Source organism: Ensifer sp. GW821-FHT05G01 (assembly GCF_059419585.1).
This window is the reverse complement of sequence record NZ_JBWKSC010000013.1, coordinates 56,880-114,550: the sequence shown is the minus strand read 5'-3', so window position 1 is coordinate 114,550 and position 57,671 is coordinate 56,880. Positions and strand designations below refer to the sequence as shown.

At 61.4% G+C, this 57,671-nt stretch carries 54 protein-coding genes (2 of these 54 cut by a window edge); 44 read left to right on the top strand and 10 right to left on the bottom strand.

Translation table 11 applies throughout. The annotated features are described in order from the left end of the window. Positions 1-847 carry the start of a multicopper oxidase family protein gene (locus AC07UR_RS26880; RefSeq protein WP_209789829.1) on the bottom strand. The gene continues 1,475 nt to the left of window position 1, outside the view, so the window shows 847 of its 2,322 coding nt (coding positions 1-847); its start codon is at positions 845-847; its stop codon lies off the left edge, out of view. Positions 848-1,124: 277 nt separating this feature from the next. On the opposite strand from AC07UR_RS26880, the gene AC07UR_RS26875 reads away from it, so the two are divergent. The 9 genes from AC07UR_RS26875 to AC07UR_RS26835 are packed head-to-tail and all read left to right on the top strand — an operon-like array spanning position 1,125 to position 7,298. After that, entirely contained in the window at positions 1,125-2,345 is a 1,221-nt protein-coding gene (locus AC07UR_RS26875) for a type II secretion system F family protein (RefSeq protein WP_494700211.1), read from the top strand. A 5-nt stretch (positions 2,346-2,350) separates the two neighbouring features. After that, entirely contained in the window at positions 2,351-2,815 is a 465-nt protein-coding gene (gene gspG, locus AC07UR_RS26870; protein ID WP_209789827.1) for a type II secretion system major pseudopilin GspG, read from the top strand. Continuing rightward, positions 2,784-3,260, top strand: coding sequence for a prepilin-type N-terminal cleavage/methylation domain-containing protein (locus AC07UR_RS26865; protein WP_209789826.1), 477 nt, complete (start codon positions 2,784-2,786; stop codon positions 3,258-3,260). The genes gspG and AC07UR_RS26865 overlap by 32 nt, the downstream gene beginning before the upstream one ends. 10 nt (positions 3,261-3,270) lie before the next feature. Continuing rightward, positions 3,271-3,684: a prepilin-type N-terminal cleavage/methylation domain-containing protein gene (locus AC07UR_RS26860; RefSeq protein ID WP_209789825.1), complete on the top strand. Its 414-nt coding sequence runs from the start codon at positions 3,271-3,273 to the stop codon at positions 3,682-3,684. Further along, entirely contained in the window at positions 3,681-4,346 is a 666-nt protein-coding gene (locus AC07UR_RS26855; RefSeq protein WP_209789824.1) for a PulJ/GspJ family protein, read from the top strand. The genes AC07UR_RS26860 and AC07UR_RS26855 overlap by 4 nt, the downstream gene beginning before the upstream one ends. Next, positions 4,333-5,214, top strand: a complete 882-nt coding sequence (locus AC07UR_RS26850) for a type II secretion system minor pseudopilin (RefSeq protein WP_173423991.1) — start codon at positions 4,333-4,335, stop codon at positions 5,212-5,214. The genes AC07UR_RS26855 and AC07UR_RS26850 overlap by 14 nt, the downstream gene beginning before the upstream one ends. 16 nt (positions 5,215-5,230) lie before the next feature. Next, on the top strand, positions 5,231-6,286 hold the full coding sequence (locus AC07UR_RS26845; protein WP_209789823.1) for a PilN domain-containing protein: 1,056 nt from the start codon (positions 5,231-5,233) through the stop codon (positions 6,284-6,286). Further along, positions 6,283-6,849 (top strand): type II secretion system protein GspM, encoded by a 567-nt coding sequence (gene gspM, locus AC07UR_RS26840; RefSeq protein WP_209789822.1) that lies wholly within the window; start codon positions 6,283-6,285, stop codon positions 6,847-6,849. Before AC07UR_RS26845 ends, gspM begins: the two co-directional genes overlap by 4 nt. 20 nt (positions 6,850-6,869) lie before the next feature. Beyond that, on the top strand, positions 6,870-7,298 hold the full coding sequence (locus AC07UR_RS26835; protein ID WP_234941750.1) for a hypothetical protein: 429 nt from the start codon (positions 6,870-6,872) through the stop codon (positions 7,296-7,298). Here AC07UR_RS26835 and AC07UR_RS26830 read toward each other — a convergent pair whose 3' ends face one another. Next, entirely contained in the window at positions 7,299-8,993 is a 1,695-nt protein-coding gene (locus AC07UR_RS26830; protein WP_209789820.1) for a GspE/PulE family protein, read from the bottom strand. It abuts the gene before it with no gap. 310 nt (positions 8,994-9,303) lie between these two features. Between AC07UR_RS26830 and gspD the strand changes: the two genes are divergently transcribed. Beyond that, positions 9,304-11,313, top strand: a complete 2,010-nt coding sequence (gene gspD / locus AC07UR_RS26825; protein ID WP_234903178.1) for a type II secretion system secretin GspD — start codon at positions 9,304-9,306, stop codon at positions 11,311-11,313. Beyond that, positions 11,313-11,891 (top strand): A24 family peptidase, encoded by a 579-nt coding sequence (locus tag AC07UR_RS26820; RefSeq protein WP_327795834.1) that lies wholly within the window; start codon positions 11,313-11,315, stop codon positions 11,889-11,891. Before gspD ends, AC07UR_RS26820 begins: the two co-directional genes overlap by 1 nt. Before the next feature lie 51 nt (positions 11,892-11,942). On the opposite strand, the gene AC07UR_RS26815 is transcribed toward AC07UR_RS26820, so the two are convergent. The 3 genes from AC07UR_RS26815 to AC07UR_RS26805 all read right to left on the bottom strand — a co-directional run bounded on the left by AC07UR_RS26815 (position 11,943) and on the right by AC07UR_RS26805 (position 15,718). Beyond that, positions 11,943-12,908: a magnesium and cobalt transport protein CorA gene (locus tag AC07UR_RS26815; protein ID WP_209789819.1), complete on the bottom strand. Its 966-nt coding sequence runs from the start codon at positions 12,906-12,908 to the stop codon at positions 11,943-11,945. A 72-nt stretch (positions 12,909-12,980) separates the two neighbouring features. Continuing rightward, positions 12,981-14,879: a potassium transporter Kup gene (locus AC07UR_RS26810; RefSeq protein WP_173423997.1), complete on the bottom strand. Its 1,899-nt coding sequence runs from the start codon at positions 14,877-14,879 to the stop codon at positions 12,981-12,983. 194 nt (positions 14,880-15,073) lie between these two features. Next, positions 15,074-15,718, bottom strand: coding sequence for a TetR family transcriptional regulator C-terminal domain-containing protein (locus AC07UR_RS26805; RefSeq protein WP_173423998.1), 645 nt, complete (start codon positions 15,716-15,718; stop codon positions 15,074-15,076). Positions 15,719-15,978: 260 nt separating this feature from the next. Between AC07UR_RS26805 and AC07UR_RS26800 the strand changes: the two genes are divergently transcribed. The 10 genes from AC07UR_RS26800 (at position 15,979) to AC07UR_RS26755 (ending at position 26,552) form a co-directional block, all read left to right on the top strand. Then, on the top strand, positions 15,979-16,806 hold the full coding sequence (locus AC07UR_RS26800) for a uracil-DNA glycosylase family protein (RefSeq protein ID WP_209789818.1): 828 nt from the start codon (positions 15,979-15,981) through the stop codon (positions 16,804-16,806). A 3-nt stretch (positions 16,807-16,809) separates the two neighbouring features. Next, on the top strand, positions 16,810-18,435 hold the full coding sequence (locus tag AC07UR_RS26795) for a GMC family oxidoreductase (RefSeq protein WP_209789817.1): 1,626 nt from the start codon (positions 16,810-16,812) through the stop codon (positions 18,433-18,435). A 12-nt stretch (positions 18,436-18,447) separates the two neighbouring features. Further along, positions 18,448-18,768 (top strand): NIPSNAP family protein, encoded by a 321-nt coding sequence (locus AC07UR_RS26790; protein ID WP_173424001.1) that lies wholly within the window; start codon positions 18,448-18,450, stop codon positions 18,766-18,768. Positions 18,769-18,876: 108 nt separating this feature from the next. Then, complete coding sequence (locus tag AC07UR_RS26785) at positions 18,877-19,902, top strand: BMP family ABC transporter substrate-binding protein (RefSeq protein ID WP_173424043.1); 1,026 nt, start codon at positions 18,877-18,879, stop codon at positions 19,900-19,902. A 253-nt stretch (positions 19,903-20,155) separates the two neighbouring features. After that, positions 20,156-21,736 (top strand): ABC transporter ATP-binding protein, encoded by a 1,581-nt coding sequence (locus AC07UR_RS26780; RefSeq protein WP_209789816.1) that lies wholly within the window; start codon positions 20,156-20,158, stop codon positions 21,734-21,736. Further along, positions 21,733-22,770 carry an ABC transporter permease gene (locus AC07UR_RS26775; RefSeq protein WP_173424003.1) on the top strand — a complete coding sequence of 346 codons (1,038 nt, stop codon included), beginning with the start codon at positions 21,733-21,735 and terminating at the stop codon, positions 22,768-22,770. Before AC07UR_RS26780 ends, AC07UR_RS26775 begins: the two co-directional genes overlap by 4 nt. Beyond that, positions 22,767-23,660, top strand: a complete 894-nt coding sequence (locus tag AC07UR_RS26770) for an ABC transporter permease (protein ID WP_209789815.1) — start codon at positions 22,767-22,769, stop codon at positions 23,658-23,660. Before AC07UR_RS26775 ends, AC07UR_RS26770 begins: the two co-directional genes overlap by 4 nt. Positions 23,661-23,668: 8 nt before the next feature. Beyond that, positions 23,669-24,094 carry a VOC family protein gene (locus AC07UR_RS26765; protein WP_209789814.1) on the top strand — a complete coding sequence of 142 codons (426 nt, stop codon included), beginning with the start codon at positions 23,669-23,671 and terminating at the stop codon, positions 24,092-24,094. Next, positions 24,091-25,029, top strand: coding sequence for a nucleoside hydrolase (locus AC07UR_RS26760; RefSeq protein ID WP_209789813.1), 939 nt, complete (start codon positions 24,091-24,093; stop codon positions 25,027-25,029). Before AC07UR_RS26765 ends, AC07UR_RS26760 begins: the two co-directional genes overlap by 4 nt. Continuing rightward, positions 25,026-26,552, top strand: a complete 1,527-nt coding sequence (locus AC07UR_RS26755) for an amidohydrolase family protein (RefSeq protein WP_209789812.1) — start codon at positions 25,026-25,028, stop codon at positions 26,550-26,552. Before AC07UR_RS26760 ends, AC07UR_RS26755 begins: the two co-directional genes overlap by 4 nt. Before the next feature lie 14 nt (positions 26,553-26,566). Here AC07UR_RS26755 and AC07UR_RS26750 read toward each other — a convergent pair whose 3' ends face one another. Then, positions 26,567-27,466: a LysR family transcriptional regulator gene (locus AC07UR_RS26750; RefSeq protein WP_209789811.1), complete on the bottom strand. Its 900-nt coding sequence runs from the start codon at positions 27,464-27,466 to the stop codon at positions 26,567-26,569. A gap of 133 nt (positions 27,467-27,599) precedes the next feature. Between AC07UR_RS26750 and AC07UR_RS26745 the strand changes: the two genes are divergently transcribed. The 21 genes from AC07UR_RS26745 (at position 27,600) to AC07UR_RS26645 (ending at position 51,182) form a co-directional block, all read left to right on the top strand. Continuing rightward, complete coding sequence (locus tag AC07UR_RS26745) at positions 27,600-28,532, top strand: VOC family protein (RefSeq protein WP_209789810.1); 933 nt, start codon at positions 27,600-27,602, stop codon at positions 28,530-28,532. 159 nt (positions 28,533-28,691) lie between these two features. Then, entirely contained in the window at positions 28,692-29,378 is a 687-nt protein-coding gene (locus AC07UR_RS26740; protein ID WP_112815779.1) for a hydrolase, read from the top strand. 70 nt (positions 29,379-29,448) lie between these two features. Beyond that, positions 29,449-29,730 (top strand): XapX domain-containing protein, encoded by a 282-nt coding sequence (locus tag AC07UR_RS26735; protein ID WP_209789809.1) that lies wholly within the window; start codon positions 29,449-29,451, stop codon positions 29,728-29,730. After that, on the top strand, positions 29,730-31,712 hold the full coding sequence (locus tag AC07UR_RS26730; RefSeq protein ID WP_209789808.1) for an amidohydrolase: 1,983 nt from the start codon (positions 29,730-29,732) through the stop codon (positions 31,710-31,712). The genes AC07UR_RS26735 and AC07UR_RS26730 overlap by 1 nt, the downstream gene beginning before the upstream one ends. Before the next feature lie 244 nt (positions 31,713-31,956). Continuing rightward, positions 31,957-32,400 (top strand): DoxX family protein, encoded by a 444-nt coding sequence (locus AC07UR_RS26725; protein ID WP_209789807.1) that lies wholly within the window; start codon positions 31,957-31,959, stop codon positions 32,398-32,400. Beyond that, positions 32,397-34,001, top strand: a complete 1,605-nt coding sequence (locus AC07UR_RS26720; protein ID WP_209789806.1) for an MFS transporter — start codon at positions 32,397-32,399, stop codon at positions 33,999-34,001. Before AC07UR_RS26725 ends, AC07UR_RS26720 begins: the two co-directional genes overlap by 4 nt. Before the next feature lie 168 nt (positions 34,002-34,169). Beyond that, positions 34,170-35,006: an alpha/beta fold hydrolase gene (locus tag AC07UR_RS26715; RefSeq protein ID WP_209789805.1), complete on the top strand. Its 837-nt coding sequence runs from the start codon at positions 34,170-34,172 to the stop codon at positions 35,004-35,006. 6 nt (positions 35,007-35,012) lie between these two features. Continuing rightward, entirely contained in the window at positions 35,013-35,492 is a 480-nt protein-coding gene (locus AC07UR_RS26710; RefSeq protein WP_209789804.1) for a hypothetical protein, read from the top strand. A 32-nt stretch (positions 35,493-35,524) separates the two neighbouring features. Beyond that, on the top strand, positions 35,525-36,046 hold the full coding sequence (locus tag AC07UR_RS26705; RefSeq protein WP_173424015.1) for an Lrp/AsnC family transcriptional regulator: 522 nt from the start codon (positions 35,525-35,527) through the stop codon (positions 36,044-36,046). Next, positions 36,043-37,590 carry a hydantoinase/oxoprolinase N-terminal domain-containing protein gene (locus AC07UR_RS26700; protein ID WP_209789803.1) on the top strand — a complete coding sequence of 516 codons (1,548 nt, stop codon included), beginning with the start codon at positions 36,043-36,045 and terminating at the stop codon, positions 37,588-37,590. Before AC07UR_RS26705 ends, AC07UR_RS26700 begins: the two co-directional genes overlap by 4 nt. Further along, entirely contained in the window at positions 37,587-38,750 is a 1,164-nt protein-coding gene (locus AC07UR_RS26695; RefSeq protein ID WP_209789802.1) for a DUF917 domain-containing protein, read from the top strand. The genes AC07UR_RS26700 and AC07UR_RS26695 overlap by 4 nt, the downstream gene beginning before the upstream one ends. Next, positions 38,750-40,327, top strand: a complete 1,578-nt coding sequence (locus tag AC07UR_RS26690; RefSeq protein WP_209789801.1) for an ABC transporter substrate-binding protein — start codon at positions 38,750-38,752, stop codon at positions 40,325-40,327. Before AC07UR_RS26695 ends, AC07UR_RS26690 begins: the two co-directional genes overlap by 1 nt. 18 nt (positions 40,328-40,345) lie before the next feature. Further along, entirely contained in the window at positions 40,346-41,365 is a 1,020-nt protein-coding gene (locus AC07UR_RS26685; RefSeq protein WP_209789800.1) for an ABC transporter permease, read from the top strand. Next, a complete protein-coding gene (locus AC07UR_RS26680) occupies positions 41,365-42,204 on the top strand; it encodes an ABC transporter permease (RefSeq protein WP_209789799.1) in 840 nt (279 codons plus the stop codon). Before AC07UR_RS26685 ends, AC07UR_RS26680 begins: the two co-directional genes overlap by 1 nt. After that, positions 42,191-43,144: an ABC transporter ATP-binding protein gene (locus tag AC07UR_RS26675; RefSeq protein ID WP_209789798.1), complete on the top strand. Its 954-nt coding sequence runs from the start codon at positions 42,191-42,193 to the stop codon at positions 43,142-43,144. Before AC07UR_RS26680 ends, AC07UR_RS26675 begins: the two co-directional genes overlap by 14 nt. Then, complete coding sequence (locus AC07UR_RS26670; RefSeq protein WP_209789797.1) at positions 43,137-43,949, top strand: ABC transporter ATP-binding protein; 813 nt, start codon at positions 43,137-43,139, stop codon at positions 43,947-43,949. The genes AC07UR_RS26675 and AC07UR_RS26670 overlap by 8 nt, the downstream gene beginning before the upstream one ends. 265 nt (positions 43,950-44,214) lie before the next feature. Next, the gene (locus tag AC07UR_RS26665; protein ID WP_209789796.1) at positions 44,215-47,283 is read left to right on the top strand and encodes an ATP-binding protein; all 3,069 of its coding nucleotides are present in this window, start codon (positions 44,215-44,217) and stop codon (positions 47,281-47,283) included. Continuing rightward, a complete protein-coding gene (locus AC07UR_RS26660; RefSeq protein ID WP_209789795.1) occupies positions 47,267-48,505 on the top strand; it encodes a YcaO-like family protein in 1,239 nt (412 codons plus the stop codon). Before AC07UR_RS26665 ends, AC07UR_RS26660 begins: the two co-directional genes overlap by 17 nt. An 8-nt stretch (positions 48,506-48,513) precedes the next feature. Continuing rightward, positions 48,514-49,284, top strand: a complete 771-nt coding sequence (locus AC07UR_RS26655; RefSeq protein WP_209789794.1) for a TfuA-like protein — start codon at positions 48,514-48,516, stop codon at positions 49,282-49,284. A 34-nt stretch (positions 49,285-49,318) separates the two neighbouring features. Continuing rightward, positions 49,319-50,503 (top strand): gluzincin family metallopeptidase, encoded by a 1,185-nt coding sequence (locus tag AC07UR_RS26650; protein ID WP_209789793.1) that lies wholly within the window; start codon positions 49,319-49,321, stop codon positions 50,501-50,503. Between the two features lie 16 nt (positions 50,504-50,519). Further along, positions 50,520-51,182, top strand: coding sequence for a hypothetical protein (locus AC07UR_RS26645; RefSeq protein WP_209789792.1), 663 nt, complete (start codon positions 50,520-50,522; stop codon positions 51,180-51,182). 87 nt (positions 51,183-51,269) lie between these two features. Here the strand turns inward: AC07UR_RS26645 and AC07UR_RS26640 are convergent, their stop codons facing one another. Further along, a complete protein-coding gene (locus AC07UR_RS26640; protein ID WP_209789791.1) occupies positions 51,270-52,649 on the bottom strand; it encodes an enoyl ACP reductase FabMG family protein in 1,380 nt (459 codons plus the stop codon). A 431-nt stretch (positions 52,650-53,080) separates the two neighbouring features. On the opposite strand from AC07UR_RS26640, the gene AC07UR_RS26635 reads away from it, so the two are divergent. After that, entirely contained in the window at positions 53,081-55,174 is a 2,094-nt protein-coding gene (locus AC07UR_RS26635; RefSeq protein WP_209789790.1) for a carboxy terminal-processing peptidase, read from the top strand. Positions 55,175-55,307: 133 nt separating this feature from the next. Here the strand turns inward: AC07UR_RS26635 and AC07UR_RS26630 are convergent, their stop codons facing one another. The 3 genes from AC07UR_RS26630 to AC07UR_RS26620 form a co-directional block, all read right to left on the bottom strand. Beyond that, positions 55,308-55,754: an MEKHLA domain-containing protein gene (locus AC07UR_RS26630; RefSeq protein ID WP_327795832.1), complete on the bottom strand. Its 447-nt coding sequence runs from the start codon at positions 55,752-55,754 to the stop codon at positions 55,308-55,310. A gap of 255 nt (positions 55,755-56,009) precedes the next feature. Continuing rightward, complete coding sequence (locus AC07UR_RS26625) at positions 56,010-56,315, bottom strand: hypothetical protein (RefSeq protein ID WP_173424031.1); 306 nt, start codon at positions 56,313-56,315, stop codon at positions 56,010-56,012. Between the two features lie 301 nt (positions 56,316-56,616). Next, a complete protein-coding gene (locus tag AC07UR_RS26620; RefSeq protein ID WP_209789788.1) occupies positions 56,617-57,246 on the bottom strand; it encodes a helix-turn-helix domain-containing protein in 630 nt (209 codons plus the stop codon). Here AC07UR_RS26620 and AC07UR_RS26615 point away from each other — a divergent pair. After that, positions 57,245-57,671, top strand: the 5' portion of a protein-coding gene (locus AC07UR_RS26615) for an L-lactate permease (RefSeq protein WP_209789787.1). The gene runs 971 nt beyond the window's last position; the window shows 427 of its 1,398 coding nt (coding positions 1-427); the start codon lies at positions 57,245-57,247; its stop codon lies beyond the right edge, outside the window. The genes AC07UR_RS26620 and AC07UR_RS26615 overlap by 2 nt on opposite strands.

The following is a 57,671-nucleotide window of genomic DNA, read 5'->3' as shown; positions in this document are numbered from 1 at the left end:
CGCGTCGGGCAAGCGTGGTGCTCCAGCGGTAATCGTAGAACGTGCCTGGGAAGTGGTGCACATTCGCCGCGCCGTCGCTTTCCGCGCCATTGTGTGCATTGTGGAAGTGAAGCTGGGTCTCGTTGCGGCCGAAGCCGTTGTTCTGTGCCCGGTTGGCGGGTAGGTCATTGTAGATCCGCGTGATGATGGGTTCGCCGTAGCGACCCTTGATCAGGAACGGAGGCAGATTGCATTCGCCGGTCCTGCCGCCACCATAACACCAGACGCTGTCTGGCTGCTGCAGCGGGAAGTGGTCGTGGAAGTATCCACCCCCGCCTTGCGCAATTTGTCCGAGCCTCATGATGTAACCCACTTTGGGGAAGTACTCGTCCCAGCGCTGATGCGCGAAGATCTCTCCCGGAGGGCGCCCTTCGATCGGACCACGGTAGGTCCGCGGATTGATGAATTGCCTGTTTGTCGGATCGGCCGAAAAGTCGGTGTGATAGGACAGTCGCTTCGCCGGCCGTTCAGCCAGATGCGCTGGAAACGCCGCATGCCCCTGCGACGTGCGCGTCATCGGCACGGGGTTGAGCAGGTGCAGACGATACATGGGTTGTGAGAACTTCTTGACGCCGAAAAGCGGTGTGCGCGGCGCCCCGGTGGGTACCGCCGCATAGGCGCTCTTCGCAAAGGGACTGAGCCCGTTTTTCATCGCGAGCATTCCGCTCGCGGTGAAGATGCCCCATCGCAACAGTTCGCGACGTGTCACCTGTTCCTGGTTGATTGCTCTTGCAATCTCGGCACGGTTTTCCCGTGCGAGCTGCGCTTCTCTTTGTCGCGCCCGCGACGCATCGTTGGAGATGTACATTTAATCCGCCCCTATAAAATGTAGCCCATGGTCCTCCGATTTGGATTTCAACAAAATAATACGCCCCGACACTTGTGATCACAATGATTAGAGCAGACTTTAGTCTTATGAATATTCCGACTTAGATCGAACGATTTGTTCCAGTCTGCCGGTTTTCCAATGTTTCTCTGTTGAGGATATCCGACATTCTCTTATAATTACCTTGGGCTTAGTATTCGATCCGGCCTTATCGCCAAGGTTGAGTCTTTGTCGGCATACAGAACTCCGATGGTGGTGAATGGTTATGCCGAGCTTTCGGTATCGGGCTATCGACCAGTCCGGACACGTACTAGAGGGCTATCTGGACGCGGCTTCAAGCAGCATGATGATGACTGAGTTGGAGCGCAGATCGCTTCTGCCGATCGACATAGAAGAGGTGAACCGATCCACCTCCGCACGGCACGCCCCTATCCTCACGGGCAGTGGGCCTTCATACGAAGATGTAACGGCGCTGACCGAGGATCTTGCGGCCCTGCTTTCCGGCAGCGTTGCCTTGGATCGGGCTCTTCAGATCATCTATCAATCGACCAAACGCCGGGCGCTTTCCGGCATCGTCTATTCGATGTGGGAAGTGATATCGAAAGGGCACAGTCTTGGCGAGGCGATTGCCGCTTACCCCAAGGCCTTCCCGAGAACCTACGTCAAAATGGTGGAGGTCGCGGAAGTCGCCGGCAATCTCGACGCAACCCTGCAGGTGATTGCTCAGGATCGGCGGCGTCAGAGTGAACTCAACCGTCGGCTGGCCGCAGCACTTGCCTATCCCTGCCTTCTGCTGCTTGCCGCGATCGGCGTGTTCTTCTTTGTGCTCATCGTCGTGGTTCCACAGTTCGATCAAGCTCTTGTCGAAACGGGCAACGCGTCGCGCGGATCGGAACCTTTGGTGTTCACGCTGTCACGCATTGCCGTCGGACACAGGACATTTTTGGCGTTCGCAGGAGTGGCTCTGGCCGGCGCCGGCATCATAGGAGCCCGCAGCGACAAGGTAAAAGCGGCTTTGATCTCCCTGCTTCGCCACATCCCTGGGTTCGACACCCTGCTCATGCAGCAGCGCGCCGTCGTCTTCTGTTCGACGCTTGCGATGCTGAGCAAAAGTGGCGTCGACCTTCCGACTGCACTCCGGCTTATCCGAGATCTCATGCGGGATACAAGCTCCGCCAACCTCGTAGCGGGAGTTCTCGCTGACGTCCGCGACGGGAGCCGCCTTACCGATGCGCTCACGCGCACTGACTTTCTGCCTGCCTACGGCCTGCAGATGATGCGCGTCGGCGAAACAATCGGAGAGGCCGACAAGGCGGCATGGCGGGTCGCAACCTACTATGAAACGAAACTCGACCGATCGATCGCGCGCGCCACCGCGATAGCGGGTCCGATCGTGCTGTTGGCAATCAGCGCCTTCATCGCCTGGATCATCGTCTCGGTGATCACCGCCTTGCTCAGTCTGAACGAATTGCTGCTGTGACCCCCATGAAAACACTCCGTCGCACGACCCCACCCAAACTTAACGCCTGCCGACAGAGGCACGACGAGGGAGAAGGCGGATTTACGCTGCTCGAGTTGCTGGTTGTTCTGATCATCCTCAGCCTCGTCGCCGGCATCGCCGCGCCGCGGGTGCTCGGATATCTCTCCGAAGCGCGTGTCCGCGCGGCAAAGCTCCAGATCGAGGCTCTCACCTCGGCGTTCGATCTCTTCTATCTCGACGTGGCGCGCTACCCGACCGAACGGGAGGGCCTGGATGCGCTGGTGGACGGTGCTTCGATCAAGCGCTGGAAAGGTCCCTACATCCAGCAGGCATCCGTGCCGCTCGATCCGTGGGGTAACCCGTATCAATATCGGATCAGTGACAAGGGGAGGCCGCAGATCATCTCTTATGGCGCCGACGGCGTCGAGGGGGGCGCCGATGGTGCGGCCGACATCGCCATTCAGCAATGACGCGGCATACGACAGCGGATTTGCGTTGCTCGAGATCCTGGCTGCGCTCGTCATCGTGGCGCTTGTAGCGGCAATGTCGTTTCCATTCCTGACGCGGGCGAGCCGCGCCATCGGCCTGAAGGTACGCACAGCCGAGATCGCCGCACTTTTGCGGCACGGCAGGAACACGGCGATGGAACAGGGACGACCGATCCTGTGTTCCGTCGACCCGCAACGCAGGACGGTTTCCTCAGGGGCTTCGGGTCGACAGGTGGTTTTGCCCGAAGGCACGACGATGAGGATCGTGAGTTCCGGCCGTCTGCGATCGGCCGATCGTCTTGGGTTTGTCTTTCTGGAGGATGGGCGCGCGCTCGGCGGCGTATTGAGCATTACGGGGAGCAACTTGACTTATCACATAACGGTCAACCCGCTGACGTCAGGCGTCATGCTGTCGGAGGTTGACTGAGGATGCCTCGATGATCCCGCTCGTTGTCCAACCCAATAGACCCGAAGACGAGCGCCGTTCCGACGCGGGGTTCACCCTGTTGGAGGTTCTGGTTGCCGTCGCAATCCTTGCGGCCGTGGTCTCGGTCGTTCCTCGCAGTCTTGTATCCGCCCGGACGTCGATCGGCCACTCCCGTGCCTGGCTGGAGGCGAGACTGGTCGCCGAAGAAGTTTTGGCGGGGGAGCTACGAAGCGGTCGCATGCGGCCGGGAGCTTTTTCCGGCGTGGTGCGGGGACACCGATGGCGCGTGGTTGTCGCGCCAGCCGCGGTCGCCGACGCGCCGCCGAGCAACGGTCGCGTGCTGCTTGAAGCAAGGCTTAACGTCGAGATCTCCGCGTCGCGCGTCCTAGCTGTTGACCGTCTTTTGGTCGGAGGCGGCCAATGAACAGTGTCCGCGCACCGAAAGACGAAGGCTTCGCACTCCTTGAGGCGCTGGTCGTGCTGATGCTAACCGCGCTGGTCCTGCACGCACTCATGCTCACGGTTTCGCTCGTGACACGGTCGTCCGCCGCCGCTTCGCAAGGTGCAGCCACGCTTGAAGAGCTTGCGACCGGCCTTGCCGCAATGCGAAGGGATTTTGCGCAGATCGCTGCAGTCAAGACGGGAACGGAAGCGAATGCGCCGCTCCTGTTCTACGGCAGCGGCGATGCGCTCGGGTTCGCCACGCGAACCGATCCGCAACTTGAGCCGGATCAGTTGGTGTGGATTGCGGTGAGGTCCAGGCCGCCAGCACTCTTGAGGTCGTCGGCGATACGCGTTCCCGGGCAGGTGACCTTCGAACGAGCCCGAGCATCCGCACCGATCGCGATATTCGAAGGGGCGTGGCGTTGGCGCTTTTCCTTCGCCGAAACGACTGAGCGCGGAACCATCTGGACTGGATCCTGGATTGCGCAGCCGAAGCTCCCCGACATTGTTCGGTTGGAGATCTGGGACAGGTCTGACGAACGGCGGCAACCGCTGACGCTGATGATGTCGCCGCACGTCGACTCGCCTTCGGCCTGTCGCGACGGAGAATCGTGCGCGGGAGGCGGCAATGCGGCGCGATGACGGATTTGCCACGCTCGCCGTTCTTGTTGTCAGCGGTCTGCTCGCAGCGATCGTGTCGATGCTGGTGCTGTTGTCGAGGCCGGCGCTTGTGTTGACGAAGCTCGGCGCCGACGACCTCGTGATGGAGAACCTTATGGAGAGCGGCGTTGCAGCCGCCGGGTATCTTCTCTTCCTTGCGGATGTCGACGCCGCATCGGTGGACGGCAGGACAATTCGCCTGCCGAGCGGTAGCGTCATCCTGCATGTTTCGGCGGAGGCCGGACGGGTCGATCTCAATGCGTCACCACGCGAATTGCTGGAGGGTGTATTCAAGGCGGCAGGAGGGCAGTCGCTTTCACCCAGGTCGTTCGCCGCCCGGGTCGTCGACTGGCGTGACGAGGACGATGAAAGAACGACGGGCGGCGCCGAGCGGACGGACTATCTGGCAAGCGATGCAATCGGTCTCCCGGCCAATGTCGCGTTCCAGTCCGTAAACGAGTTGCGCTTCGTTCGTGGTTTGAGCGAAGCCGACTATGTGCGTCTTCAACCGTTTGTCACGGTCTACAACCGCACGGGCCTGCTCTATCCAGCTGCAACCTCACGCCGTGTCTTGATGGCGATACCCGAGATGAGCAATGCGGATGCCTCCGCCTTGAGATCTGTTGAAGCGCCTGGTGCAGAAGGTGAAGATGGCGAACTGCGAGAGCTGTCGCAGCGGTACGACAGCTTCGTCACGCTGGAGGCACCAAAAGTGTATCGGCTCGACGTCGTGGTTCGCAGCGAAAGTGGCAGAACAAGTGCTGCTCACGTCATCATAGCGGATGCCGAAGACGAAGCGAAAGGCTATGCTGTGTACGACTGGGCGCCTGCTGGTCGGGGGGCCCGTTGATGGCGGGGCGGAATGGATGAGTGCTCTTGGCGCATACTTCAAGCGCGCGATGGCGGTACTTCTCGACGAGATGACGTCGTGGCAGGCGACGATGGGTATCCCGCGCACAGCGCGCGGAACATTTCTTCTTGTCGATGAAGGGACGAAGCTTGCCTGCTATCGCGTCGGCCGCTCCCGACCCGCGCACAAGGCAGATGGCACGCGCGCCGACTTGCGCGACGGGTGGCTGAACAAGATAGTCGGCACACGCCCGGTTGAGCTGCGTCTGGCGGGTGACGGAGTTGTGGTGCGTTCCTTGCGGCTGCCCGCGGCCAGCCGTGGCCACATCGAGGCAATCATCCGCCATCAGGTCGAGCAGATCATGCCGTGGCCGTCAGAGAAGATGGTGTACGACTACGACATCCAGGAGAGCGAGGCCGCCCGGTTTTCAGGCCAGTTCGACGTGCGGCTTGTCGCGACGTCGCTGACCGCGGTGCGCAGCGCAATCGAGCCCTTCCAGTCCGTCGGCATTACCCCCGTCGTTGTGGGGCTTGCGTCGGACCCGTCGGATCGCCCAAGCGCGATCAATCTTTTGCCGGGCGCCAAGGCGGCCGTGCGCGCGAGGCGACGGCACAACGCCCTGGTTTGCCTTAGCCTGCTCGCAGCCGCCGGTGTGGCCCTGCTGGCCTGCGCTGGCTGGAGCGTCAATCACGCTGTCGCCGAAACGGCCCGTATCGAGGCGTCTCTTGCAAGCCTCCGTGGCGCCGTCGAGACGGCTCGCAAGGAGGCGGAAGCGACGAACGATCCCGGGCTCGACGTGGCGCGTAAATGGGACGCCGTTCCCATGGTCTTGCTGCTGGAAGAGCTCTCCAGCCGCGTTCCGGACACCACTTACCTTACCGCTCTCGACGTGGAGGACCGTAATGTCCGCGTTACAGGGCTTTCCACAAACGCTGCCGATTTGATCAGCCTGCTCGAAGGTTCGGATATGTTGGAGGGCGCCGGTTTTTCCGCGCCGATCGTTCGCGACAACGACAGCAAACTGGAGCGGTTCGAGATCCTGGCGCATCTCTCGGAAAAGGGCCGGCCATGAGCGCATCAAGCGCCAGCGCGCGACGTGTCACGGCAGCAACGGTTGCTGCGCTTTCCTGTCTGGTGGTGCTGCCGGTCCTGACGGCTGCGTGGAGTGCGACTGTCGTGTCTCGTCTTGGCGAGCAGAGCAGGAACGACACGGCCCTGGCCGAAGCACTCAAATCCAGGCTATCTGCGCTTGGCGGCGGCGCGGGAAGCGAAGGCGACAGCGCGAGCGCACGCGTCTATTTGCAGGGAAACACGCCCGCGATCGCCGGCGCCGAGCTTCAGAGGCTCGTCACGGATATCATCGGCCAGAACGGTGCTGTGGTCTCGCAGTTCGAATTCGTCGCGTCCGAAGAGGACGACCCGGCCGGCGGCACCGTCGAAATGCGGATTCTATTTCACAGCACCATCGAACCTCTTCAGAAGATACTGTTCGCCACCGAGACCAATCCGACAGCGCTTGTCTTCAAATCCATCAATATCGAGAGCCTGGCGTCCGACGAAGAGGTGCTCCATGCATCGCCGACATTGCGCGTTTTGGCGCTCGTCGAAGGCTATTGGCGGAGGGCTGAACGATGACGCGCCTTCCGGGTTCGCGCTTGTCGGTCATCGCCGTCGCCTTGCTTCTAGCAGGCACGGCGTCGTCCCAATCCCCATCATCCGACGAGGATCCCTGGCTTCGAGGTGTGAGCCTCGACAGGCTGGAGGCAACGCGATTGCGTCCATTGTTCACCCCGGCGCGGCAGCCTTCCACCGTCTCCGAGACGGTGGACACGCCAGCGCCGGTTGCAGCCACGAACGTTGAGATCGTGCCGGACGCCCCGCCAGAGCTCAAGCTCGTCGGCATCATATCGACAGCAGACAGTCAGCAAGCCCTTCTGCAGGATGCCGCAAGTGGCCAGATTCATCGCCTCAAGGACGGCGAGAAATTTCAGAACTGGAACCTCTCGATTGTCGACAGCCGCACCGTCGCCTTCGAGCAGAGCGGGCGTAGCCGGGACTACAAGATGTTTCTGCCCCTTCAATGATCAGACCGTCACGCGCAGAACCTCTTCGATCGAGGTGACGCCACGCCGGTATTTCGAGAGCCCATCTTCCAGCATGGTTGTCATGCCTGCCTGGACGGCGACGGTCTGAATCTTCTGGGGATCGGCATCCTTGCGGATCAAAGCGGTAATCTCGCTGTCGACGGGCAGGACCTCAAATATTCCAACGCGTCCGCGATAGCCGCTGTCGCCGCAATAGGAGCAACCGACCGCGCGAAAGCATGTGTCACCGGGGCGTTTGATAAAGCGCTGGCGCGCCGCAGATGTCGACGCGGCGGGCGCCATGTCCTCGATCGGCGCCTTGCAACGCTCGCACAATTTTCTGACCAGGCGCTGAGCAATGACGCAACGCAGTGCGGATGCCAGAAGGAATGTTTCGACGCCCAGATCCATCAACCTTATGATGGCGTCTGCCGCGCTATTGGTGTGCAGGGTCGTTAGAACCAGATGGCCAGTCAATGCTGCCTGAAGACTGATCGAGGCGGTTTCGCTGTCGCGCATCTCACCCACCATCATGACGTCGGGGTCCTGACGAAGGAACGATCGCATCGCATTGGCAAATGTCAGGTTTATCGATGGCTTGACCTGAGTTTGGCTGACCCCCGCCATCTGATACTCGATCGGATCTTCGATGGTCATGATCTTGCGTTCGGGGCTGTTCAGAGTGGACAATGCAGCGGTCAGGGTGGTCGTCTTGCCGCAGCCGGTCGGGCCGGCCACGACAACGAGGCCATGAGGCTCGGCCAGTTGCGTATGAAGAACGGAGTAATCACGCGACGACATGCCCAGGCGAGAAAGATCAAGGGCTTCGGCGCCTTTGACGAGGATGCGCACGACCAGCGCTTCTCCGTGCAACGTCGGCATTGTCGCCACCCGGAAGTCAGCGCGCGTCGAGTTGATCAGGATACGCGCGCGCCCGTCCTGCGGCAGCCGGCGTTCGGCAATATTCAAGCCTGCCAGGATCTTGATACGCGAGATGACGCCGCGCGCAATCTCGTTTGAAAGCGGCTGCATCGTGCGCAGCATCCCATCGACGCGCATCCTCAGCCTTACGCCGTCAGGTTGAGGTTCGATGTGAAGGTCCGTCGCCGACAGACTGAGCGCTGTTTCGAGCAATTGATCCACGGCCCGAACGATCGGCGCGCCGCTGGCGATATCGTGGAGGCGATCGAGATCCTCCTCGTTCCGATCGCCAGCAACAGGCGACGTCGAGCGCTCTGTGCTTGCGTCCTTGGCCGGTTCCCTCGAAAGCATGCGCTCGAAGAGCATCGCCATTTCCTCGAACGTCGCGATCCGCAACTCCACCTGACGGCCAAGTGCCGCCAAGGCAGCGTCGATCGCGTCGTTTCGACTGGGATCGGCAACGACGAGCAAACGAGCCTCACCTTCGAGCGCCGGCATCGCCCATGCGGCACGAAGGAACCGCGCCGACAAATCTTCAGTCAATTCCGGACGAAATTCGACGCGGTTGAATGCGGCGCGATTGAGGTTGTGAAAATCGGCAATCGCATCAGCGAGCAGCTCCCCGGACAACAGCCCGGTCTCCCAAAGGACGGTGTAGTTCGAGGGCGCTTCCACAAGAAGCCGTTCCAGGGACAGCCTCTCTGCCGGGCCGACCAGGTCCTCTTTCGTCAATAGATAGCGAATGAAATGCGTTACAATCGTTGCCGTATTCATCCGTCCCGCCGCAGTACACTACAGCAAAGCCCCACTCACTCGACCGCCACTTTGACGGCTTGTCGACATCGAAGGCAGATACATGCCGGCCCCTGGGATCTTAAGCGGTTATCCCCAAGAACCGCGATACCAGAAGTGGATTAGCTGCCGATAATAATAGTGATCCGTTACAGAAATGCTAGGCTTCGACATGAGTGAGGCAAGAATCAGTCGTGACAACATGAGCACTAGCGGGACAGTCCTTCGGACGGCTTTGTTTTTCGGCATCTGTCTGCTTTCCCCCGGCTGCCTCGCTCCTGAAGAAGGCCGATTGGGGAACGACGTCGACTCGATCCTGGGTTCGGTGACAAGCGCGGACCTGCAGGCGCGCTCACTCAGAAATGGCAGCAATTCTACGCTCGGCTACTCGTCTGCGGGATCGGCTGGTGCCCGCCAGCCAGCGATATACTCGTCCACGCGCCTCGGCGTTGTCGCCGCTCCAGCCGGAGCGGATGGTGCGGCCGGCGATAGCGTCAATCTGAATTTCCAGGGGGCTGAGCTCCGCGACGTCGTGCAAGCCATCCTCGGCGAGACGCTTGGTCTGACCTATACGATCGACCCGAAGGTAACCGGGACGGTGACACTGTCGACCGCTCGGCCGGTCCCTCGTGACGATCTCGTGTCCATTCTTGAATCGATGCTCGAAATGAATGGTGCCGATCTCGTCAAGCGCGGCAATGCCTTTCAGATCGTCGAGGCCGGATCTTCGATCGCTGGTCAGGTCAGCACGAAAGGTCGCCCGACCGGCTTCGGCATCACGGTCGTACCGCTGAGATATGTGTCGGCGCAGGCGCTTTCGCGGCTCGTCGACGGTTTTGGTGCGCGTCCAGGGACGCTGCGGATTGACACCACGCGCAACGCTATCCTGATCGCCGGCAGCGGGCCCGACCGCGAAGCGGCGCTGGAGACGGTCACGGCATTCGACGTCGACTGGATGAGGGATCAGTCGGTGGCGGTCCTGCCGCTACAGCACGCACGCCCCGAAGCCGTCATTCCCGAACTCGAGCGCATTTTCGCCAGCAAGGGCAGCAATGGCGACAGCGTCATACAGTTCATGTCGATGCCGAGATTGCGTGCCGTTCTCGCGGTCTCACAGAACAAGGCACTCACGGAACGCGCGCTCACCTGGGTCCGTCGTCTCGACCGAGAGAACCCAGACCTCGGACAAAGCGTTCATGTCTATCGCGTCAAATATCGTGATGCGACGAAGATCGCAGAACTTCTGCAGCGTCTGTTTGCAGCCAACGAAGAGACGGAAACCGCCGACCAACAGGCCGCCCCCGATGAAGCGGCCGCACAGGAGCCGGCAGCCAGCGACGAGGACGTCGTCGACATCGACCCGGCGCGCTTCGGCGGTTCGTTGCAGCCAGAGCTCGGCGCCGAGCCGGTTCGCATCCGCTCGGATCCATCCAACAACTCGATCGTGATCTACGGCGACCTCGAGATGCGCAAGCGCGTACTTGCCGCTCTGACACGGATCGACGTTCCCCAACTCCAGGTCGCCATCAGTGTGACGATGGCGGAGGTTCGGCTCACCGACGAACTGCGCTTCGGCGTCCAGTATTTCGTGAAGAGCAAATCGGTTGGTCTGGGCACCGACGAGGGATCGTTCGGTCTCTTCAAAACGCTTGCCGACAACATTGCCCGTGAGGTGCCCGGCTTCAATTTCGTCCTGGGGGCGAACAGCAGTCCGGATGTGATCATCAGCGCGCTCGATAAGATCACGGATGTGCAGATTCTATCGTCGCCGTCGCTTGTAGTGCTTGAAAACGAGGTGGCACGTTTCCAGGTGGGCGATCAGATCCCGATCATCACGCGTACCGTCGTGCCGGTCGAAACCGCCGACGCCCCGGTCAGCAACCAGGTCGAGTACCGGGACACGGGCATCATCATGAACGTGCGCCCGAGGATCGCCGAAAACGGCGTGGTGGCGATGCGGATCGACCAGGAAATATCGAACGCCGCTTCGGGCGACAACAGCCTGACGCCGGTCATCTCCAACAGAAGCATTTCGAGCTCGGTATCGGTTCTTGACGGACAGACGGTGCTACTCGGCGGCTTGATCAGCGAAACGCAGGAGCGCGGCAAGGATGGTATTCCCTTCCTCAGTCGCCTGAAGCATGTCGGCAGCCTGTTCGGCAGCAAGAACCGGTCGAACGCGCGGACCGAGCTGCTGATCATGATCAGGCCGATGGTCATCCGCGATTCACGCGATGCACAGAGCGTTGCAGAGGAATTGCAGGCGCGGATGTGGGGCATGGGTTCGCGGGCGTTGAAGTAGTGCAGCTGTCCAAACGCATCGACCCGGATCTGCTTCCTGTCTTTGCCGCGACCATGGCTGCCCTCGTGATTGGTCTCGCGACCCTGCAGTGCGCGCGAACATTGTTGTTGATGTTGCTTGCTGCCTGCGTGACACGCATCGCCCTTCAGGATTGGCGAAGCCTTAGGGTTTCCAATTTTATGAATGGCACGGTCGCCGCCATCGGTATCGCGGCATGGCTCGCCGGCATCGATCCCGCGCGAGTTGACGCGTCGCGCACTTTTCTCGAGATCGCACGCGATGTGACATTGACTGGCGGCGCGCTCCTATTGGTACGAGCGCTTTACTTCAGGCTTCGTGGCATTGAGGGACTCGGGCTGGGTGACATCAAGCTCGGCGCTGCCGCCGGTATTTGGATCGGTTGGGAAAATTTCGCATTGGCTGTCTTTGGCGCAGCGTTGGGCGCCCTGTTGTTCGTGTTGGTTTCGACGATGAAGCACGGGCATTGGCCGGCAGGACGCCGCATACCCTTCGCCTCGTTTTTAGCCCCGGCAGTTTGGGGCACATGGTACCTAGCACAGCAACTTGTTGCCAGTTGAACATATTGAAGAGCAGCGTGGCGGCACATCGCACCGCCCGATCTCAACATCCTAGAGCCAGCCGGACTTCTTGAAGCGCCAATAGAGGATGGCGCAGAGAGTGGCGATGACGCCGAGAACGGCAAAATAGCCATAGCGCGTCCCAAGTTCGGGCATGTGTTCGAAGTTCATCCCATAGATACCAGCAATCGCAGTCGGCACAGCGAGGATCGCCGCCCATGCCGCAAGCTGTCTTGTGATTGTGCCCTGGCGTTGTTGCTCGAGCAGGTTCGAGGCTTCGAAGACGGAGGTCATTATTTCGCGAAGGCCGCTGACCAGCCCCTCCACACGCTTGATATGGTCATGGACGTCCTTGAAGAACGGCTTTGCATTGTCGTCGATGCAGGGCAGGTCGAGGTGGCTCAGCTTTCCCACCACTTCGCCCATCGGACCGAGCACGCGCTGGAACCGGATGACGTGACGGCGCATACGGAAGACGCGCCTGATCTGCTCGGGCTGCAGGAAGGACATGAGGACGTGCTTCTCAAGCTCGAGTATTTTGTCCTCAAGGGTCTCAACCATAGGCAGGTAGCCGTCGACAACGAAATCGATGATGCCGTGGAGCACATAGTCGGGTCCGTGCTCAAGGAGCTGCGGCGACTGCTCGAGTTGCTGGCGCAGTTCCTGGTGAGAACGGGCAGATCCATGGCGGACAGAGATCAGATGGCGCTTCCCCACGAAGATGCAGGTTTCCCCGTAGGCTATTTTCTCACCTTCGAGGTGGGCCGTCTTGATGACGACGAAGAGTTGATTGCCGTAGATGTCGACCTTGGGCACCTGCATGCCGTTGAGAGCGTCCTCCACCGCGAGAGGATGAAGGCCGAACATTGCCTGGAGATTGGCCATCTCGTCCGCGGTGGGATCGGTCACCCCGATCCAGATGAACTCACAGTCCCGGGCGTCGACGGGCGTCGCGACAAGCGGCACCTCGTCTGCACGTTTGCCGGCTCGATACAAATAGGAGGCGACGACTGTCATTTAGATTTTCCGAAGATGGTTCGATCGCGTGTCGTATGACGCGGCGGACAAAGTTCCGCCGTGGGCCGAGGATCAAATCGTGACCTGTTCGCCGATCTCGACGACCCGGTTGGCGGGAAGCTTGAAATACGACGACGGATCGATACCGAGCCCCGCGAGCGCGATATAGAGATGATCCTGCCAACGGGGCAGACCCGAGTTCGGATCGCTGATGAGCGTCCTGCGGCCGAGATAGAACGAGGTCTGCATGATCTCGAACTTGAATCCTGCCTTCTTGCAAAGCGAGAGCGCCTTGGAAACGTTGGGTTCGTCCATGAAGCCGAAGCAGAGTTCCAGCCTTGCAAACCTGTCCGAAAGTTTTGTCAGCGTCACCCGGTCTTCCTGCGCAACGTAAGGATGTTCGGACGTGCGGACAGTCAGGATGACATTGTGCTCGTGAAGGACGTGATTGTGTTTGATGTTGTGCAGAAGGACTGCCGGCGTTTTGTCGCCTACGCTCGTCAAGAAGATCGCCGTCCCACGGACCGTCTGGGGGGCATGTGTCGATTTCTCTATGGAACGGATGAACGTCTCCAGCGGTATATCGTGGCGCGCCGTCTTTTCACGAAGCATTCTGGATCCACGGGTCCAAGTCCACATGATGAGCATGATGGCAAGTGCCAGCGCCACCGGTACCCAACCGCCGTCATGGATCTTGAGCAGGTTGGCGACCAGGAAAACGCTCTCGATGACCAGCAGCGGCAAAAGCAGCATCCCCGCCACAAGCGTGGAGTATCCCCAGACGGAGCGCAGAAACTGGAAAGCCATAACCGTTGTCACGACCATCGCGCCGGTGACCGAGATGCCATAGGCGGTGGCTAGCGATTCCGAATCTCCGAAGGAGAAGATCAGCACGATCACGCCGACAAACAGCATGACGTTCACGGCGGGCACGTAGATTTGCCCGGTATTGGTCTCGGAGGTGAACTTGATCAGCAGGCGCGGCAGGAAGCCCAGATGGACCGCCTGTCGTGCGAGCGAGAACGCGCCCGTGATGACGGCCTGGCTGGCGATGATGGTTGCCATGGTGGCGAGAATCACCATCGGCAAAAGGGCCCAGTCCGGATAGAGCAGGAAGAATGGGTTTGCCATCGCCTCAGGATGGCTAAGCACCAGCGCGCCCTGGCCGAGGTAGTTGAGCGCCAATGCGGGGAATACGAGTGAGAACCACGCCGTGCTGATCGGCTTGCGCCCGAAGTGTCCGAGGTCGGCATAGAGCGCCTCTGCCCCCGTCACCGTCAGGAAGACAGCGCCGAGCACGATCAGGCCCGCCCAGCCCGCATGGGTGATGAACCAGAGGGCGTTGATCGGATTGAGCGCTTCGAGGATTGTCCAGTCGTCGCCAATGTGGATCAGGCCGCCCCATGCCATGGCGAGAAACCACACGACCGTGATGGGCCCGAAGAATTTTGCGACCGCCTGGGTGCCCTTCGACTGGACGGCGAAAAGCGCGACCATGATGGCGGCGGACAGCGGCAGCACGTAGCCGGAGAAGGCGGGAGTGACCAGCTTCATGCCTTCGAGCGCCGACATGACGGACAGGGCAGGGGTGATCATGGCGTCGCCGATGAACAGGGCCGCCCCGATTAGTCCCGCGAAGAAGAGAACGGGCATGAAGCTGCCCGTCTTCTTCATCAGGAGGGCGAGAAGCGATAGCGTTCCGCCTTCGCCGTCGTTGTCGGCGCGCAACAAGAAGAGCACGTATTTGAACGTGACGATGATCGTCAGCGTCCAGACCATCAGGGAAATAAGCCCAATCACCTCGTTGTGATGCACACCGTCGGCTGAGAAAGGACGCAGCGCCTCGCGAAACGCGTAGAGCGGGCTCGTTCCGATATCGCCGTAGACGACACCGACGCAGCCAAGGAGGAGGACAAGAAAGTCACGCTTCTCCGAGTGGGGTTCGGAACCTACGTTACGCAAGGCAGTCATGGGGTCTCCGGCAACTCGGCGGCTGTGTCGTGGAGGGAGTATATGGTGCAATGCGCAAATGCTGGCAATCAGTGTTGTGCGCTCTAGCAACAACAGATGATATCTTCGCTATTACAGAGCAAGGACGGCACCTCGCCGGACCTATTGGAGACGATCGCAGCACCCATGGCGCGCCGGCTGATCAAAAGCTATGTTTATGAACCTTGCATGGGTGCCGGAAGAATGCCCTTCAGGATCGTCTCGGTAATCGTTATCGCCGCCGTCTCGTAATCCTCCGCCTTCAGGCGTGCCTTCTTCAGGCCGTCGGCGGCGATCGGCTCGAAATCCGCATAGTATTGCGTCGATGCCCAGAGCATGATGAACAGGTGGCGTGGATCGACTGGCAGCATCTTTCCAGCCGCAATCCATCCCTCCACGACGGCCACATGCGCATCCGTGACCTGGCGCATATGATCGCGATCCTTCTTCTTTAGAAACCGTGCGCCCTGGATGATCTCGCTGGCAAAGAGCCGGGATTCCGCGGTGTTTTTGCGCGTGTAGTCGAGCTTGGCCCTAATATAGAGACGGAAGGCCTCGGCCGGCTCGCGCTCGGGCGAGATGTATTTCAGCGCGTCGTCCCAGCTGGCGATAAGGTGCGCGACGATGGCCCTATAGATCTCCTCTTTGGAGGAGAAATAATAATAGACGTTGGCCTTGGGCAGGCCCGAGGCTTCGGCGATTTCGGCGATGCGCGTACCGTCGAAACCCTTGCGCGCGAATATCTCGATCCCGGCCTTGATGATGAGGCGCATGTTGCGCTCGCGGATGCGTTCCTCCGGATCTCGTGCTGCCTTTGCCATGCGATCTCGCCTCCATCTCGCCGCCGCTTCCTACCAGACAATCATGCGTGGCGGCGAGGCCGTTTGCGCAATTTCCGAGTTTTCCGGCGAAATGCAAGCGCATCGCCATTTGCAAAAAAATCCTGACGGTATGGTCAAAAAAACCTGACGCTCCGGTCATTTTTCATCCTCATTAAAGTTGACACTTTGGTCAGCTTTTGTCTAGTCTACTTTCAACGAGTTGGAGGGGCGGTGTGATGCCGGCACGACTGAGAGAGGCAATGGCGGAAACGCTGGCCGGCTGGGAGGCCGACCTGCCGCAGACCTGGCAGGATGCGCTCGGGCCCATTGGCGACGATTTCGGCCGGGTCGATGCCGGCCTCACTTTCGACGCCTGGGAGCCGATCTTCCCGGCGCGTCGTGGCAGGGTCTTTCCTGGTCAACCGAAAGGCGCGCATGCACTTGCTGCCTTCGATGGAATTGCGCCAGACGGCGTACGCTGCCTGATCCTCGGCCAGGATCCTTATCCTGAGCCGGGCTTTGCCACGGGCCGCGCCTTCGAAGCGGGCAATCTCGCCAGCTGGGTCGAGCTGGACAAGATGTTCTCGAAGAGCATTCGCGCCTATATGCAGCTCATCGCCGCCGCGCGTCTTGGCGACGAGAGCCTGAGCGAAGACTTCGCTCGTTGGCCCGATGTTCGCCATCTGCTGTGCGACCCTTCCGGATCGTTCGAAGCGCCGGGCGCGATCGCCGACCGTTGGGTTGGCGAGGGTGTGCTGCTCCTCAACGCATCCCTGACGCTGTCGCGCTTTCGTGTCGATATCGACCCGCACCAGTCGCGCGGCCATCTTCCGTTCTGGCGGCCCTTGATGCTGCGCGTGATCGAGATGCTGCTTTCGCGCGGCGAGCCGATCGTCTTTCTCGGTTTCGGTGCGGCCGCGGCCGATATTTTCGCCGAGGTTGGCATACGCGAGGGCCGCGACGGCAATGTCGCCTGCGTCGAACGCGAGCATCCCGCTTTCGCCGACAAGGTGCTTGGCCGGGAAAACCCCTTCCTTCTTTGCAATCTCTACCTGGAGGCGATGGGCGTCCGTCCCATCGCATGGTGAACCATGGCGTCTAGCCCGGAATATGATTTCATCATCGTTGGCGCGGGTTCAGCCGGCTGCGTTCTTGCCAACCGCCTGTCGAAGAACCCGGCCAACCGCGTGCTCTTGATCGAGGCGGGCGGCAAGGACCGCAATCCCTTGTTCCGGTTGCCGATGCTGATGGGAAAGCTCTTCCACTCGGGCATCTACAACTGGCACTACCACACGGAGCCCGAGCCCTATCTCAACGGCCGTTCGCTCTATTGGCCGCGCGGCAAGGTTCTGGGCGGCACCTCGACCATCAACGGCATGATTTACGTGCGCGGCAATCGCCACGACTATGACCGCTGGGCACAACTTGGTCTGCCTGGCTGGTCCTACGACGACGTGCTGCCGGCGTTCCGGCGCTCGGAAACGCATATCGAGCGCAAAGACGCGTTTCACAGCACCGACGGCGAGCTCACCGTATGCCGTGCCCGTGGCCACAATCCGCTGATGGACGTGTTCTGCGAGGCGGGCCTGCAGGCCGGCTATCCAGCGAATGATGACTTCAATGGCGCCACCCAGGAAGGGTTCGGCCGCTACGATTTCACCATTCGCAAAGGCAAGCGCTGGTCCACATCCTGGGCGTTCCTGCGCCCGGCGCTCGGTCGCAAGAACCTGACCGTGCTGACAGGTGCCGAGACGACGCGTCTCATCATCGAAGGTGGCCGGGCCTGCGGCGTCGGCTATCTGAAGGATGGCAGGGCGGCGATCGCGCGGGCAGGGCGCGAAGTGATCCTGTCTGCCGGCGTCGTCAATTCGCCGAAGGCACTGCTGCTTTCCGGTATCGGACCGGCGGACGAGCTAAGCGCGCTCGGCATCAAGCCGCTGCTCGACCTTCCCGGGGTCGGCAAGAACCTCCAGGACCACGTCGACTGCGTCATGAGCTGGGAATGCCGTGAACCGGTCACGCTGTTCGGTGACCTGCGCGCCGACAAGCTCATTCCCGCCGTCGCGCAAGGCATGCTGTTCGGGGAGGGCATCACGACAACCTTTCCCTACGAGGCAGGCGCATTCGTCCGCTCGAACGACGGTCTGGTCTCGCCCGATATCCAGCTGCATTTCATGCCGGCGCTGGAAAAGACGGCCAACTTGCATTTCCCCAATCCCTTCACCAAGAAGCGGGCGGTGGAGGCGGATCACGGCTTCACCATCCGCGTCGGACCCGTCAATCCGGCGAGCCGCGGCGAGATCACGCTGCGGTCGGCGAACCCGACAGACAAGCCGAGGATTCAGGCGAATTACCTGCAGTCCGATTTCGACATCCGCACGATGATCGACGGCATCCGGCTGACGCGCGACATCGTCGGCCAGAAGGCATTCGACCGCTATCGCGGCAAGGAACTGGCGCCCGGTCCGGAAGCGCTCGACGATGCCGGGCTGACCCGCTGGCTGCGCGCCACGGCGATGACGACGTTCCACCCTGTTGGCACCGCCAAGATGGGCAACGACCCCATGGCAGTGGTGGATGCGCAGCTCAAGGTGCACGGCATCGAGGGCCTGCGCGTCGCCGACGCCTCGATCATGCCGATCATCGCCAGCGGCAACACCAACGCGCCCGCCATCATGATCGGCGAGAAATGCGCCGAACTGATCCTGAACAGCTAAGGGAGTGATCCGATGATCCTCGAACACCGCACCTATACTTTCAAGCCGGGCACGGTCGACAAGTGGATGAAGAAATACGAGGCGGACGGTCTGCCGGTGCAGAAGCGCCATCTCAACAAGTTCGTTGGTCTCTACGTCTCGGAGCTCGGGACGCTCCACACCACTGTTCTGATGTGGGCCTATGACAGCCTTGCCGACCGCGAGGCGCGCCGGTCGGCCATGTACGCCGATCCGGATTGGCAAAAATTCATCTCCGAAGTCTGGGCGCTCGACGCGATCCAGAAGCAGGAGGTGATGATCATGAACCCCGCTGCCTATTCACCGCCGCTTTGAGACGACCGGGCGCGCGCCGGTATTGCCCGCGCACGTCAGAATACGCATGACACAAGACAATCAACAAAAGAGGGAACGATCATGACTGACAAGGCTTCACAACACATCATGCATCGCCGCACATTCCTGCAGGCAAGCGCGGGCGCAGCAGCGCTCGGCTTTGCCGCAAGCATCATGCCGGAATTTGCGCGTGCATCGGGCGGGCTGGTCGCGCTGGTTCACACGCAGGCGGCCGGCGACAACGGTCCGGTCGATCAGATGATTGCCAAGCTCAAGCAATTGTCGGAAGAAAAGGGCTTTGAACACCGCGCCATCTATGCGCAGGACCCCGCGACCTACGAGACCATCTACCGCACGCTCGGCGACGCCGGTGCCCAGATCATCATCTCCACCTTCAACGAGGTGGCCGAGCCGTTCAAGGCGCTGGCGCCGTCCTACCCCAACACGAAGTGGATCCAGCTGTTCGCCGACCCCTTCGAGCCGGCGATCCCGAACGTGGTGACGGTATCCTATGACTATTATCTCGGCTGCTATCTCTCAGGCGTCTTTGCCGCGAAGATGACGACAACAGGCAAGACCGGGTTCATCGGCGGCGTTTCAATCCCGCCGCTCAACGCCGATTTCAATGCCTTCAAGGCTGGCGTTCACTCGATCAAGCCGGATGCCAGCGTCGTTGCCGCCTTCGCCGGCTCGTTCCAGGATCCTGCAAAGGGTCAGGAAATCGCCACCCAGATGTACAATGACGGCATCGACTACATCCAGACGGATGCCGCTGCCACCGATGGCGGCATCATTGCCGCCGCCAACGAAAAGGAAGGCCGCATGGTGAGCTGCCTTGCGCCGGGACAGTACGCACTCGGCCCGAAATCGCTCATCTCCATCGTCGGTCTCGATTTCGGTGTTTCGCTCTACAACGAGGCAGGCAAGGCCGTCGGTTCCGATTGGAAGGGCGGCACGCATGAGCATACGGGCCTTGGCACCGGCGTCATCGACTTCATACTTTCGCCCGTCTTTGCCGAACAGGGACCGGCTGAACTGAACGCCAGGGCGAAAGAGGCGCTTGTCGAGGTCGAAAAGGCGCGTGCCGGTATTCTGGATGGGTCCATCAAGGTTCCGTTCAACACCACGCTCTGAGCCACTGGAGCATCCCGCTTTGAAGTGGAATCGCTAAAGGCGGATAAGATGTTCTAGCATCAAAGTACTAGAGCTTCCTTATTGCGTTCTTCTGAACGCACGGCGTTCCACGCCGGCCCGTCGGGTCGGCGCGGAGCCTTGGCGGAAAACCGGCGTTTGTCTCTCCCGTTGGGGGAAGACCGACGGACGTTCGCGGATCGTCTTCCTTCCTGTTGATGACCCGTGAACCCATGCTCTCGATGGGAACCTTTTGATGTCGAATCCTCCGAAACCAGCGCTGGAGTGCCGTGATGTCACCGTGAAATTCGGCGACGTGACGGCATTGTCCGACGTTGCCGTCTCGTTTGCTCCCGGCCAGATCCATGCGGTCGTCGGCCAGAACGGCGCCGGCAAGACGACCTTCGCCCGCGTCGCTGCGGGACTCGTTCAGCCGACCGCCGGCGCGGTCGACGTTATGGGTGAAGAAATCCGCACTGGCCACGTCAGCCAGAGCCGGGCTGCGGGCGTGGAACTGGTTCACCAGAGTTTCGCCCTGCCGCCGTCCTTTACCGTCGCTGAGACCATGGAGTTCGGCGCGACCGGCAAAGGCGGCATCTACAGCCGCAAGAGCCTTGCCGAAAAATGGCAGTCGCATCTCGCCGGCCTCGACGTTCAAGTCGACCTGAACAGGAGGATTCGCGACCTGCCGATCGAAACCCAGCAGGGTATCGAGATTGCCAGAGCGCTGGTCATGGATGCGCGCGTTCTGATCCTCGATGAACCGACGGCCGTGCTGTCGCCCTCCGGCATCGACATGCTGTTTGCACGCGTCCGCCGTCTCAAAGAGCGCGGCGTGACAGTCATCCTCATCCTGCACAAGATCCGCGAGGTGCTCGGCATCGCCGACACGGTCACGGTGCTGCGCGGCGGCCGAAAGGTCGAAGGGCCGCTGCCGATCGCCGAGGTTTCGGCGGAGAGGCTCGCGAACCTCATCGTCGGCGATGCGATTGCCAAGACGCTCGACCGGCATGAGCGCGACGCGCTGGTTGGAACGAAATCACCAGTGGGCGAGGGCGCAGGTCATCTCGAAAATGCGAAGGGCCCAAGCGTGCTCTCCATGAAAGCCGTCTCGACGCGGCCCGATAGTGAAGGCACCGCGCTTGACAGCGTCGATCTGGATATTCGCCCCGGCGAGATCGTCGGCATAGCCGGCGTGGAGGGCAACGGACAGAAGACGCTGGTGCGCGCGATTTCGGCCCTTGCCGATCTTGCAAGCGGATCGATCCGTCTTGCGGGAAATGATGTGACAGGCGAACCGCTCGCCGCCCGTCGCGCGATCGGCCTCAGGATCATTCCCTTCGAGCGCAATGTCGAAGGTCTCAGCCTCACGAGTTCGCTCTGGCAGAACTGGAGCGCACGGGAACTGCTGCAGGGCAGGCTGCTCAGGCTGATCCGCCCCTCAGCAGTGCGCGAAGCCTGCGACAGGTCGCTGAAGGACTGGAGCGTCCACTACCACAATTCCGCGCAGAAGGCTGGATCCCTGTCGGGAGGCAACGCCCAGAAAGTGATCCTCGCGCGCGAGGTCGACCGCGAAGCCCGACTGATCATCGCGGCACAGCCGACGCGGGGCCTCGACATCGGAGCCACCGCCTTCGTCTGGCAGGCGCTTCGGCAGGCGCGCGATCGCGGTGCCGCCATCCTGTTGATCTCGTCGGATCTCGACGAGCTCTTCGACATCTCCGACCGCGTCGTGGTGATGCTGTCTGGGCGGGTGAACGGCGAATTCCGCGCGCCTTTCGACATCGCGTCGGTGGGTGCAGCCATGACCGATGCGGCCGCGAGGACAAGCGCATGAAAGACAGTCTCACCACGGTTGTCCGCAGCCTGATCTTCGTCGCCTTCGCGCTTATCCTGTGCGCGCTGGTGTTCCAGTTCGCCGGCTACAATGCGCTGACTATGCTTTGGGCGGTGGCCGATGGCGCCTTCCTGCGCAGTGGCGCGATCGAGCAAAGCCTCAGATGGGCACTGCCGCTGTTCATCACCGCGGTCGGCGTTGGGATCTCCTTCCGGGCAGGTTTCTTCAACATCGGTGCCCAGGGCCAATTCTATGTCGGCGCCATCTGCGCCGCCTTTGCCGCCGAGGCGTTCAAGGGCGGACCGGCTTTCCTCGTCATCCCGGCGCTGCTGATTTCCGGCATGCTCGGCGGCGCTCTCTGGGCGCTCTGGCCGGGGCTTCTCAGGCTGCGTTCGGGCACGGACGAGGTGATCACCACGTTGATGGGCAACTTCATGGCCGGCCTGCTTTTGGTCTACGTCACCTCAGGCCCGCTAAAGGACCCTTCGGGGTCCGGCCAGCAGGCATCGAGCCGCCCGCTCGATGCCGCTTACCGCATCTCGGACTCGCTCGGCCTCTCGCCGACTATCATCGCCATTGCCGCAGCGGTCGGCATCCTGATGTGGCTCTTGGTCAACCGCACCGCCTTCGGGGTTCTCGCAAGTCTTGCCGGTCGCAACGGCACCATGGTGGAGTGGCAGGGCGCCAGGCTCTGGAAGCTCGGCCTGTCGAGCTTCCTCATCTCGGGCGCGCTGGCCGGGCTTGCCGGAACCATCGAGTTCATGGGCCCGAACGGCCGCATCGCATCCGGGTTCCTGCCGGCCCATGGCTTCACGGCGATCCTGATCGCGCTCGTCGCCAATCTCTCGGTGCTCGGCACGGCTGCGGCCGCGGTGTTCTTCGGCGGCCTTGCCTCGGCGGCGCTCTATCTGCCGATCATGGCCGGGCTGCCGGCGGCCGCGATCGACATCATCAATGCGGCGATCGCGCTGTTCATCACGGCAAGGTCGAAGCTCGTCGACAGGGTATTGCGTTTCGGAGGGCGCCCGTCATGAACGAGATCATCATCGCCATCCTGCGCTCCGGAACGCCGCTGATCTACGTCACCCTTGCCGGCGTCATCGCGCAGCGTGCAGGCGTCTGGAACCTCGGTCTCGAGGGCCTGATGATAATCGGCGCCTGCGCCACGATCGTCGGCATCATGCTGACCAATTCCATTCTCGCCGCCATCCTGATCGCAATTGTCATCTGCGTGCTTGCATCCATCCTCCTCTGGTTCGTGATCGACAGGCTCAAGGCCAATCCCATCATCGCCGGCCTCGGTCTGACCGGTCTTGGCATCGGCGGTACCGCGCTTGCCGTTCAGTCGATCTTCGGAAGCCAGGCGAGCGTGACCGCGCCTTTCGGCATTCTCAAGCTTGGCCCGGCTTTCGGCGCCTATGGCGTGTTGTCGATCTCGGTTGCCGCCATGCCGTTCGTCGTCTTCGGCATGTGGGTGCTGCTCCGCCGCACCCGTTTTGGGCTCAGGCTCGCCGCCTGTGGCGAACATCCCTTCGCAGCCCGTAGCGTCGGGGCCAATCCGTCGCGCATGCGCCTTGTGGCGCTTTCGATCGGCGGCGTTCTCTGCGCCATCGGTGGAGCGGAGCTGGCCGCCGGAAGCCTGCAATTCTTCGCTCAAGGCATGACGGCCGGGCGTGGCTTCATGGCGTTCGCCGCCGTCATCTTCGGCGCGTCCCATCCGGTGGGCGCAACTTTCGCCGCGCTGTTCTTCGCCGTCGTCGGCGCGCTCGGCATCCGGGCGCAGCTGATGTTCGGCGACAAGATCCCTCACGACCTGCTGCAGGCGCTCCCCTATCTCGCCACGGTCTTCGGGGTCTGGCTTTCGGGCAAGCTTCGCGGCGGCGCAAAGGCCGCCAGCTCCTTCGCTGAACTCAAGGATCAATAGGAGGCACCATGACGTTTGCCCAACGCCATCCGATCCAGGATGTCTGCATCCTGGTCACCGACCTCGAGGCGTCGATCCGCTTCTATACGGAAAAGCTCGGCTTCGAACTCAAGCATCGCGCCCCCGGCTTTGCCGATTTCACCGGCGCCGGGCTGACACTGGCCCTCTGGGAGCGGTCGCATATCGAGACGCATGCCGATGTGCGCGTGCCCAAGGGCTCGGCCTCTGCCGTGCTTGTGGCGGTGCGGCTCGACAATCCCGCCGAGATCGACGGCCTCTATGCCGATCTGAGGAAAGACGGCGTGACCTTCGTCAAGCCCCCAGCCGACTATCCGTGGAACGCCCGCTGCCTCTATTTCCACGGTCCGGATGGCGAAACCTGGGAACTCTACGCCTGGCTCGATGGCGGCGCGCCCGGCAAGGTGGCGCCATGACCCGCAAGCTCATCATCCTCACCGATCCCGGTCAGGACCAGGCAGCCGCCATCCTGATGATCCTCGGCCAACGCCAGGCCTTCGACGTGCTCGGGCTCGTTGCCACGGCCGGCAACATCAACCTCGATCACACGATTGCCAACTGTCTGAAGCTGATGGAACTGGCCGGGCGGCCGGATATTCCGGTCTTTGCCGGCTGCCCGCATCCGATCATCCGCCCGCTGGTCATGGCCGAGCACGTGCACGGCCCGACCGGCCTTGACGGCCCGAACCTGCCGCCGCCGAAGATCGCGGCGCAGGAGAAGCACGGCGTCGATTTCATCATCGATACGGTGCGCGCTCATCCCGGCGAGATCACCATCTGCTCGCTGTCGCCGGTGACCAATCTCGCCATGGCCCTGCGCAAGGCGCCCGATCTTGCCGGCAAGATCCACGAGGTCGTCGCGATGCTCGGCGCCTATTTCGAGGTTGGCAACATCACGCCGACGGCGGAGTTCAATTGCTATGTCGACCCCGAGGCCGCCGACATCGTGCTGAAGGCCGGCATCAGGACCACGCTTCTGCCGCTCGATGTGACGCACAAGATGCTGTCGACGCCCGAGCGTCTCGGCGCCATGCGGGCGCTAGGCAATCGCTGCAGCGTGGCAACCGCCGAAATGCTGGAATTCTCCGAAGCGTTCGACCTCAGGAAATACGGCTGGGACGGCGCGCCGCTGCATGGGCCGTGCGTGCCGGCCTTCATGCTGGCGCCGGAGATGTTTTCGGGGCGGCAGATCAACGTCTCCGTCGAACTCTGCGGCACGCTGACGTCGGGCATGACCGTCGCCGACTGGTGGCAGATCACCGACCGGCCGAAGAATGTGTTCTATGTCACGGACGGCGATCCGGTCGCCTACTATGATCTCCTCCTGAAATCGCTGGAAAATCTGCCATGAGCCAAATCCTGATCCGCAACGCGACGATCGTGGCGATGGATAGCAGCCATGGCGCAGCGCCGTTTGCCGGTGACATCCTGATCGAGGGCGAGACCATAAAGGCGATCGGCGAGGCGCTCTCCGCCGGCCCGGACGCACGGATCATCGAGGGCCGCGGCAAGCTGGCCATGCCCGGACTGGTGAACGCCCACACCCATTCCAGCGAGACCTTCCTTCGCGGCCGCTACGAGCGCATGCCGCTCGAAATCTGGCTGCTCTATGCGTATCCGCTGCTGATGAACGACCCGATCGGCGAAAGGCTGCTCTATCTGCGCAGCCTGCTGCTTGCGATGGAATCACTGCGCACAGGGGTCACCACCTTCTGCGACGATTTCTTCGATCCGCCGCGCCATGATCTCGATCGGCTGGCGACCGTCTTTCGCGCCTACGACGATGCCGGCATTCGCGCCAATGTCTCGAGCGCGGTCATGAACGTCCATACACTCGATGCGCTGCCCTTTTCCCGCGAAGTGATGCCTGCCGAGTTGCAAGCCCTTCTCGATTTCGGCCCGCCGATGACGGCGAGTGCCTATATCGACTATTGCCGGTCGGCTTTCTCCAGTCTGCACGGCAAATCCGGCCGGCTGCATTTCATGATTGCGCCGTCCGCGCCGCAACGCTGCTCGCCGGATCTGATGGCGGCGTGCATGGATCTGGCGGTCGAAAAGCACGTGCCCTTCCACACCCATATTCTGGAGACCAAGACGCAGGCCGTGACCGGCCACAGGCTGCACGGCAAATCGCTGATCGCCTACATGCACGATCTCGGCCTGTTGAAGCGCAACACGACGATTGCGCATTCGGTCTGGGTCAGCGACGAGGACATGCGGCTGATGGGGGAGGCCGGTGCCTCGGTTGCCCACAATGCCGTGTCGAACCTCAAGCTCGGTGCCGGCATAGCGCCAATCCGCCGCCTGCTCGATGCCGGGGTGACGATCGGCCTCGGTACCGACGGCGTCTCCTCGAATGATACATCCCGCATCTTCGACGTCATGCGTGTCGCCGGCCTCGTGCACAGCGCTGCCGGGCCTGACTACGAGAGCTGGTTGGCAGCCGACGAAATCCTGGCAATGGCCACCATCGGCGGCGCGAAGACGGCGCTTTTGGAACAGGTGACAGGCTCGATCGAGGTCGGCAAGTCGGCCGACCTGCTGATCCTTGATCTCCGCAACTATCCCTTCATGCCGCTCAACAATGTCGCCAAGCATCTGGTCTATTCGGAAAACGGCTCATCGATCGAGACCGTGATGGTCGCCGGCCGGATCGTTATGGAAAATGGGTACCTGACCACCGTCGACGAACAGGCCGTCTTCGACGAAATCGCCGAACTGGTGCCCGCCTATCTTGCCGAGCATGCCGAGCTGGAGCGTCGCAACAGTACTTTCGAGCCGGTCATGGCGGAGATCCATCGCCGCGCGACCCGGATCGATATCGGCCTCAACCGGTATCAGGGGGATGGCGCGGGCCGCCATCTCCAGTCCTGAGGCGCTGACGCGGCTCAGTGAACCGGGATCACGACGCCCAGAATTTGCTGCTCGAAGAACTTCGAGAAGGCCGCGATGCGCGGCGGCAGCGCCTGATAGGGCGGATAATAAAGCGTCAGCCACAGATCCTGCGGCGCCCAGCCCTTGAAGGCATGGACGAGGCGTCCTGTCCGCAGATGTTCGGCGATATGAAAGCCGGGAAGCAGCGCCACGCCCGCACCGTCAGCCGCCATGTCGGCGAGGATCTCGCCGCTGTTGGCGCTGAAGGCTCGGCCTGCCGATATCATCACCGATGAGCCGCCATCCGAGAGAACCCAGTTTTCCCGGCGGCTCTCGCCACTATAGGCGAGGCACTCTTCGGGGGTGAGTTCTCCGGGATGGCTGAGGCCGGCGCAACGACTGCCGGGGGCCGCGACCAAAATGCGCGGTATCGCGCAGATCTTCCGCCAGATGGTGAACTTGTCGGAGGGCTGCGACGAGATGCGAATTGCCAGATCGTAGTCATCGTTGACGATGTTCACCATCCCGTCCGACAGCACGACCTCGAATGATATCTTCGGGTAGCGCTCCTTGAATCCGGAAATGATGGTCGGCAGAAAGGTTTTCCCAAGCCAGGTCGGCGCGCTGATCCGGAGCCGCCCTTCATCCGTCTTGTGGGTGTTCATGACATCGCGGCGCGCGCTTTCGAGCGTTTCCATCGCCGGCTGGATCTGGGCTGCGAAAATGGCGCCGTCCGTCGTCAGCGACACCTGCCTTGTCGTTCGAACGAAGAGCTGAACACCAAGATCGGCTTCAAGTGCGGCGATCGCCCGGGTCACTGCCGCCGGCGTCATGTCGAGTTCACGGGCGACCTGCGCGAAATTTCTCTTTTCGGCGGCCATCAGGAAAGTGCGGAGCGCTTTATAGTCGTTCATCTCATTATTTCAAAAATCGCAATTCATTCGAAAGTAATATTGCAATTCCGCCTGGTCGGCAATCTGCGTAGGTTTGTTTTCAGCAACAGACACCGGACGAAACGCCCGGAGAAAACGCAAGGAAACAACGGCCATGATCAAGGATATCAAGGGACTGCATCACGTGACATCGATGGCGTCGGACGCCGCGCGCAACAACACATTCTTCACCGACACCCTCGGCCTGAGGCGAGTGAAGAAGACCGTCAACTTCGACGAGCCAAGCATCTACCATCTGTATTACGGCGACGAGACGGGTGCTGCCGGCACGGTGATGACATATTTCCCGTTCGACCACATGATGCGCGGTCGCCCCGGCGTCGGTGAAGTGGGCGAGACCCAGTTCGCTATCCCGAAGGGCACGCTCTCCTACTGGAAGGATCGCCTGACATCGCAGGGTGTCGCCGGCCTCAAGGCCGACACGATCTTCGGTGCCAACCGCCTGCGGTTCTCAGGCCCGGATGGGGACGGATTGGCGCTGGTCGAAAAGGCCGATGACGGGCGCTCCGCCTGGACCGGCGCCGGCGTGCCTGATGATGCAGCCATCCGCGGCTTTGCCGGCGCCAGATTGAGCCTGCATGACACGGCAGCCATGGAGGAACTTCTCGGTTTCATGGGCTACCAGCGCGCCGAAAAGGAAGGCAACGTTACGCGGCTGGTGATCCCCAACGGCAACGGTGCCGACACGATCGATCTCGAAGCGCTGCCGCAAACCACGTTTGCTCGCCAGGGTGCCGGCTCGGTCCACCACATCGCCTTTGCCGTCGAGGACCGCGCAGCACAGCTCGAGGTTCGCAAGGCGCTGATGGACACCGGCTACCAGGTCACGCCGGTCATTGACCGCGACTATTTCTGGGCAATCTACTTCCGCACCCCTGGCGGTGTATTGTTCGAAATCGCGACCAACGAGCCCGGCTTCAACCGTGACGAGGACACCGCCCATCTTGGTCAGGCGCTGAAGCTGCCGCAACGCTACGAACCCTTGCGCGACCGGATCGAGGCCGGCCTCGTGCCGCTCGCGGCCTGAAAGACGAATTGCCTGCGGGCCGGCCGGCTCTAGCCGCCCGCAGCTCCAATACCGGAAGGCCTGTCGCAGTAAGCCCGTAAACACAGTCTCCGACAGGTCGCGCCTATTCCGCTTAAAACCCGCCGCCAGACGGCACATCACGCACCAAGGAGAGACCCAATGTCCAAGCTCGAAGTCCTGACCCCGCAGAACAGCCAGCTCATCTTCATCGACCAGCAGCCGCAGATGGCCTTCGGCGTCCAGTCTATCGACCGCCAGACGCTGAAGAACAATGTCGTCGGCCTCGCCAAGGCGGCGAAAATCTTCAACATTCCGACGACGATCACGTCGGTCGAGACCGACAGTTTCTCGGGCAACACCTATCCCGAACTGCTCGGCGTCTTCCCGGAAAACGACATTCTCGAGCGCACCTCGATGAACTCCTGGGACGACCAGAATGTGCGCGATGCGCTGGCGAAAGGTGCGGCCGACGGCCGCAAGAAGATCGTCGTCTCGGGCCTGTGGACAGAGGTCTGCAACACCACCTTCGCGCTCTCGTGCCTCAACGACACCGACTACGAGATCTACATGGTGGCCGACGCCTCGGGCGGCACCTCTCTCGATGCCCACAAATATGCGATGGACCGCATGGTGCAGGCCGGCGTCATCCCGGTCACCTGGCAGCAAGTGCTGCTCGAATGGCAGCGGGACTGGGCGCGCAAGGAAACCTACGACGCCGTCACCGGCCTGGTGAAGGAGCATTCAGGCGCGTACGGCATGGGCATCGACTATGCGGTAACCCATGTCCACGGCGGTGCCGAGCGCGTCAGCCACGGCAAGCGGATCGGGCCTAACCCCGCCAAGTAACGATCGCCGGCCGCTCCGGCAGGATAAGTCCTGCCGGAGCGATTTTCCCGTCATCCCGCGAGGTTACCCCATGAAAGTCTATCTTCTGTCTCTCAGTGCCGGCCTGCTGGTGGGCGTGATCTACAGCCTCCTGAACGTACGCTCGCCCGCGCCGCCTGTCGTCGCACTCATCGGCCTCCTGGGTATTCTGGTCGGCGAGCAACTCGTGCCCTTGGCAAAGAGCGTCTGGGCGCGCGAGCCGGCCGCTCTCTCCTGGCTTCATCAGGTCAAGCCGCATATGTTCGGCCATCTGCCGAAGGGCGGCGCCCCTATGACGACCGCCAGCAAACATTCGACGGAGGAAAAAGTCTGATGACAACGCGTCGAACCTTCCTGGGTGCGGCGACGAGCCTTGCCTTTCCCAACCTGTTTTCACCGGCGAACGCCGCCGACCCTAGCAAGACCGGAGCCGACCCCATGCATGCCGATATCATTCTTCACCGCGGGTTGATCACCACGCTCGACCGCGCCAATCCGAACGCCACGGCGATCGCCATCAAGGACGGCCTATTCCTGAAGGTCGGGACCGACGCCGAGGTGATGGCGCTTGCCGGGCCGGAGACGAAGATCATCGATCTCAAGGGTAGGCGCGTGCTGCCGGGACTGATCGACAACCATACACACGTGGTTCGTGGCGGCTTGAACTACAACATGGAACTGCGCTGGGACGGCGTTCGAAGCCTCGCCGACGCCATGGATATGCTGAAGCGACAGGTGGCGATTACCCCCGCACCGCAATGGGTTCGCGTCGTCGGCGGCTTCACCGAGCATCAGTTCGCCGAAAAGCGCCTGCCGACTATCGAGGAGATCAATGCGGTCGCGCCGGATACGCCGGTGTTCCTGTTGCACCTCTATGACCGCGCCTTGCTGAACGGTGCAGCCCTTCGCGCCGTCGGCTATACGAGAGACACGCCGAACCCGCCGGGCGGCGAGATCACCCGCGACGCCAACGGAAATCCGACCGGCATGCTGCTGGCCAAGCCGAACGCCGGCATCCTCTATTCGACGCTCGCCAAGGGCCCGAAGCTGCCCTTCGACTACCAGGTCAATTCCACCCGCCATTTCATGCGCGAGCTCAACCGGCTGGGCATCACCGGCGTCATCGATGCCGGCGGCGGCTTCCAGAACTATCCCGACGACTACGCCGTCATCCAGAAGCTTTCCGACGAAGACCAGCTGACCGTTCGCCTCGCCTACAATCTCTTCACCCAGAAGCCGAAGGAGGAAAAGCAGGACTTCCTCAATTGGACGCAGTCGGTGAAATACAAGCAGGGCAACGACTACTTCCGTCACAATGGTGCCGGCGAGATGCTGGTTTTCTCCGCCGCGGACTTCGAAGACTTCCGCCAGCCCCGGCCGGAGATGGGGCCGGAAATGGAAGGTGAACTGGAGGAGGTCGTTCGGGTGCTGGCCGAAAACCGCTGGCCCTGGCGCCTGCACGCCACCTATGACGAAACCATCACCCGCGCACTCGACGTCTTCGAAAAGGTCAACAAGGATATCCCGCTCGAAGGGCTGAACTGGTTCTTCGACCATGCCGAAACCATCTCGGATCGCTCGATCGACCGCATTGCCGCTCTCGGCGGCGGCATCGCTACCCAACATCGGATGGCCTACCAGGGCGAATACTTCGTCGAGCGTTACGGCCACGGCGTTGCCGAGGCGACACCGCCGATCAAGCGTATGCTCGAGAAGGGCGTCAACGTTTCTGCCGGCACGGATGCGACGCGCGTCGCATCCTACAATCCCTGGGTCTCGCTCTCCTGGATGGTAACGGGCAAGACCGTCGGCGGCATGCAGCTCTATCCCCGTGCCAATTGCCTCGACCGCGAAACGGCGCTGCGCATGTGGACTGAGAAAGTGACGTGGTTTTCCAACGAGGAAGGCAAGAAGGGACGGATCGAGAAGGGCCAGTTCGCCGATCTCCTCGTCCCGGACAAGGATTTCTTCTCCTGCGCCGAGGACGAGATTTCTTTCCTGACCTCGGAACTCACCATGGTGGGCGGCAAGATCGTCTACGCCGCCGGCGTCTTCAAGGCGCTTGATGAAAACGACGTGCCGCCGGCGATGCCGGATTGGTCGCCGGTCAGGGCTTTCGGCGGATACGCCGCCTGGGGCGAACCGGAAGGGGCAGGCAAGCGTTCGCTCCGCCGCACGGCCATTTCGACATGCGGCTGCGCCAGCGACTGCGGCGTGCACGGCCACGACCATGCCGGCGCCTGGACGTCGAAACTGCCGATCGCCGACCTCAAGGGTTTCTTCGGTGCACTCGGTTGCTCCTGCTGGGCCGTGTGAAGCCCTGCACTGCTATCAAGCAGGAACGGGCAGCCGATTGGCGCTGCCCGTCTTTTTCAAACCTCCCGGGCACCGTCATGCGTATGGCGTTTGCCTCCTCTTGCCGCCGGTAATTGTTGCAATATTCGCAATTAAATCGCAATAATTACTGCAATTGTTCGGAGCAATCATCCCGGGCAACATGGCCTCCATCAGACGAACACACCGTCGCTCTTACCCAAGAGCGAAGATCGCAGGAGCAGACATGACTGACCGTTCTCTTTCCATCCACCGCCCCGGTGGCCCACTGCACAGGTTTGCCGGGTCGCCCGTGACGCGGACGACAGCGCTTCTCGCCCTGTGCGCGGCCTATATCCAGGGGCCGCTCACCAAGATCTTCGATTTCGATGGCGCAATCGCCGAGATGGAGCATTTCGGTCTCAATCCGGCCGGCCTGTTCGCGGTTGGCGTGATCGTATTCGAGCTCAGCGCTTCGGCCATGGTTGTCTCGGGTTACCTGCGTTGGCTTGGAGCGCTGGCTCTCGCTGTCTTCACCCTTCTTGCGACCTTCATCGCCCTTCGCTTCTGGGAGCTTGCGCCGGGCATGGAGCGGATGATGGCCACCAACGGCTTCTTCGAGCATCTTGGCCTTGCCGGCGCATTCGTCCTCGTCGCAGCGATCGACATCACCAAAGGAGCTGGCAAATGAGCGCTTCGAAGTCCAAGGGCGGCAGCTTCGCTCCGCTGCGCCAACCCGTCTTCGCTGTCCTCTGGGCCGCGACGGTTCTCGGCAACACCGGCAGTTTCATGCGCGATGTCGCCAGTTCCTGGCTGATGACGGATCTCTCCGCAGCGCCCGCCGCCGTCGCCATGGTGCAGGCAGCAGGCACCTTGCCGATCTTTCTCTTGGCAATTCCGGCGGGCGTCCTCTCCGATATATTAGACCGGCGAAAGTTTCTCATCGCTATCCAGCTTCTGCTTGCCTGTGTCAGCATAACCTTGATGACACTGTCGCATTTGGGGCTGTTGTCGGTCAGCGCCCTGATCGCGCTGACTTTCCTGGGTGGCATTGGCGCAGCCCTCATGGGCCCGACCTGGCAGGCGATCGTTCCGGAACTTGTGCCGCGGGAAGACGTAAAGAGCGCCGTCGCGCTGAATTCTCTGGGTATCAACATCGCGCGCTCCATCGGCCCGGCTGCGGGCGGTCTGCTGCTTGCCGCCTTTGGTGCCGCCGTCACCTACGGCGCAGACGTTGCGAGCTACATCCTCGTCATTGCAGCGCTGGTCTGGTGGCCGCGTGCCAAGAATGCGGATGATGCGCTTTCGGAAGGGTTCTTCGGGGCATTCCGGGCGGGCCTGCGCTATACCCGTGCCAGCAGGCCGCTGCATGTCGTTCTGCTGCGGGCGGCGATCTTCTTCGCCTTTGCCAGCGCCGTCTGGGCGTTGCTGCCGCTGGTGGCGCGCCAGCTTCTGGGCGGCGACGCCAGCTTCTACGGCATCCTGCTCGGCTCGGTCGGTGCCGGCGCGATCGGCGGCGCGCTCGTCATGCCGCGGCTGCGCCAGAATTTCGGCGCCGACGGCCTGCTGCTCGGATCCGCGCTAGTGACAGCACTGGTGATGGCTGCCCTGTCGCTGGCGCCGCCACAATGGCTGGCGGTTGTCATTCTGCTCTTTCTCGGCGCCGCCTGGATCACCGCTCTCACCACCCTCAACGGTGCCGCTCAAGCCATCCTGCCGAACTGGGTGCGCGGTCGCGGGCTCGCCGTCTATCTCACCGTCTTCAATGGCGCGATGACGGCCGGCAGCCTCGGCTGGGGTGCCGTTGGCGAAATTGCCGGCATCTCGGGCACCTTGTTGATCGGTGCGGGCGGCCTGTTCGTGGCCGGATTGATCATGCACCGCATCAAACTGCCGGCGGGCGATGCCGATCTCGTTCCGTCCAATCATTGGCCGGAGCCGCTCGTTGCCGAACCGGTTCCCCATGATCGCGGTCCGGTGCTGATCCTGATCGAGTATCATATCGAAAAACATCACCGCACCGCATTCCTGCATGCGCTCGATGAACTGTCGCAGGAGCGCCGACGCGATGGCGCCTATGGCTGGGGCGTTACCGAAGATTCGGCCGACCCGGAAAAGATGGTCGAGTGGTTCATGGTCGAATCCTGGGCGGAGCATCTCAGGCAGCACAAGCGCGTGTCGCAGGCCGATGCCGACCTCCAGGGCAAGGTGCTCGCCTTTCACTCGGGCGCGGAAAAGCCTGTCGTCAGGCACTTCCTGACGATCAATCGGCCGGGTAGAGTACCGGCGTGACCAAGTGGAGGCGGTTCCCCGCCGCCTTCCTTTCATTGCGAAATGTGCAATTCAATCGACACTATTGTTGCAATTGCAGGCATTCTCTTCTCGGTCCAATATCCCTGCATAGACAATCACAACGCCGCGAAACCAACCTCTCTTCAAACAGTCAAAGGAGAAAAGATCATGGGCTTTGTCACCACCGCAGACGGAACCGAAATCTTCTACAAGGATTGGGGTCCGAAGGACGCCCAGCCGATCATGTTCCATCACGGCTGGCCGCTCAGCGCCGACGATTGGGACGGGCAGATGTTGTTCTTCCTGTCCAAGGGATACCGGGTGGTCGCGCACGACCGCCGTGGCCATGGACGTTCGTCGCAGGTCTCGGACGGCCACGATATGGATCATTACGCCGCCGACGCCTTTGCCGTCGTCGAGGCGCTCGATCTGAAGAATGCCGTCCATATCGGCCATTCGACCGGCGGCGGCGAAGTGGCGCGTTATGTCGCCAGGCACGGCGAACCTTCGGGACGCGTTGCCAAGGCAGTCCTGGTTTCGGCCGTGCCGCCGCTGATGCTCAAGACGGCGGCGAACCCCGAAGGCCTGCCGATCGAGGTCTTCGACGGTTTCCGCGCAGCACTCGCCGCCAACAGGGCGCAGTTCTTCCGCGACGTGCCCGCCGGTCCGTTCTACGGCTTCAACCGCGACGGCGCGACAGCATTGGAGGGCGTGATCCAGAATTGGTGGCGGCAAGGCATGATGGGCAGCGCCAAGGCCCATTACGAGGGCATCAAGGCCTTTTCGGAAACCGACCAGACGGATGACCTGAAGGCCATCGGCGTTCCGACCCTGGTCCTGCATGGTGACGACGACCAGATCGTTCCGATCGCCGACGCCGCGCTGAAATCAATCAAGCTTTTGAGAAACGGTACCCTGAAGACCTACCCAGGCTTCGGCCACGGCATGCTGACGCTCAATGCCGACGTCCTCAACAACGACCTGCTCGCCTTCATCAGGGCCTGACATCGCATGAGAAGGGGTGCGGCGCCTTCCGCCGCATCCCACGTCCCTCGACACTGGCCGCAGTTCGCCCGCCGCATCTCTGCGGCGACCTTTGCCGCACTGTCGGCAAGCTGCGCCCGGATCGGCCGCAAGTCCCCCTATAGCAACGGTTCAACCAAGGGCATCGTCCGCGGGCTGGATAACGCACAGATCACCCGTTACGGCGAGCCCGTGCGCGCCCTCCATCACGCGGAGCGCCTTGCCGAGACGGCGTCGGCCCAGCTTCCCGGCCGATGCCGCCGCTATGCTGAACCACCTGGTGCACCACACTTGCGGCGTACAAAACCGCAACGCTCGCTCTTTGACCGACATGTCGTCTTCCGCCGCCTGCGCCGGGAAGGAACGGTTGCCGCCTTGACGGCGAACAAGTTTCCGAAACGGCAATTCAAGTATCAAATTTTCCGTTTCGGAATATTTTGTTTGACTCAATTCCGGTTCGGCACATAAGGTACCCCTCAGATAAACCTGAGGAGCATCTCGTGACGAACCGAGACGATCTGGACGAGCTCGACCGAACGGTCATTTCCATGTTGACAGAGGATGGGCGCCTTTCCGCATCGGAAATTGCCGGACGCATCGGCAATGTTTCCGAACGCACGGTGCGTAACCGCATCGCCGCGCTCCTGCAAAATCGGCACATCGTTATCGGCGCCATCCCTGATCCGACAGCCATCGGCCGCGACGTTCAGGCGGAATTGTTGATCGAGGTCGAGCCCGGCAAAGCCGATGAGGTTGCCGCCGAACTCGGCGAATATGACGAAGTCGGATATCTGGCGGCGATCACCGGGCGTTACACGCTGGCGGCATCCGTCTTTTTCGACACCAACGCCGAACTCTTCGAATTCACTGAAGGGACCGTCGGCAAGATTCCAGGTGTGAACCGGGTCGTCACCAACATGATCCTGCGGATGTACAAGATCTACGGCACCCGTACGACGGCACTCAGCCAGCGTGAGCCGCAGCCGAATGGCGCGGGGCGTCGCGCCAGGAGGGCGAAATGATCGAGCGATTGCGCATTGGCGTAGACGTTGGCGGAACGAACACGGACGCGGCACTGCTGCGGGGCAACGAAGTTCTCGCGACAATCAAGACAGCGACAACCGAAAACGTCACGGACGGCGTCTCGGGCGCGATCCGCTCTGTGCTTTCGGCTGCAGGCATCGCCGGTCATCAGATTGGTGCCGTGATGATCGGCACGACGCACTTTCTCAACGCCCTCGTCGAGCGCCGCCGCCTGCAGCGCACAGGCGTGTTGAGGCTTTGCGGATCATCCACGCGCGCCCTCCCGCCGATGATCGACTGGCCTGACGATCTCAAGCGCGTCGTCGACGGCGGGGCGGCACTTGTCGGAGGCGGAGTAAACTATGACGGCTCGGCGATCGCCTCGCTCGACGCGGATGCGATCCGGCAGGCTTGCAACGACTGGCAAAGCCGCGGCATCAGCGCAATTGCCATTTGCTCGGTGTTTGCACTGGTCGATCCCCGCATGGAACAGCAGGCGGCGGCGATTGTTGCCGAGGAACTGCCGGGGGCATCGATCAGCCTCTCACACCGCATTGGCCGAACCGGCCTCTTGCAGCGCGAGAGCGCGACCATCCTCAATGCCAGCCTCCACCGTATCGGGCATGAGACGATTGCGGCTTTCCGCCACGCCTTTGGCGAACTGGGCCTTTCCTGCCCGCTTTACCTGACCCAGAACGACGGGACCTTGATGTCGGCTGACTACGCCGAGCGTTTTCCGGTCTTCACCATCGCTTCCGGGCCTACCAATTCCATGCGCGGTGCGGCCTTTCTCACCGGATTGAAAGACGCTGTTGTCATTGATATCGGCGGCACGACGACGGACATCGGCATGCTGATCGGCGGCTTCCCGCGCAGCCGCGGCGAAGGGGCTGCGATTGCCGGCGTACCCACGAACTTCCGGGTGCCAGACGTCTTCTCGTTCGGCCTTGGTGGCGGCAGTATCGTTCGCGACGGGGTGCACATCGGGCCCGAATCCGTGGGCTTCCGCCTGCCGGAAAAGGCAATCTGCTTCGGTGGCGACACATTGACGGCAACCGATGTTGCCGTTGCCGCCGGTCTCGTCGATCTCGGCGACAAGACGCGCCTGAAGCATCTCGACGGCGCGATGGTGACCGCTGCACTCGCCAAGATGAAAAGCGACGTCGAGGCCGTGGTCGATCAGATGAAGCCAGGCCCGGAGCCGATCCCGGCGATCCTTGTCGGTGGCGGATCGGTGCTGATCGACGGTCTCCTTGAAGGAACGAGCGTCTCGCTGCGGCCTGACCACTTCGGCTCGGCCAATGCCATCGGTGCTGCGATCGCCCAGGTCTCTGGCGAGGTTGACAACATCGTATCGCTCGACGGCCAGTCGCGACAGGCGGCGCTCGATGGCGTCATCGCCGAAGCGCGCCGACGCGCGGTCGAGGCGGGGGCGGCCGAAGACACGGTGACGCTCGCCGAAATCGATGAAACGCCGCTCTCCTATCTGCCCGGCAATGCCATGCGGATCGCGGCCAAGGTGGTGGGGGATCTCAACCCATGAAGTTCTGGAACTTGCAGGAAAGCGATATCGATCGGATAGCGCTCGGCGCCGGCATCCTTGGCACCGGCGGCGGCGGAAGCCCATATCTCGGCGCACTGATGGCCAAGGCCCAGCTTCGCCAGGGGCGCCAGATCAGGGTGGTTCGCCCGGCCGATCTTGCCCCGGATGCCATGGTGCTAGCCCTCGGCGGCATCGGCGCGCCAACCGTCGGCATCGAAAAGATGGACGAGGGCGACGAAGGCATACGGGTGCTGCGCTCGATCGAAGCCTTGATCGGGCGCCGGATCGACGCCGTCATCGCCGATGAAATCGGTGGCGCCAATGGCATCTCGCCGATGATGACGGCGGCAAAGCTCGACATTCCCGTCGTCGACGCCGATGGCATGGGGCGCGCCTTTCCCGAGGTGCAGATGACGACCTTCTTCATCAACGGTCATCCTTCCGCACCTTCTGCGTTGGCCGACGCGTCCGGAAATGTCCTTGTCGTCACGGACGCGACCAGCCCGGAAATGCTGGAAAAGCTGATGCGCGCCGGGACGATTGCGATGGGGTGCACGGCGCATATGTGCACGGCACCGATGAGCGGCGATTTCGTGCGCCGGTTCGGCGTTCCCCACACGGTAAGCCAGGCCTGGCGGCTCGGTGACGCTGTGCTTGCCGCACGTGCAACCAAGACGGATCCGGTGGCAGCCGTGTTGAATCTCGAAGGCGGGACGCTGCTGCTGCAGGGCAAGGTCGTCGATATCGCTCGCAAGATCGAAGGGGGCTTCGTGCGCGGGCGGATGACGGTCGCTGGGCTTGGCGCATTCTCGGGTCGCTCTGTCGAAGTCGATATCCAGAACGAATATCTGGTCGCGCGCGAGGACGGCCGCACCCTGGCGATGGTGCCCGACCTGATCTGCATGGTCGACAGCGAAACGGGGCGCCCGATCGCAACGGAGGAGCAGCGCTACGGCTTGCGGGTCAGCGTCATCGCGATACCGTCGCCGGGGTTGTTGCGGACCGAGCGGGCGCTTGCATCCGTCGGGCCACGCGCTTTCGGCTACGCGTTCGATTTCGAGCCGTTGGGTGAGCCGAACGCGGCTGAACCCGTGAATGCCTATTTCAACGACAAACAGATGGAGCGCGAAACCCTTTCGGCTCCCGTGGGAGCACTGTGATGAAGCGTCGCGATCTGCTGAAAACTGTTGGTTTTGCTGCTCTTGCCCTGGGTGCCGGAGTGCCCGTCCTGCGCGGGCGACAGGCGATCGCCGCTGATGGCACGTCCATCTTCACGCTCGCCTATCCCGCGGGATTTCCCGATCTCGATCCCGCCACCTCGTTTTCGAACGACGGCGCCGTGCTTGCAAATACCTATGAGACGCTGACGCGCTACATTCCGGCGCGCGATGGTGCGGAGGCCAAGGTGGAGCCATTGCTGGCCGAAAGCTGGCAGGCTTCGCCGGACGGCCTGACCTGGACCTTTCGCCTGCGGCCAGGCGTCAAGTTCCACGATGGAGCGGATTTGACGGCACAGGCGGTGAAAGCCTCGATCGAGCGGACCAAGAAGATCGGCGGCGGCGCTTCCTTCATCTGGGCGCCGGTCGAGACAATCGAGACGCCGGACACAGCAACCGTGATCATGCGCCTCAAGACCGCGCAGCCGATGGATATCACCGCAGCCGCCGGTTTTGCGGCGTGGATCTACAGTCCCGCCTCGATCGACAAGGACAACGCCTGGTTCAATGCCGGCAACAGCGCGGGCACCGGCCCCTACAGGATCGAATCCTACGAGCCCGGCCAGCGTGCGATCCTCACCCGCAACGACAGCTATTGGGGCGGCTGGTCTGAGGGTGCCTTCGACAAGGTGGTCTTCGAGATCATCGAAGATGTGGTGCTGGCCCAGAGCAAGCTCGAAAGCGGCGAGGCCGACTGGACGTTCGGCATACCCTACGACAATCTCGAAAGCCTGAAAGAGCATCCCGAGCTGAGCGTTGTTTCAAACCCGTCCTTCGAAACGCTTGTCGGCATGTACAACACGCGCCGAGCGCCCCTCGACAACGCCAAAGTGCGTCAGGCACTCTCGATCGCCTTTCCCTATGACGATGTCATCTCTGCCGGAACCGCCGGTCTCGGCGCCCGCGCCAGGGGCGTCATCCCGCCAGGTATCTGGGGACACGATGCGGAGGCGCCGATCCCGGCAACGGATCTCGACAAGGCCCGAGCCTTGCTGGCGGAGGCCGGTATTGCCGAAGGCGGACTGGAACTGACGCTCACCTATGCGACGGGCGACGCGCTCGAAGCGCTGGCTGGCGAACTGTGGAAGGCCAATCTCGAACAGTTGGGTATTACGCTGACGCTGCAGCCGATGGCCTGGGAGGCGCAGTGGCAACTGGCCAAAGCCGACCCTGCCGCAGGGCAGGACATCTTCCTGATGTACTGGTGGCCAACCTTCGTCACGCCCTACGATTACCTGTTCAACCTGTTCCATTCCGAGACCGCACCGAATTTCAACCTCGGCTATTACGCCAATCCGGAATTCGACAAGCTGATTGACGAGGCGAACACGCTGTCGGCGACCGACAGACATGCGGCGGAGGTCTCGTTCAAGAGGGCGCAGCGCATCTTGATCGACGAGGCGGCAGCGGTGTTTGTCGTCGACAAGCCCAACGTCCACATTATCCGCGCAGACATCAAGAACTACGCCGACAACCCGGCCTATGGCCACGTGACCTTCGTCCACGAACTGAGCCGCTAGGGCAGGGAGCGAAGCGTCATGCACCTGATGCGCTATTTGTTACGACGCCTGGTACTTTCGGTCTTTGTGGTGCTGGGGGTCACTCTGTTGGTCTTCGTGGTGGCTCAGGTGGTGCCGTCAGATCCGGCCGCACTTTATGCCGGGCCTCGCCCGACGGCGGAACAGATCGAGACAGCGCGCAAGGTTCTGGCGCTCGACGCGCCGCTGCATGAGCGCTTCTTCTCCTTTGCCGCGCGAATGGCGACTGGAGAATTCGGCGTTTCCTACAAGACGCGGCGGCTAATCGCCGATGACCTGTCCGTCTTTCTGCCGGCAACATTGGAACTCGCCGTCTTCTCCACCGTCCTGGCTTTGCTGATCGGCGTGCCTGCCGGGGTACTGACGGCAGCCGGGCGGGGCGGGTTGCTCGATCGACTAGGCAGCCTGGGTTCGATTGCCGCCGTAGCGATGCCGACCTTTTTCCTGGCCATGCTGCTGCAAGCCTTCTTTGCCCAGTGGCTTGGCATCCTGCCGCTCTCCGGCAGGCTGTCCAAGGAGTTCGCGGTGCTTGCGCCGCTGCCGTCCGTAACCGGCTTCAACCTGGTGGATTCGCTCTTGGCCGGGCGCCCTGCGGCCTTCTTCGATACCTTGTCGCATCTCGTGTTGCCGGCGTTAACGCTCGCCAGCTATCCCGCGGGTGTCGCCATGCGGCTCACCCGATCGGCGATGATCGAGATCCTGCAGAGGCGGCACATCGTTGCCGCTCGTGCGCTTGGCCTTTCGGGCTCGCGCATCCTCTTCGGACATGCACTGCCGAACGCCATTGGCCCCGCGCTCACCGTGGTCGGCCTGAGTTTTGCCTATGCGCTGACCGGCGCCGTGCTGGTCGAGATCATTTTCGCCTGGCCTGGCCTCGGCCGCTACGTCTCCGAGGCGATCTTGTCAAAGGACTTCCCGGTGATTGCCGCGGCAACCCTGGTGGTGACGATCTGTTATGTCGCGATGAACCTCCTGATCGACCTTGCACAGGCGATCTTTGACCCGAGGGTGGCCCTGTGATGCACGATCTGCTCAAGCGGCTGGGCTGGGCCGGCTCCATCAGCCTCTTCATCATCATCTTCGTTGCGTTGCTGGCGATCTTCGCGCCTTTGGTCGCGCCTTTCCCTTCGCAAGGGCTGGGTGCTCCCAACATCGCCGACAAGCTTACGCCACCGTCGACGGAGTATTGGCTGGGAACCGATCATCTCGGCCGCGACATGGTCAGCCGTGTTATCTACGGCGCACGGGTCTCCTTGACTACCGGCCTGTTGATCATCGCGCTTTCGCTCGTGATCGGCCTGCCGATTGGCTTGCTGGCGGGCTATTTCGGCGGATGGATCGACGATGCGCTGATGCGCGTCACCGACGTCTTCCTCGCGTTCCCGGCGCTTCTGTTGGCGGTACTGATGGCCGCGGCAATGGGGCCGGGCATGGTCAACGCCACCGTTGCAGTCGCCGTCACGTGGTGGCCTTGGTATGCGCGGCTGGCGCGCGCCGAGGTCCTCGTCCTGCGCGGCCAGCCCTATATCGAGGCGGCGAGGGTGATGGGGGTCTCGAACGGCACCATCATTCTCAGGCATATTCTGCCGAGCACTAGCAGGCCCCTTGCTGTACAGGCAGCGCTCGATTTCGGCCCGGCATTGCTCACGGCATCGGCACTGTCGTTTCTCGGACTTGGCATCCTGCCGCCGACGGCCGACTGGGGGCAGATGGTCAACGCCGGCCGCGCCTTCTTCCCGTTGCGCTGGTGGTATGCGGCCGCCCCGGGCATGACCATTTTCGTGTTGGCGCTGGCTTTTTCAGTGTTGGGAGATGCGTTGCGCGGCGACGATGGAGGGCACGGCGATGTCGCTCGTTGAAATCAAGGGGCTGGCTATCCGCTTCGGCAGCCTCCACAATCCCATCCATGCCGTTCGTCACGTCGACCTGTCGATCGAACGCGGCACGATCCATGGCCTGATCGGGGAATCCGGCTGCGGCAAGACCATTTCCGGTATGGCGCTGCTCGGCCTGTTGCCACAAAGCGCGCGCGTCTCGGCTGACGCCTTTCGCTTCGACGGGCTAAACCTTCTCGATGTTGCGAAAAGTCTGCGCGGCCGGCGCATTGCCATGATATCGCAGGACCCGGCCGCAGCCCTCAATCCTGTGCTGCGGATCGGCCGGCAGATGGACGATGTGCTCAAAAGCCATAGCGGCCTGCCGCGTTTCCAGCGGCGCGCCGTCGCCGAGGAACTGCTGGCTGCAACCGGCCTTGCGGATCCACGCCGGGTGCTGAAGAGTTACCCGCATCAGCTTTCGGGCGGCATGCAGCAGCGCGTGGTCATTGCGCAAGCGCTCGCGACCGGGGCCGACTTCATTATCGCCGACGAGCCGACGACTGCACTCGACGTTACGGTTGGCACACAGGTGCTGGCACTGCTGAAACGCCTTGTCCAGGAACGTGCCCTGACGGTGCTGATGATCACGCACGACATGGACGTCGTGGCCGAATGCTGTGACAGCGCCACCGTGCTTTATGCCGGCCATACGGTAGAGGCTGGGTGCACCGATGAACTTCTGGCCGCGCCGCGCCACCCTTATACACAGGCGCTGCTCGCCGCTCTGCCCGATGCGGTGGCCAAGGGCGAGAGGCTGGCGTCGATCGAAGGCCACATTCCTTCCCCCTTTGCCGTGATCGAGGGCTGTCCTTTCGCGCCGCGCTGCGCGAGCGCCATGGCGGTCTGTCGCCAGGCCAAGCCGCCGGAACGGGACGATGGGAACCATTGCTGGACATGTCACCTGGAGCCGCACCATGGATGAGCCGCTGCTGCAGATTCGCGATCTCGTGGTTCGTTACCGTCGGACGGGTCTTTTCTCCGCGCCGCCGCCGCCGGCGGTCAATGCGGTCAGCCTGGAACTGGCGACCGGCAGCACGCTCGGCCTCGTCGGTGAATCGGGCTCGGGCAAGAGCAGCTTGCTACGGGCGATCCTGCGGCTTGTTCCGGTCGAAAGCGGCACCATCCGCCTCGACGGCGACGATTGGCTGGCGTTGCCCGAGCAGCGTCTGCGCGAGCGGCGCCGCGCGATCGGCGTCGTTGCGCAAAACCCCTTCCTCTCCCTCAGTCCGCGGCTGACCATTGCGGAAATTCTGGCTGAGCCGATGACGGCACAAGGCCGTGTCCCTGCCGAGGAGCTGCGCCTGCGCGCAGCCGAGATGCTCGAGCGTTGCGGGCTGACTGGCACATTTCTCAGCCGTCGGGCGCGGGAGCTTTCGGGTGGGCAGGCACAGCGCGTCGCTATCGCGCGAGCGTTGGTCCTCCAACCCAAGCTGCTCATCCTCGATGAACCCACTTCGGCACTCGATATCTCCGTTCAGGCCCAGATCCTCAACCTTCTGGAAGATCTCAAGCGAGAGTTGGGGCTGTCGATGTTGTTCGTCACCCACAATCTCAAGGTCGTGCGGCATGTCTCCGATACGCTCGTCGTTATGCGCGGCGGTCGCATTATCGAAGCCGGCTCAACCGAGCAGATATCGTCTGCACCCGCCGAGGAGTACACACGCCAGTTGATGGGATACGGACGAAATCCGACCGGCGCCGAGGTCGCTTCGGCACGCCGGGGTTAATGTGGCGAGCCTGGAAGTGCGCAGTGGGCGACGTGGTCGTGCTTGCCGGTTCGAAGGGCAGTGAACCGACCGCCCACCGAATTCTGCGCGCCGCAATATGCATGGCCGCGAAGAGACGGCGGCGATGACGATAGAAGAGCTTGGCGATGCAGGCGACAAGGCATGCCAACAGAATTTCCGGGCCGACAAGCGAACGCCAATCGCCTATGCTATATATTTAAGGGGAACTGTGGAGCCAGCGTACACGCGAGTTTAGGGGCGGCAGATGCTCGAAAGTCGGGTCAGCAAACCACGACAACCGACGAAATCTTCGGGGCGCAAGGGACGCCTCTCCGAATATGGAGGCGAGCGGCGGATCGTCACCGCCCTCTGTTATGATCTCGTCGGGTCTACGCGACTTCTCCACCTGCTCGACATAGAAGACTATCAGGAACTGATGGCTGCATTTCAGAATGCGGCGAAACAGTCGATAGCCTCCCATTCCGGCGTCGTGCAGCATGAGGCCGGTGACGGCGGCGTGGCGCTCTTCCCGGTCGAGATCGGTGCGAAGGATGCAGCATCGCTCGCCATTCGCGCGGGTCTCGGGATCGTCGAAGGCTGCGCGCGCGTTGGCCGGGAAGCGGGGCGTGACGACCTGCACGTGCGCGTCGGTATCGCGACATCCGTCGCGCTCATTCAAGAGACGCCGGATGAAAAAGGCGAACCGGTTACGGGTGCCGCACTTGCCATAGCCACCCGCCTGGAAGAAATCGCGACGCCAGACACCGTGTTTGTTTCAGGCGACACGCGCGACCTGGCCGGCAGGTCGCATGCTTTCGTGTTCGAAGGCGTGAAGACGCTGAAGGGCTTCACGGCACCGGAAAAAGTGTGGCGTGCACTCGGACACAAGATCGAGGTCGACAGGTTCTACGCATTCGGTAGCCTTGGTGGACGCTTCATTGGCCGCGAAAGCGAGTTGAAAACGATCGCCGCCTGTTGGGAAAGGGTCGCCGCGACGGGTGGCGAGATACTCCTGCTTGAGGGAGACGCAGGCATCGGGAAGTCGCGACTCCTGCGGGAAATCCGCAAGATGACGCGTGACCGGCGATCAGGGCTCTTCTTCTTTCAGTGTTTGCCGGGCGGGCATCGCTCGACGCTGCATCCCCTGTTGAACAGCATAATGGCTGCTGCGTCTGGACAGGACGATCAACTGGGCCTGTCAGCACACGCTGTGGCAACGCCATTTGAACGGAACGGCATTCGCGACGCGGAAACGATTGAAACATTTGCCTATTTGCTGGGCGCAATGGGGCGAAATCAGCAACTCGCTGATAACGACCCCAAAGCCATCCGGGAAAAAGCTTTTCGCGCTGTGTTTCACGCACTCGCGGGGTTGTGTGCCAATGGCCCGATCGTGCTCGCCGTCGAAGACATCCACTGGATCGATCCGACCTCCCAGGATTTGCTGGCGGAGGCGGCTCGGGTTGCGCGCCAGCTTCCGATTCTTCTCGTCGCGACCTCACGTCCTGGATTTGCGGCGGACTGGCTGGATGCGGCCAACGTCACGCGTCTGACGCTCGCCCCGCTTGATCGTGACGAAACACGACAGGCGATAGAGGCAAGATGGCCGGAACAGAGGCAGGCAATGCTCCCTGGGCTCTACGACGTGATGGAGAGGATATCCGGTGGCGTTCCACTCTTCATCGAGCAGATCTGCCAATGGATCTCCGAGAATGTTGCCGCGGACACTATGAGCCTGTCGGACAACGTTAAGCCCAGCCATGTGTCCGCGTTCGAGGAGATCCTGGACGCACGGCTCAATCACCTGGGTACAGCCAGAGAGGTGGCGCGCGCGGGAGCGGTCGCGGGCACCCGATTCACGTTGTCGTTGCTTCGCGCGCTGCTGCCAGGCGTTGGCAAGACGTCTTTGGCCAGGGCGGCAGAGACCCTCAGCGATTCAGGGTTCCTGGTGCGGATCAGGGCGCGGGGACATACCGCCTACGGTTTCCGTCACGCTTTGATTCAGGAAACGATCTACAACGCGCTTCTGCGCAGGCAGCGGCAGGCATTGCACCGGCGGCTGTTCGTGGCCGTCAGTCAGAACCGCCAATTGGCCACCTGGATCGACACCGGAAGACTTGCCGAACATGCGGAACGCGCAGGACACATCGAAAGCGCGATCGAACTGTACACTGCGGCGGGCAAGGAAAGTTCGAGCCGATCGGCGATGGTGGAGGCGCGCAACTATCTGGAGCACGCCTTGGCGGTTTGCGACCAATTGGGCGAGGGACATGCGATCGAGCCACTACAGCTGACCGCACTGACTTCGCTCGGTCCAATCCTGACCGGTCTTGTCGGACTGAACTCACCTCCGGCACGCAAGCTCTATGAAGATGGCGTGGCCATCGCCCGTCGGCAGCCGATGGCAGATCAATCCAGATGGTTTCCGATCTATTGGGGATGGTGGCTCACAGGAACGGATTTTCGCATTATGCACGATCGCGCTCTGCAAGTGCGAGCAATGCTGGCCGGGGCGGAAGATTCTGAGATCAAGCTCCAGGTCAATCATTGCATCTGGGCCATTGATTTTAACCTCGGGCACCATCAGGAGGCCCAGGATGCGATCAAGGCTGGACTGGCGCTTTATGACGAGCAAGCGGCCAAGACCAGCCGAACGTTATTCGGCGGCCATGACGCCAAGGTGTGCGGCCTAGGGCAACTGGCACTTTCACTATGGCTGACGGGACAATCGAAAGCATCCGATACGGCTCTGTCGAAGATGGTTGCCTTCGTTGACCGGATATCACACGCGCCGAGCACGGCGCATTCGCTTGATACGGAAGCGGTTTCCGCATTTTACCGGGACGATTATGCGCGTCTCGCCGAAATTTCCAACAGAATGGCAGATTTCGCGAAGTTGCATGAGATGCAGTCGCTTTCCGGCCTGTCGTTGCTCTTCGCCGGGTGGGCCCGCGCGCATGGGGAAAGTCTCACAAGCGGGCATGCGATGTTTCTCGAAGGGCTGTCACTCTTGCGAAGCCTCGGCGCTGTCGCCGATCTCCCGATCTATCTCTCCATGCACGCCACATTGCTCGGGCGTGCGGGAAAATATGAATCGGCGGTTGAGGTTACGAACGACGCGATCGAAAAATCCAGGGAGACCGGGCATGCTTACTGGCTCGCCGAGCTTTACCGTCGACGCGCCGTTCTCAACGCGCGGGGCAACGCCGCCAGGGGGGCGATCATCGCCGACCTTACCTCAGCCGTGGAAATTGCCGAGAGCCAAGGAGCAAAGGCGCTTCTAAAGCGCGCCAGGCATTCAATCCAGGAGCTTGGCGTTGCCGTTCAACGTTGAACCAGCAGGCCCGCCACCGAACGATCCGTCAAGTCTTGACGGCAGGCTCGCAACCTTTCGCGACGCCGTCATTACCGGCCTTCGCACCCCCTTTTCGCACTCCGCAGGTCCGCACGATTCTGAGCAATGCCTGCGTGCAATACTCCCGCTCTGCCGTCCTGCTCTCATAACCCGGATCGGTGATCTGACCGGACTTGACCGGATCGGCCTGCCGGTCGTTCAGGCCGTTCGACCCGCCGCCCTTTCCGAAGTCTCGTCGCTCGGGCGAGGGCTTACCAAGGCGGGAGCAGCAGTGGGGGCGATCATGGAATCGCTTGAGCGGTTCTACGCCGAAGCCATTCCGCCGGAGCGGGTGTTTTCCGCGACGGCGGACGAACTCCAGATCGCTGGCGGTCTGTTTGAAAATTTGCTGACGCACGATCGCCAGCGGAACTGGCGCCAAAGGACGATACCCTGGATCACCGGCATCGATATCGCGGCTGGCCTCCCGCAACCGGTCCCCCTGGAACTTGTTCACACCTGCTACACGGATCCGCCACCCGCCCATGATGGCCTGTTCCTGCGCACGACCACGGGTCTCGCCTGCCATCGGACCGTCTTCGATGCGTTCCTGCATGGGCTGTTCGAATGTATCGAGCGCGACGCTATCGCTCGTGCCTTCGCCACCCACGGCTTCTTCGATCGAATGCGCATGTCCCCGCTCGGGCTGGGTGAAGGCGTCGATCACATACTGTCCGTTGCGGGCGAGCATCACATTTCCTTCGGTCTTTGGCTCGCACCTTCGCCAGCAAATGTTCCGGTGGTCTGGTGCCAGACGATCGAGACAGGTCCCGGCGAACCGAACCTTGCGCTTCCGACCGAAGGCTATGCGGCAGGGCCAAGCGTCGCTGCGGCGGCTGAAAGCGCGATGCTCGAAGCCTTGTCCGCGCGGGCCGGAGCGATATCAGGCGCGCGAGATGATCAAACGCGGGAGCACTACAGGCGCAGCACCGATCGGATCGTCGCCAAGGCCCGCCAGCTGATACTTGTCGATACATCCGGATTGCCTCCCCCGGCACTCGAAGCGGGCGTCGTTTCAGATCTCGACTCGCTCATCGACAGGGTCCTTTCCGCCGGCATGGGGCCCATATTGACCGTGCCGGTGGGAACGGACGTCGAAGCAGGCGTTGCATGCATGCGAACCATCCTTCCCGGCGCCAGTCCCTTTTCGATCCTGCGGTGAGTGCTCACATGACCAATGAGAGCGAAAATGGTCCGATCCTGGTGTTTCTTGGTCCGACGCTTCGGTTGGCCGAAGCGGCGCCGGTTCTCGACGCCATCTACCTGCAGCCCGCCGCGCAAGGCGACATTCTGCTTGCCGCCCACGCATTCCGTCCGCGGGCGATGATCCTGATCGACGGTCAATTCGAGGACAGACCGGCTGTCCGACACAAGGAAATCCTATGGGCGCTGGCGCAGGGCATCGTCGTGATCGGCGCGGCAAGCATGGGCGCCCTCAGGGCAGCGGAACTTAATGACTTCGGCATGATCGGTGTCGGCGTGATCTACAGGTGGTATCGGCGCTGGCGGCTTGCACCCGATGATGCGGTCGCCGTCCTTTCCGGGCCGCCGGAGCTTGGTTTTCTCCCTTTGACAGACGCACTGGTCGATCTCCAAAGGACGTTTGCCAGTCTGGCGCGCCGGAATTTGCTGACGGACGCCGAACGCGACTTGCTCACAACAATGGCGCGAAACACGAATTTTCGAGAGCGCCGGCTCGAAGCGATTTTGCACACCGCAGGGTGGCGGAAGGAGGATATCAAGGAATTGCGAAAGGACATCGTGGGGCAAAAAAAGCTCGATGCTCTCCTGGCGCTGCGGAGCGCTCAAACCCTCCTGCGTCAGGGAAATGCAGGGCATCGCGTGAGCGACGCCTGGGTCGCAACGAACACCTTTGTCCGCGATCTCGAGGCGAGCGGCATTGACTCAGAATTAGTTAACACTTATAAATTGAATCCTTAATTGTCGGATTTTCCATCGTGGGGGCAACTGTGCGATGCGTCTGATTCGAGACGAGGCCCCCGACTCCGGCAATGCGCGCGTTGGTACGCGCTTTTGGATTTATCCCCAGCCACCTTTTATTCCAGGATACGAACAGCCCGATCGCGTGTGGTTGTCGATCGCACGCGACGAAATAGGCGAGGGGCCCAGCGACCTCTCCATGTATGTCGCCGATCCGCTCTATGACAAGCAACCTTATGGCTTCGCGAACTTGCCGCCATTCGGCGGAGCAAAGCGCGCGCCGGTGAGGCCGGGGCCGGACCGTCACTTCGACAACATCGATCCAACCTCGCGCCCCTTTCTTGCTGTCCACGCCTACGCCTGCGTGCGTTTCGTACTCGATATCTGGCAGAGCTATTTGGGGCAGCGGGTCCATTGGTTCTTCGATCAGACCTTTCCAAGGCTTGAAATCGTTCCATTTGTCGATTGGGACAATGCGCAAGCGGGCTACGGCTTTCTGGAACTGGGGCGTTCCGACGTCGATGGCATACTGAGACCCTATGCGTTGAACTTCGACACGATCGCGCACGAGGTCGGGCATCTGGTCATGCTCTCGGAGACAGGCGTACCAACCGTGACATCGCCTGATGGCGACTTCTTTTCGTTCTCCGAAGCTTTTTCGGATTGTGTTTCACTGATCTCGTTCCTGCATTTCGATTCCGCCATTGACCGGCTCCTGCGGCGAACGAGAGGCAATCTGCTGCTCTACAACGAACTGAACCGCTTCGCGGAAACGAGCCCCGAGACGCAGATCCGCCTGGCGACCAATTTCCGACGAATGTCCGCGGTTACCCGCGAGGTGCACGACCGCGCGCTGCCGTTCGTTGGCGCCATTTTCGACAGCATCGTCGCGCTCTATCATCGCGATCTGGTCGCAAATGGTTGCGCCGACAGACGGCTTCTGGATGTCGATCTCCGCGAACTGGCGCAGGACGAATTCGACACGTTTCGTCAGGCAACAGCAGAGGCGTTCAGTACCAAGCCATTGTATTTCAAGCTTGCACTGACCGCCGCACGCGACGCGGTGGGCGCAGCACTTGCGACTGCATTGAAAACGCTTGATCCGAACACACTGCGTCTTGAGGAAGCGGCAAATGCCGTCACTGCCGCGGCGCAAGGTACGGCAGCCGAACTGCTCGAAGAGAATTTCGCTTGGCGTGAAATCATCGCTTCAAGGTAAGCCAAAGGAGGGAAAGATGAGTGATTGCTGTGTTAATCCCGTTGTTGGAACCGTGCAAAATCTCAAAGACATCATTGACTATCGATATTATCGCCCGGGCGACGTTAGGTTATATGGACGACCAGCCCAGTTCTATGAAAGAGAGAAGAAAGACGAGGCGATCAGGGAAGCTATATCCGACCTCGAAAAAAGATTGAAAAGCCTTGGAAACACCGAAATTGCCGACGAACTTCTGAAGCGCATAGGAGATATTATCGACTACATAATGAAGAGCTCAGGAGTGGTCGGTGATGGCGTAACAATCGCTGTGTTTGACGGGGAGTATTACAGCTTCCTCCCTGTTAGCATGAACGTTCCGAAGAATTACATTAATAGCATTGGCGTCATTTATGGTTATGCGTATGAGGGGCATTGCTACAAGCTACCAAAGCCGCAGATCATGTGCCTATCCGAAAGACCGTCGAAAATCGCTAAGGGCGATTGCGGCTGCGATTGTGGGTTTGACCCGGCATTCGGCTATGCGGTCTGGTCGATCGACAAGCTCGAGCGTGCTATATCTCTCGACATTCGTGCCGACGATCTGAAAACGCTGGTACTGGACGAAAACCTTCCAGGCAACCGGTCGCCACTCGCTTATGCCCAGACAATGTCGCTGGCCCCGCAGCGGCTCCGGGATTGACGGCAACGCCCTTACTGCTCGTAAATGATATCGGCGGGACCTTCAGTCATCCCGCTTGAAGGCGGGATGCCCTGGATTGGGAAGCTGTCAGGCAACCTCAAGGTGAGAGCCTGTCGTCCCTTGCACGATCGTAGGTGCGAGACACTCGGCCTTCAGGTGGGAAGCGTTCAGTCGCCGTGCCACGATGTCGTGGTTGAGCCACTGGACGGGGCCGGTGGGGGCTGAGGATTCGGCAAAAATGAGCTGGCCGGTCGCCTCAACGACGAGCGCACTCAAGAGGTCGCTGATCATCGCCTTGCCGTCCCGGTGCATCTGCGTGATCTCGTTGGACGTGCCGATCGTCAGATCGGATTGTGCCTGGCTGTTTGCCATCGGCCACGCCGAGAAGTCGTAGAACGGACGCATGACCTCATTGGCCTGCATGTCAGTGATTTTCCGAATCACATCGTTCATCGTGAAACCGTCTGCCAGAAGCTGCTGGCATGCCTGCCATTGCTCTTCAGCCCATTGGCCGCCGTTCTCTTTCTTCAAGGCAAGCAGCAGCGGTATCAGGGGAAGCTCGATCCCCGTGAAGACGTCCGACGAATTGGTCCGGATTTCAGGGCAATTATAAACGGTTGCCTTGATACCGGCTGCCCACGCATCCTTCGCGATGCCTTCGAGCCGCATCTTGGCATAACCCTGGGTGTAGTTGGTGTAGGTCTGCCAACGATAGCTTCCGTCGATCAGGACCGCTGTTCCGTGATAGCCGTAGGCCGTGTACCGGACCTGAGCACCCGATGCCTCCACGCGCTTACGGATCGCCGCGCTGAAGTCGATGAGATGTTGAAAGGTGATTGCGGAGACTTCGTCGAAGTTCTGCAGGATCAGCTTGCCCATATCGCTGTCGAGCAGGGCTTGCGACGACATGTGGCGGGCACCACGACCCTTGTAGATTCGATTGGCAACGACCAGGAACACCTTCGCCTTCGGGATGCCTCCGGCCATCGTATGCGCGAAGAAGACATTGCGGCCGTCGGCGATCATTCCATCGAGAACGGCCATGACCTGCGCAAGCGAATTCGTAAATCGAGCGGTAGCGATCTCCCGGCACTGCGCGATGTAATCCCAGTCGATTGCGTCCTGTTCCCAGCTCTCGAGCGTCATGGTCGCGAGAAGATCCGTGGGAGTGGGGCCACCCGCCGGCGCGTCGAGATCGAAGCCAGCCATCAGAGGTATGTTGATGATCCGCCCGCCCAATCGGTCCTCGGCGGCAGCGAGCTCCTCGGCGTTCAGGGGCCGCAGCGCGTTATTCTCGTCGCGCCGCCCGACCGTGATGCCCACGATCTCCATTCCCGCCCGCCGGGCTTCATCGAGCAGGCCAGTCGCATATCCGCGACCGAACAGTTCGCCGAAAAGGACGAAAACATCCCCCTTACGGAAGACGTTGTTTTCGGCGATGCGATTCAATGCGATCGGGTTTTCCATGCTGTCTGCTCTTTGGTCCGTTGGTCGTCGAGCAATGGCTCAGACGAACTTCAATCATCACATGACCGCACTGACCCGGAATAGGAAGTCATTTTACGTGACGGTTCATTTCAAAGCGTGAACTCGCCGCGGGAATTCCGGCTATCCAACTCGGAAACAAAAGCAGGCAGGAGCTTGAATCTTCAGGTAAATTCGGCCTTACGCCCGCGGGCTGATTTTGGAAGCGACAGCATCGCCGCCCTGCCGAGTGGCGCTGTGACGGCCTGCATCGGTCATCTTGCACGCCTCAGCCGCCCGCAGTTTTGCATCAATCTCCTTGAGCCGAAGGACCTTTGGATGTGCCGCATGATCGACTCGGTTGCCAAAAAACCATAATTGCGCCACCTAGATTGCAGATCGACACTCGGCATTAAGAATTGGATCAACGCTGAATGCGCATTTCACACGTCTTCCTTGGCGCGCTTCTGGCTGTCGTACAGCCCGCATATGCTGACGTCGCCTCACCGCCCGTATTGGAGCCGGTTAAGCAACAGGCAAAAGCTGCCCAGTTGAGTGCAAAATTTCTGACGCGCTTCAGCTACAAGCCCGTTCCGCTCGATGACGCCTTGTCGGCAAGGATCATGGATCGGTTCATCGAGTCGCTTGATCCGGACCGCGCGCTTTTCCTGCAAGCAGACGTTGACAGGTTCATGGCGGACCGCAGCGAGATCGACGACGCCATCGAACGGAAAGACCTGAAGATTCCGTTCGACATCTTCAACGTCTATGGCAAGCGCGTTGTCGACCGTATGGACTACGCGCGCCAGTTGATTAAGCAGGACTTCGATTTCGGCGCGAAGGAAGACTACTCCGTGCTGCGCGACAAAGCGCCTTGGCCGCAGTCGGAGGCCGAGAGCAACGAGCTTTGGCGCAAACGCGTCAAAAGCGACTGGTTGCGGTTAAAACTGGGCGGCAAGAGCGATGCGGCTATTCGCGAAACACTCGACAAGCGATATGCCAACGCACTCGAGCGCGCCTACAAGTATAAGAGCGACGACGTTTTCCAGTCGTTCATGAACGCCTACACGACGTCGGTCGATCCGCACACCGATTATTTCGGCGCGAACGCCTCGGCCGCTTTCGATATCGCGATGAAGCTTTCGCTGGTTGGTATCGGTGCCGTGCTGCAGGAGCGCGACGATTACACGACGATCCGTGAGCTCGTGCCGGGTGGGCCGGCGCAGTTGTCTGGCAAGCTCGCGGTCGGAGACCGCATTACCGGCGTGGGCCAAGGCAAAGATGGGGCGATAAAGGAAGTCGTTGGCACGCGCCTTGATGAAGTCGTGCAATTGATTCGAGGAAAAAAGGGGTCCGTCGTACGCTTGGACATCTTGCCGGCGGATGCGGGAACAGATGCCACGCATAGGGTCGTCAGCCTGGTGCGCGACAAGATCAGTCTCGAAAAGCAGGCTGCCCAGAAGGCCGTGTTGTCTGTGAAAGTGGGCGATGCCACGCGCAAAGTCGGGGTGATTACTCTGCCGGCGTTCTATGAGGACTTTGAGGCCCGACGCAAGGGAGACAAGGACTATCGAAGTGCCAGTCGCGACGTCAGAAAACTCCTCGACGAACTGAAGCAGGAGAAAGTCGACAGCGTTCTCATTGACCTGCGCAACAATGGCGGCGGCTCCCTGGACGAGGCGATTGACTTGACCGGCCTGTTCATCGGCACGGGACCTGTCGTTCAGCAACGCGATAGCGACGGTAAGGTCGCGATAAGAAACGCTGATTTGCCAGAACCCGTCTGGACAGGCCCTGTGGGTGTGCTGATCAATCGCGGGTCGGCATCGGCGTCGGAGATTTTTGCCGCGGCTATTCAGGATTACGGTCGAGGCGTGATCGTTGGCGAGCCCAGTTTCGGCAAGGGCACGGTTCAAACTGTCGTCAATCTCGACGATATGGCGCGCAACAACAAGCCGGAGTTCGGCGAGCTGAAAGTGACGATTGCACAGTTTTTCCGGATCAACGGCGGCACGACGCAGCTGCGCGGCGTGACGCCTGATATCAGCTTGCCGGGACTTTCCGATCCGACGAGCTTTGGCGAAACCAGTTATGACAATGCCCTGCCGTGGGCACAGATCAAGCCCGCGAACTATGCGCCCGCCGACACTGTCATGACAGTGCTGCCGACACTCCAAGGCCGCCACGATGCACGGGTTGAGGGCAATCCGGATTTCCAGCGCCTGCTGAAGGACATTGCAGACCTGAAGGCGCAGCGCGAGAAAGGGGTTATCTCCCTTAACGAAGCCGAACGTCGCAGAGAGATGGCTGACAGAGAAAAGCGGCTGAAAGTTCGAGCGCAGGACGGTGACGGCGGAAATGCCGGCGAAGATGATGGTCTCTATGCCAACGAGCGCAGCCTGAGTGCCGATATTGCGCTTGAGAACGCCCGCAAGAATGCGAAAGACGTCCTGCTGAACGAGACCGCCGCCATTCTCGCCGATGCGGCGGACTTGCAGGAAGGCGTGCTAAAGGCGGCCACAAAGTAATAGGGAGGCACGGGTGGAAGATGATCTTGGCCGGCCCACGCACGGCGATGGAGCGCAACCGGAGCTCCGGTGAGCATCCTGCAAGCCGCCTGATACGTTCCGCCGGTCGCCGAAAGCTGGTTGGATGGGCGGATTACAGATCTTTCCAGCTATGAAAGACGGCGGCTTGACCGAGATACTCGCCGTCGGAGCGCGCAAGCTGCCAGACGGTGGCGTGTTCGATCCAGAACCGGCGCCCGGATTTCGCGATGCGAAGGCCGCGATAGTTATCAATGAAACCCTGGGCAGAAACGCTGTCCAGAAAGCGCTGCCTTTCTTCACGCTCAGGGGCCTGTGCGGAAAGGCGCGACGGCATCCCGACAAACTCGTCCCAACTATACCCGAAACAGTCCTGGGCGGTTTTGTTTGCGTAGATGAAGCGCGGATCATCGGATCGATCGTGCGCGAGCACGGCAAAGGGAGCGGACGCATAGAGCCATCTGCTGTCCGCCGCTGGCTCAATCAGGCTGCGACCTGTCACCTGGCGAAAGCTTGCAATGATCAGCGAGCCGATCTGTTGCGCGTCATGATCGATCGTCACGCCGTTCCCTTCTGGTGCACATAGGTGGCCTCTGCGTACTTGCATGCTGCCATCCCAGTACTCGGTCCGTCGGCAAACGCGGAGACGACGGTAGCTCCTGATTTGGTTTCCGGCCGTCCGTCCATGGCGCTGACGGTAGCAGCACTGCGAGGAATTCTCACACTCTATCTTGAGTGCCACTGCCAGACGGTCACGGAGGACGGCAGACAGGTTGTGTTCGCTACGGTCAACTCAGATGATCGGCAGCGCGCGTTCTTAAATTCCTGACCCGTCGAGCTCTCGCTCGTCATCGCCTTCCCAGGGGGAGGGCATCGAGGTGCGAGTGAGATTGGCCGAAGGCATCGGCATCCAGCACTTCAATTCGGGCTCGGCGTATTCGATTATGCGGCCGGGAGAGGAATCAGAGGCGCGCCAGCCTTCTGCGCCGAACTGGTCGCCATTCGACCAATAGGCAAGATCAACTTCTGCCGCCCCCTGTTCGGACGGGCGGATCGTGACGAGGATCCGACTGCCGTTTTTCGGCGCGCTTGCCATGTGACGCCAGGGGTCTGGCTCGGCCATCATTTTTCCTCCTGCCTTGCTTTCGGTTGCAAGTGTCGCCTCGCCATCGAAAACGGTCAACTCTCACTTTGCGAAACCCACCGTCTATCGATGGACTGTCCGCTCTGCTTGCCCCCGAATTGACACACGCCATCACTCCCCGTCCGGCTTCGGCATCGGCACTGTGCCGGAATGCGTTAGCTTTGCCCATTCTTCACCTTCAGCTCAGGAAGGTGAGGGGGTGGGGGAGTGCCTTGGACCGCGCACCGCCGATTGCTGCCACCAACCCAATCGAAGTGGCCGTCCTCCACACCAAAAGGGCTCAGGGCCCGAGAACCGTGAGAAAGAGCCGTGCCGGTTCCTTTCCGGTGCTGGTGAACCAATGTTCCATGTCCACCCGCAGCGTGGCCGTATCGCCGGCGTTCAAGATAACCGTTTCCTGCACTGTGCAGACCTCCAGCTGACCCGCAAAGACATGAAATATCTCGCGGGTTCCTGGCTTGTGCGCAGCGAAACGGCTGGAGGTTGCGCCTGGAGGCACGGTGTACGACAGAAGCTCGACGTCCGGGCTAGGACGAGCCAGCGCCAACCGCTCGATCCCGGTGGCTTGGTCGAAGAAGCGCAGGTTTTCACCGGCACGAATAATCTCTGCTGTTTCCGGTTCGACCAACTCTGAAAGGTCGCATCCCAGCCCGCGTGCAATGGCGATGGCATTGCGCAGCGACGGGCTGAGGAGACCGCGCTCCACGCGCGACAATGCAGCAGCCGAGACGCCGCTTGTTCCGGCAAGCTGATCGAGCGTTACACCCAGCTGAGTACGACGTGTTCGCACGGCATTTCCAAAGCGGGAATCCTGTTCTTGTTGGTCCGTTTCCAAATCACACCTCGGGCCTTGACTCTTGCGTATCGGCAATATGTATTGCGCATACGCAATACAACGGTACTCTACCATGATTGTCCTTCTTAGCGCGCTCCCGATACTCTCGACCATCCTGGCCCTCATTTTTGGCGCACGATCTCTACACGCCGCACTGCTTGGCGTGAGTTCAGCCGCATTGGCGATCGTGCTTGCGTTTCCGATACCGCCGGAAAGCTTTGTCACGATGGCGTCGCGCTGGCTTCCAGTCCTCGTCGAAGTTCTGATGATTGTTGCGGGTGGACTGCTGCTATCCGAAGTCGTGCGCCAAGCGGGTGGGCAGGCCGCGCTTGCAACCTGGGTTCGCACTCACATCGGTCAAGATGTCCGGGCCGTTCTTCTGGTCGTTCATGGCATTACACCTTTCGCGGAATCACTGACGGGTTTCGGCATCGGCATAACCATCGGCGTGCCACTCCTCGCGAATTTCGGACTACCAGTGCGCAAGGTGGCGATCATAG

Bases quoted from the DNA above. Each gene is read 5' to 3' on its own strand.
- AC07UR_RS26875 (WP_494700211.1), top strand. From the start codon at position 1,125: ATGGTTATGCCGAGCTTTCGGTATCGGGCTATCGACCAGTCCGGACAC.
- gspG (WP_209789827.1), top strand. From the start codon at position 2,351: ATGAAAACACTCCGTCGCACGACCCCACCCAAACTTAACGCCTGCCGA.
- AC07UR_RS26865 (WP_209789826.1), top strand. From the start codon at position 2,784: ATGGTGCGGCCGACATCGCCATTCAGCAATGACGCGGCATACGACAGC.
- AC07UR_RS26860 (WP_209789825.1), top strand. From the start codon at position 3,271: ATGATCCCGCTCGTTGTCCAACCCAATAGACCCGAAGACGAGCGCCGT.
- AC07UR_RS26855 (WP_209789824.1), top strand. From the start codon at position 3,681: ATGAACAGTGTCCGCGCACCGAAAGACGAAGGCTTCGCACTCCTTGAG.
- AC07UR_RS26850 (WP_173423991.1), top strand. From the start codon at position 4,333: ATGCGGCGCGATGACGGATTTGCCACGCTCGCCGTTCTTGTTGTCAGC.
- AC07UR_RS26845 (WP_209789823.1), top strand. From the start codon at position 5,231: ATGAGTGCTCTTGGCGCATACTTCAAGCGCGCGATGGCGGTACTTCTC.
- gspM (WP_209789822.1), top strand. From the start codon at position 6,283: ATGAGCGCATCAAGCGCCAGCGCGCGACGTGTCACGGCAGCAACGGTT.
- AC07UR_RS26830 (WP_209789820.1), bottom strand. From the start codon at position 8,993: ATGAATACGGCAACGATTGTAACGCATTTCATTCGCTATCTATTGACG.
- AC07UR_RS26815 (WP_209789819.1), bottom strand. From the start codon at position 12,908: ATGACAGTCGTCGCCTCCTATTTGTATCGAGCCGGCAAACGTGCAGAC.
- AC07UR_RS26810 (WP_173423997.1), bottom strand. From the start codon at position 14,879: ATGACTGCCTTGCGTAACGTAGGTTCCGAACCCCACTCGGAGAAGCGT.
- AC07UR_RS26805 (WP_173423998.1), bottom strand. From the start codon at position 15,718: ATGGCAAAGGCAGCACGAGATCCGGAGGAACGCATCCGCGAGCGCAAC.
- AC07UR_RS26800 (WP_209789818.1), top strand. From the start codon at position 15,979: ATGGCGGAAACGCTGGCCGGCTGGGAGGCCGACCTGCCGCAGACCTGG.
- AC07UR_RS26795 (WP_209789817.1), top strand. From the start codon at position 16,810: ATGGCGTCTAGCCCGGAATATGATTTCATCATCGTTGGCGCGGGTTCA.
- AC07UR_RS26790 (WP_173424001.1), top strand. From the start codon at position 18,448: ATGATCCTCGAACACCGCACCTATACTTTCAAGCCGGGCACGGTCGAC.
- AC07UR_RS26785 (WP_173424043.1), top strand. From the start codon at position 18,877: ATGCATCGCCGCACATTCCTGCAGGCAAGCGCGGGCGCAGCAGCGCTC.
- AC07UR_RS26780 (WP_209789816.1), top strand. From the start codon at position 20,156: ATGTCGAATCCTCCGAAACCAGCGCTGGAGTGCCGTGATGTCACCGTG.
- AC07UR_RS26775 (WP_173424003.1), top strand. From the start codon at position 21,733: ATGAAAGACAGTCTCACCACGGTTGTCCGCAGCCTGATCTTCGTCGCC.
- AC07UR_RS26770 (WP_209789815.1), top strand. From the start codon at position 22,767: ATGAACGAGATCATCATCGCCATCCTGCGCTCCGGAACGCCGCTGATC.
- AC07UR_RS26765 (WP_209789814.1), top strand. From the start codon at position 23,669: ATGACGTTTGCCCAACGCCATCCGATCCAGGATGTCTGCATCCTGGTC.
- AC07UR_RS26760 (WP_209789813.1), top strand. From the start codon at position 24,091: ATGACCCGCAAGCTCATCATCCTCACCGATCCCGGTCAGGACCAGGCA.
- AC07UR_RS26755 (WP_209789812.1), top strand. From the start codon at position 25,026: ATGAGCCAAATCCTGATCCGCAACGCGACGATCGTGGCGATGGATAGC.
- AC07UR_RS26750 (WP_209789811.1), bottom strand. From the start codon at position 27,466: ATGAACGACTATAAAGCGCTCCGCACTTTCCTGATGGCCGCCGAAAAG.
- AC07UR_RS26745 (WP_209789810.1), top strand. From the start codon at position 27,600: ATGATCAAGGATATCAAGGGACTGCATCACGTGACATCGATGGCGTCG.
- AC07UR_RS26740 (WP_112815779.1), top strand. From the start codon at position 28,692: ATGTCCAAGCTCGAAGTCCTGACCCCGCAGAACAGCCAGCTCATCTTC.
- AC07UR_RS26735 (WP_209789809.1), top strand. From the start codon at position 29,449: ATGAAAGTCTATCTTCTGTCTCTCAGTGCCGGCCTGCTGGTGGGCGTG.
- AC07UR_RS26730 (WP_209789808.1), top strand. From the start codon at position 29,730: ATGACAACGCGTCGAACCTTCCTGGGTGCGGCGACGAGCCTTGCCTTT.
- AC07UR_RS26725 (WP_209789807.1), top strand. From the start codon at position 31,957: ATGACTGACCGTTCTCTTTCCATCCACCGCCCCGGTGGCCCACTGCAC.
- AC07UR_RS26720 (WP_209789806.1), top strand. From the start codon at position 32,397: ATGAGCGCTTCGAAGTCCAAGGGCGGCAGCTTCGCTCCGCTGCGCCAA.
- AC07UR_RS26715 (WP_209789805.1), top strand. From the start codon at position 34,170: ATGGGCTTTGTCACCACCGCAGACGGAACCGAAATCTTCTACAAGGAT.
- AC07UR_RS26710 (WP_209789804.1), top strand. From the start codon at position 35,013: ATGAGAAGGGGTGCGGCGCCTTCCGCCGCATCCCACGTCCCTCGACAC.
- AC07UR_RS26700 (WP_209789803.1), top strand. From the start codon at position 36,043: ATGATCGAGCGATTGCGCATTGGCGTAGACGTTGGCGGAACGAACACG.
- AC07UR_RS26695 (WP_209789802.1), top strand. From the start codon at position 37,587: ATGAAGTTCTGGAACTTGCAGGAAAGCGATATCGATCGGATAGCGCTC.
- AC07UR_RS26690 (WP_209789801.1), top strand. From the start codon at position 38,750: ATGAAGCGTCGCGATCTGCTGAAAACTGTTGGTTTTGCTGCTCTTGCC.
- AC07UR_RS26685 (WP_209789800.1), top strand. From the start codon at position 40,346: ATGCACCTGATGCGCTATTTGTTACGACGCCTGGTACTTTCGGTCTTT.
- AC07UR_RS26680 (WP_209789799.1), top strand. From the start codon at position 41,365: ATGCACGATCTGCTCAAGCGGCTGGGCTGGGCCGGCTCCATCAGCCTC.
- AC07UR_RS26675 (WP_209789798.1), top strand. From the start codon at position 42,191: ATGTCGCTCGTTGAAATCAAGGGGCTGGCTATCCGCTTCGGCAGCCTC.
- AC07UR_RS26670 (WP_209789797.1), top strand. From the start codon at position 43,137: ATGGATGAGCCGCTGCTGCAGATTCGCGATCTCGTGGTTCGTTACCGT.
- AC07UR_RS26665 (WP_209789796.1), top strand. From the start codon at position 44,215: ATGCTCGAAAGTCGGGTCAGCAAACCACGACAACCGACGAAATCTTCG.
- AC07UR_RS26655 (WP_209789794.1), top strand. From the start codon at position 48,514: ATGACCAATGAGAGCGAAAATGGTCCGATCCTGGTGTTTCTTGGTCCG.
- AC07UR_RS26650 (WP_209789793.1), top strand. From the start codon at position 49,319: ATGCGTCTGATTCGAGACGAGGCCCCCGACTCCGGCAATGCGCGCGTT.
- AC07UR_RS26645 (WP_209789792.1), top strand. From the start codon at position 50,520: ATGAGTGATTGCTGTGTTAATCCCGTTGTTGGAACCGTGCAAAATCTC.
- AC07UR_RS26640 (WP_209789791.1), bottom strand. From the start codon at position 52,649: ATGGAAAACCCGATCGCATTGAATCGCATCGCCGAAAACAACGTCTTC.
- AC07UR_RS26635 (WP_209789790.1), top strand. From the start codon at position 53,081: ATGCGCATTTCACACGTCTTCCTTGGCGCGCTTCTGGCTGTCGTACAG.
- AC07UR_RS26625 (WP_173424031.1), bottom strand. From the start codon at position 56,315: ATGGCCGAGCCAGACCCCTGGCGTCACATGGCAAGCGCGCCGAAAAAC.
- AC07UR_RS26620 (WP_209789788.1), bottom strand. From the start codon at position 57,246: ATGGTAGAGTACCGTTGTATTGCGTATGCGCAATACATATTGCCGATA.